Below are 47406 nucleotides of genomic sequence, written 5' to 3' on the forward strand. Positions count from 1 at the left end.
GTTCCGGTCTCGCGGCGCGCCACGGCCTGTCGGTCGTGAACGCCCCCGGCACCATCGACGCGGGCTATCGAGGCGAGATCAAGGTGATGCTGATCAATCTCGACCCCCACGAGGCCGTCACGCTGCACCGTGGCGACCGCATCGCCCAGCTGGTGCTGCAGCGCTTCGAGCGCGCCGACTTCATCGAGTCGGAGACGCTCGATGACACGGCGCGTGGAGCGGGGGGCTACGGTTCCACGGGTGGTTTCGCCACCGCAGACGCACAGAGGAGTGCCCAGTGAAGTTCGGACGCAAGTCCCGCACGACCGAGGAGTCGCCCGCAGCCGAGGAGAAGGCTGCGGAGTCGGGCACCGAGGTCGGAGCGGACGTCGACGAGAAGACTGACGCGACCGCTGACGAGAACGCGGACGCCACGGCCGACGCGGAGACCCCTGACCCGGCGGGCGCGCCGCGTGACATCAGTGAGGTCGACGTCGAGAACGACGGGGTCGACCGCATCGACCTCGGCGGCATGCTGGTCGCCCCCGCGGAGGGCCTCGAGCTCCGGCTCCAGGTCGAGGAGGCCTCGGGCGAGGTCCAGAGCGTGCTGATCGCCGGGCCCACCGGCGCCGTCGAGGTGCGGGCCTTCGCGGCTCCGCGCAACGGCGACCTGTGGACCGACGTACGCCGCCAGATCGCCTCCGAGACCGCGCGTCAGGGCGGCACCGCCACCGAGCAGGAGGGCCCGCACGGCACCGAGCTGGTGTGCCGGCGCAGCGTCCGCGCCTCCGACGGCACCACGAGCCAGCAGCCCTCGCGGGTCGTGGGCTTCAACGGGCCCCGCTGGTTCCTCCGCGCGACCTATCTCGGCACCCCGGCGGTCAACGGCCAGCTGGCGGGCGCGTGGGAGGCCGCCGTGGCCTCGCTCGTCGTACGCCGCGGTGACGGGCCGATGGCTCCGGGTGACCAACTGCCGATCGTGGTGCCTCCGCAGGCACGCCGGGTCGGTTGAGTCAGTAGCCTGTTCCCATGGCCGAAGGCAAGGAGCGCAGCCGACTCCGGCGCGCGATCAGCAGCTGGGCGAACAGCACGGACCAGCACGCCCGTGACCTGCGTGAGAGCGTCGCCACGTCCGGCCTGACCACGATCGAGAACGCGCCGGACCGCGAGCGGATCCGGCTCACCGGCACCCTGCGCACGGTCACCCTGCGACCCCGTGGCGGAGTCCCCGCCCTCGAGGCCGAGCTGTACGACGGCACCGGCGTGATCACGCTCGTCTGGCTGGGCCGTCGCCGGATCACCGGCATCGACCCCGGCCGATCCGTCACCGTCGAGGGTCGCATCGGACTCCAGGAGCGCACCCGCGTCATGTACAACCCGCGATACGAACTGGCGCCGTGAACGACAGCGAGCCCGCAGCGCCGGAGGGCCAGGCCTCCCGGCCCACGACCGAGACCGTCGAGGCGCTGGTGCGCAGGCAGCTGTCGACCGCCCTCGGTGGCCGACGCGGCATGGTCGAGGCCGCCGTGCCCACGATCCTGTTCACGGCCGTGTTCCTCTCCACGAAGAACCTCCAGCTCGCGCTGGGGGTGAGTGTCGGTGCGGCACTGGTCGCGCTGGTGGTGCGCCTGGTGCAGCGCTCCTCGATCCAGTTCGTGGTCAATGCCCTGGTCGGGATCGGCATCGGCGCCCTCTTCGCGTTGCGTGCGGCGCGGGCCGGCGGCGACGCGAACGACCAGGCGCTGGCCTACTTCCTGCCGGGCCTGCTCTACAACGCCGGCTACGCCGTCGTGCTCTCCCTGTCGTGCCTGACCCGCTGGCCCCTGATGGGGTTCATGGTCGGCAGCGTGACCGGTGATCCGACGGCCTGGCGCCAGGACCCCCAGATCGTCAAGCTCTGCAGCCGCCTCACCTGGGTACTCGTCGCGCCGTGCATCCTGCGCGTCGTCGTCCAGTCGCCGTTCTACCTGGCCGGACGCAGCGGGTCGATGGACAAGGACGCCGCGATCGCGGCCCTCGGCATCGCCAAGATCGCGATGGGCTGGCCGCTCCAGCTGGCCGCCCTGGCGCTGATGGTGTGGCTGCTGGCCCGCAACGCGACGCCGATGCGGGAGCCCCAGCCCGACCCGTCGTGAGTTTCGCTCGACCCGTCGTGAGTTTCGCTCGACCCGTCGTGAGTTTTTCTACGCGCCTTGAACTGGCGACGGGTCGCCTTGAACTGGCGACGGGTCACTCGGGGCGGGGGACCAGCATCCGCTCGAGCCGCTCCTCGACCTCCGCGGAGACCACGAACAGCAGCTCGTCACCGGCCTCGAGCGGCTGCTCGGCGTCGGGCGTGTAGACCTGACCGTCGCGCAGGATCGAGACGAGGGCACAGTTCTCGGGCCACGGGATGAGGCCGGTCGGCTCGCCGACGTACGGCGACTCCTCGGGCAGGGTCATCTCGACGAGGTTGGCGTTGCCCCGGCGGAAGGTGAACAGGCGCACGAGGTCGCCCACCGACACGGCTTCCTCGACGAGGGCCGACATGATGCGCGGGGTCGACACGTTGACGTCGACGCCCCACGCCTCGGTGAACAGCCACTCGTTGTTGGGGTGGTTGACCCGGCCGACGGTGCGGGGGACCCCGAACTCGGTCTTGGCCAGCAGCGAGGTGACCAGGTTGGCCTTGTCGTCACCGGTCGCCGCGATCACCACGTCGCAGTGCTGTAGGCGGGCCTCCTCGAGCGAGCTCAGCTCACACGAGTCGGCGAGCAGCCACTCGGCGTCGGGGACGCTCTCGGGCTTGATCGATCCGGCGTTCTTGTCGATCAACAGCACCTCGTGGCCGTTGTCGATGAGCTCCCGGGCGATGGAGCGGCCGACTGCGCCGGCTCCGGCGATGGCAACACGCATCAGTTCTTGTCCTCCGGGCCGGATTCGATCACGGTGTACGCCGCGGCGGCGTTCTCCTCGCGGATCACCACGTGGAGGAGGTCGCCCTCCTGGAGAACGGTGTCCTTGTTGGGCAGCATGCCCTCGCCGAGCCGGTCGATCCAGGCGATCCGGACCCGCGCCTGCTCCTGCAGGTCGATGGTGCGGTGGCCGATCCAGGGCTCGCTGACCGGCAGCTGGTCGACGCGGATCGTCCCCGACGGGTCGCGGAAGTCGGGCTCGGCGCCGGCCGGGAGGATGCGTCGCAGCACCTGGTCGGCGGTCCACTTCACGGTGGCGACCGTGGTGATGCCGAGGCGCTGGTAGACCTCGGCGCGGCCGGGGTCGTAGATGCGGGCGACGACCTGCTGGATGCCGAAGCTCTCACGGGCCACGCGCGCGGCGATGATGTTGGAGTTGTCACCACTGGAGACCGCGGCGAACGCGTCGGCCCGGGCGATGCCGGCCTTCGCAAGCACCGCCTGGTCGAAGCCGTAGCCGGTGACCTTGTCGCCGTTGAACGATGGTCCGAGGCGTCGGAACGCATCGGGGTTGTTGTCGATGATGGACACGGTGTGGTTGCGGTCCTCGAGGCTGCGGGCAAGCGTGGAGCCCACCCGGCCACAACCCATGATCACGACATGCACAGCGCAGACGCTACCGCAGCGAGGGCCGCGTGGTGCGGCGGTGCGTCATGTGGCCCCGGATGGGGCTAGCCTGTTCGCTCGTGGGTGTCGGTGACGTTTCCAAACGGATCCTGCTGGGCCGCAAGCTCCGCAGCTCGCAGTTGGGTGAGACCCTGCTGCCCAAGCGTGTTGCCCTGCCCGTGTTCGCCAGCGACGCGTTGTCGTCGGTGGCCTACGCGCCGGACGAGATCTTCATCATGCTCTCGCTGGCCGGCGCCACGGCGTACACGTGGTCATGGAAGATCGGGCTGGCCGTCGCCCTGGTGATGATCGCCGTGGTCGCGTCGTACCGGCAGACCGTGCACGCCTACCCCAGTGGTGGCGGCGACTACGAGGTCGCCACCGAGAACCTCGGCCGCAACGCCGGGGTGACCGTGGCGGCCGCGCTGCTGGTCGACTACGTGCTCACCGTGGCGGTGTCGATCTCCTCCGGCGCGCAGTACGCCGCCTCGGCGTTCCCCGTGCTGTCGGGCCACGAGGCCACGGCGGCCGTGGTGCTCGTCGTGATCCTCACCGCCCTGAACCTGCGCGGGATCCGCGAGTCGGGCACGCTGTTCGCGATCCCGACGTACGCCTTCATGCTGGCCATCCTCGGCATGTGTGCCTACGGCCTGCTCCGCTTCGTCATCGGCGACCTCCCGCAGGTGGAGAGCGCCGACCTGCGGATCACCGAGTCCTCGGGCTACGAGGGGCAGCTGACCACGGTGGCGCTGGTGTTCCTGCTGGCCCGGGCGTTCTCCTCCGGTTGTGCGGCGCTGACCGGTGTCGAGGCGATCTCCAACGGCGTGCCCGCGTTCCGCAGGCCGAAGTCGCAGAACGCGGCGACGACGCTGCTGATGCTGGGCATGATCGCGATCACGATGATGCTCAGCGTGATCCTACTGGCCCGTGAGATGGGGCTGAAGTACGTCGACCCGCACGACCTCGACCGGCTGAGCACCGCCGACGGCAAGGCCCTTCCGGCCGACTACGACCAGCACACCGTGATCGCCCAGATCGCCCGTGCCGTCTTCGACAACTTCTCACCGGGCTTCTACTTCGTGGTGACGATGACCGGCATCGTGCTGGTGCTCGCCGCCAACACGGCGTTCAACGGCTTCCCGGTGCTGGGATCGATCCTCGCCCGCGACGGCCTCGCCCCCCGGGCACTCGGCTCCCGTGGCGACCGGCTGGCCTACAGCAACGGCATCGTGTTCCTGGCCGTCGTGGCGATGATCCTGATCTGGGCCTTCGACGCCCAGGTGACCCGGCTGATCCAGCTCTACATCGTGGGCGTCTTCGTGTCGTTCACGCTGAGCCAGCTCGGCATGATCCGGCACTGGACCCGCCACCTGTTGACCGAGACCGACGCCGCCGCGCGGCGCAAGATGCAGCAGTCGCGGATCATCAACACCATCGGCCTGGCGATGACCGGCGCGGTGCTCGTCGTCGTGCTGATCACCAAGTTCCTGCAGGGTGCCTGGATCACGATCCTGGCGATGGTCGTCTTCTTCATCCTGATGAAGGCGATCCGCAAGCACTACGACCTGGTCGAGGAGGAGCTCGCCGCCGACGACCAGGACAAGATCCTGCCGACCCGGGTGCACGCGATCGTGCTGGCCTCGAAGCTGCACAAGCCGACCCTGCGGGCGCTGGCGTTCGCCAAGGCGACCCGGCCCAACGTCCTCGAGGCGGTGTACGTCGGCACCGACACCAAGGCGACCGACAAGCTCCTCGCCGAGTGGGACGAGCGCGGCATCGACGTGCCCCTGAAGGTGCTCTACTCGCCGTACCGCGAGCTCGTGAAGCCGATCGTCGACTACGCCATCGAGATCCGGCGGGCCAACCCGCGCGGCGTCGTGGCGGTCTACATCCCCGAGTACGTCGTCGGCCGTTGGTGGGAGCAGCTGCTGCACAACCAGACGGCCCTGCGCCTCAAGGGTCGCCTGCTCTTCACGCCCGGCGTGATGGTGACGTCGGTGCCCTACCAGCTCCGCTCCTCGGTGGTGGCCCTCGAGCGTGAGCAGCGTGACCTGACCCGCACCAGGGCCGGCGACGTACGCCGGGGCGCGATCGGGTCCACGACGCGCAACCCGCGCGGCCCCCACACCGACCGACAGGACTAGCCATGTCTCCCCGCAACACACGAGCACGACAGGCCAAGGGCGCCTCGCACGTCGGTGAGCGGCACGAGGTGACCGTCGGGCCGATCGCCCACGGCGGCCACTGTGTCGCCCGCATCCCGGTCGCCGGGAGCACCGAGGGGGAGACCCGCGTCGTCTTCGTTCGCCACGCGTTGCCCGACGAGGTGGTGACCGTCGAGATCACCGAGGGCACCGAGGGCGACCGGTTCTGGCGCGGCGATGCGGTCTCGGTCGCGACGCCGTCCCCGAAGCGCGTGACCCCACCGTGTCCCGTCGCCGGTCCGGGTCTGTGCGGCGGCTGCGACTTCCAGCACGTCACGCCCGGTGAGCAGCGGGCGCTGAAGGCGCGGGTCGTGCAGGAGCAGTTCCGCCGGCTGGCCCACATGGACGTCGACGTCGTCGTGGAGCAGGTGCCCGGCGACAAGGCCGGCCTGGAGTGGCGCACCCGCGTCGAGTACGCCGCCACGCCCGACGGACGCAGGGGCATGCGCAAGCACCGTTCCCACGGCGTCGTACCGATCGAGACCTGCTTGATCGCCGCGCCCGGTGCGATCGACACGAGCGTCTCGGGCAGCGCCCCCGTGATCGAGTCCGTGCACGGACGCGAGTTCGCGGTGGCCGCAGACGGGTTCTGGCAGGTGCACCCCGGGGCTCCCGAGAAGCTGGTCGACGTGGTCCTGGACTACCTCGACCCGCAGCCCGGCGAGAAGGCGCTCGACCTCTACTCCGGCGTCGGGCTGTTCGCCCGGTTCCTCGCGGAGCGGGTGGGGGAGGTCGGCCGGGTCGTCGCCATCGAGGGCAACAAGCAGGCCTGCGGCCACGCGCGCGACAACCTCGCCGAGCACCGCAAGGCCGTCGTCGGGGTCGGCACGGTCGACCGCGTGCTGGCCACGACGTACGACGAGCCGTTCGACGTCGTCGTCCTCGACCCGCCGCGTGAGGGCGCGCGTCGCAAGGTGGTCCTGCAGATCGTGGACAGGGCCCCGCGTGCGGTGGCCTACGTCGCCTGCGACCCGGCCTCACTGGCCCGTGACGCCGCGACGTTCGTCGAGGCCGGCTACCGCATGGAGAAGCTGCGCGCCTTCGACCTCTTCCCGATGACGCACCACGTGGAGTGCGTCGCGCTGTTCGTCCGCTGAGTGGGCGTTTCTGCTGGATCTTCCGCTTGACGTCATGTATCTTGACATCAAGAGACATTGCATTCGGCCTCGACGTCGTGGTTAGGCAACCCTTTCTTCCCAGGGGGTTGCGCACGGCGGCAAGATGGGCGCGAGTGAACCAAAGACTTCTGAGGAGATGTGGCTGATGGCCAGTCAGGACAGCTTCGGTGCCAAGAGCACCCTGGACGTGGACGGGAAGTCCTACGAGATCTTCCGCCTCGACGCGGTCACCGGTGACGGCCTGGACGTGGACTCGCTCCCGTTCAGCCTCAAGGTGCTGCTCGAGAACCTGCTTCGCACCGAGGACGGCGCGGACATCACCGCCGACGACATCAAGGCGCTCGCCGGCTGGGACGCGGACGCCGACCCGTCCAAGGAGATCCAGTTCACGCCGGCGCGCGTGATCATGCAGGACTTCACCGGCGTTCCCTGCGTCGTCGACCTCGCCACGATGCGTGAGGCGATGGCCGACCTCGGCGGAGACCCGTCGAAGATCAACCCGCTCGCGCCGGCCGAGATGGTCATCGACCACTCCGTCATCGCCGACGTCTTCGGCACCCCCGGTGCGTTCGAGAAGAACGTCGAGATCGAGTACGAGCGCAACCGCGAGCGCTACCAGTTCCTGCGCTGGGGCCAGGGCGCCTTCGACGACTTCAAGGTCGTCCCCCCGGGCACCGGCATCGTCCACCAGGTCAACATCGAGCACCTCGCCCGCGTCGCGTTCACGCGTGAGGTCGACGGCGTGCTGCAGGCCTACCCCGACACCTGCGTCGGCACCGACTCCCACACCACCATGGTCAACGGCATCGGCGTCGTCGGCTGGGGCGTCGGCGGCATCGAGGCCGAGGCGGCCATGCTCGGCCAGCCCGTCTCCATGCTGATCCCGCGCGTGGTCGGCTTCAAGCTCTCCGGCGAGCTGCCCGAGGGCACCACCGCCACCGACCTGGTGCTCACCATCACCGAGATGCTGCGCAAGCACGGCGTCGTCGGCAAGTTCGTGGAGTTCTACGGCGAGGGCGTCTCGGCGCTGCCACTGGCCAACCGCGCCACGATCGGCAACATGAGCCCCGAGTTCGGCTCCACGATCGCGGTCTTCCCGATCGACGAGGAGACCGTCAACTACCTGCGCCTCACCGGCCGCACCGAGGAGCAGCTCGCGCTCGTCGAGGCCTACGCCAAGGAGCAGGGCCTCTGGCACGACCCGTCGGCCGAGCCGCGCTTCTCCGAGCGGCTCGAGCTCGACGTGTCGACGGTCGTCCCGTCGATCGCCGGCCCGAAGCGGCCCCAGGACCGCATCCAGGTCACCGACGCCAAGCAGTCGTTCCGTGCGTCGCTCGCCGACTACGTCGACGAGGACGAGAAGGGGTACGACGAGGCCTCGGCCGAGTCCTTCCCGGCCTCGGACGCCCCGGCGTACCACGGCACCAACGGCTCGGAGGCTCCCAGCAACCACCTCTCGGCCGCACCGAGGGACGGTGGCCGCCCGAGCGACCCGATCGACGTCACGCTGGCCGACGGCACGAAGTTCACCCTCGACCACGGTGCGGTCACCATCGCCGCCATCACGTCGTGCACGAACACGTCCAACCCGTCGGTGATGATCGGCGCGGCGCTGCTGGCCAAGAAGGCCGTCGAGAAGGGCCTGCAGCGCAAGCCGTGGGTCAAGACGACGCTGGCCCCCGGCTCGAAGGTGGTCTCCGACTACTACGAGAAGGCCGGCCTGACGCCGTACCTCGACAAGCTGGGCTTCAACCTCGTCGGCTACGGCTGCACCACCTGCATCGGCAACTCCGGTCCGCTGATCCCCGAGGTCTCCGCCGCGGTCAACGAGAACGACCTCTCGGTCGTCTCGGTGCTCTCGGGCAACCGCAACTTCGAGGGCCGGATCAACCCGGACATCAAGATGAACTACCTGGCGTCCCCGCCGCTGGTCGTGGCCTACGCGCTTGCCGGCTCGATGGACGTCGACCTGTTCACCGACCCGCTCGGACAGGACGCCGACGGCAACGACGTGTTCCTCAAGGACATCTGGCCCTCGCCGTCCGAGGTCGAGGAGACCATCGCCAGTGCCCTGACCGCTGACATGTTCGACAGCTACGACGACGTGTTCGCCGGTGACGAGCGGTGGCGCTCGCTGCCCACCCCCGAGGGCAAGACCTTCGCGTGGGGCGAGGACAGCACCTACGTCCGCAAGGCGCCGTACTTCGACGGCATGCCCGACGAGCCGACCCCGGTCACCGACATCGAGGGTGCCCGCGTGCTGCTCAAGCTGGGCGACTCGGTTACCACCGACCACATCAGCCCGGCCGGTGCGATCAAGAAGGACTCGCCCGCGGGCAAGTACCTCGCCGAGCACGGCGTCGAGTCGCGTGACTTCAACTCCTACGGCTCGCGCCGAGGCAACCACGAGGTCATGATCCGCGGCACCTTCGCCAACATCCGCCTGCGCAACCAGATGGCCCCGGGCACCGAGGGTGGCTTCACCCGCGACCTGCTCGCCGACGGCACGCCGGTCACCACGGTGTTCGAGGCGTCGGAGAAGTACATCGCGGCAGGCGTCCCGCTGGTCGTCCTGGCCGGCAAGGAGTACGGCTCCGGCTCGTCGCGTGACTGGGCGGCCAAGGGCACCTCGCTGCTCGGTGTGAAGGCGGTCATCGCCGAGTCCTACGAGCGGATCCACCGCTCGAACCTGATCGGCATGGGCGTCATCCCGCTGCAGTACCCCGAGGGCCAGAACGCCGAGTCCCTGGGCCTGACCGGTGACGAGACGTTCGCGATCTCCGGCATCACCGCGCTCAACGACGGCACCACGCCGAAGTCGGTCAAGGTGAAGGCCGCCAAGGATGACGGGCAGAGTGTCGAGTTCGACGCCGTGGTCCGTATCGACACCCCCGGTGAGGCGAACTACTACCGCAACGGCGGCATCATGCAGTACGTCCTGCGGAACCTGCTCAAGGCCTGACCTCTGACCCATCGACCCGTCGTGAGTTCGCCCCTACCGGGAGAACTCACGACGGGTCGCTGCATTTGCTGTCGCTCAGGCCTTGCGCTGCATGCGGTGCGCGGCCGCGAGGGCGCGACGCAGCGCCTCGTCGTTGCCGTGCGCCAACGAGGCCTGCACCTTGTGGTGCGCCTCCATCGCGGGCGGCACGCCGAACGTCTCCGGGTGCGCGGCGGTCAGCTCCTCGCGCAATGCCGGCGCGCACCGGATGGTCAGGGTGGTCCGGTCCTCGAGTCGAACCACGAGCCGGTTGTCGACGTACCACGCCGGTCGTGCCGCGGTGCCCTTGCGGCGGCACCGCGGCAGCGACTCGACGAACTCGGCGACGTCGTCGGCATCCATGTGGCCGACCGTACGCCGGGGAGGGGCTCCGCCGCTCGGCCGCACTTGCTCACCCGACGAGTGGCCGCCCTCAGGGGAGCAGCAGCATCACGTCGCCGAACTCGTGCCAGAGATAGCGGGGTGCGCCGGGAGCGGTGATCGCGGCGTAGCCCGCGTCGACGAGGGGTCGGCCGGCGACCGCCTCGAGCAGGTCGAGGTGGCTGGCCTCGGGCTCGTGCAACCCGCTGAGCAGTCCGTCGACCACGCGGGCAGGTCGCTGCGGCCCGAGCACGAGGTCGGTCCAGCCGTCGGTGGGCACCACCCGACCCGACGAACCCGCGGTCTCGAGCGCCCGGACGACCGTCGTGCCCACCGCGACGACGCGGCGCCCGACCGAGCGGGTGCTGTTCACCAGTCGCGCGGTCGCCTCGGGCACCACGAACCGCTCCGGCTGGGGCGGCTCGTGGGTCTCCTGGCTCGACACCCCCGTGTGCAGGACGATCGGCGCCACCGCGACTCCGTGGGCCATCAGGCGCACCAGGACCTCCGCGGTCAGCGGCCGGCCGGCGCTCGGCATCTCGGCGCTCCCGGGCTGCTCGGCGTACGAGTTCTGCAGCATCGACAGCGGCCACGCACCTTCGACGTAGGGGTAGCGGATCGGCCGACCTTGCTCCCACAGGTAGTCCACCCTGCCCACCGTGGGCGTGGGCGCGGCGCGCCACAGACGCGACTGACCGTCGGGATGGGGTGCCACCAGCTGCAGCCGGATCCCGCCGGGCAGCTTCAACGTCTCACCTGCACAGACCAGATCGGGGCCGGACTGGTCCGGGCGTCGGACCTCGACCACCCACGTCCCGTCGTCGAGCTCGGTGGAGACGTGCAGCACGGCCTCATGCCCGCGACGCCGGAAGTCGACCGCGGCCGGGAGGGTGGCACTCGTGTTGACGACGAGGAGGTCGCCGGGGTGCAGCAGGTCCGGGAGGGCCCCGGCCTTCAGGTGTCGTACGCCGTCACGGGTGACCTCCGCCAGCCGTACGGCGTCGCGGGCCAGGCCACGCAGCTCCGGAGGTACGGCGGCCTCGTGGCTGTTCGGCACGTGGAAACGCTCGGTGGGCTGCGCGCTCATGCCGGCACCTCCAGGGCGAGCTGGTGGCGGCCGCTGGGTGCATCCCCGAGGACCAGGCTCACCAGTCGGGGTGCCACGGAGTCGGGGAGGGGCCGGTCACTGATGTCCTCGCCGGGGAACGCCGCTTGGTGCATGGCGGTGCGCATGTCTCCGGGATCGACGGTCAGCACGCGCAGGTCCGGTTCCTCGGCGGCCAGGATCCGGCTCGCGTGCTCGAGCCCGGCCTTCGCGCTGCCGTAGCCGCCCCAGCCCTCGTAGGCCTCGACGGCGGCGTCGGAGGTGATGTTCACGACCGTTCCACGGCGGGCGCGCAGAGTGGGAAGGAGGCCCCGGGTGAGGGCCAGCGGTGCGACGAGGTTGACCTCGAGCACGTGGGCGAACGTGGCCTCCTCGAGGTCGGTGAACCGGGGGAGCGGGCTCGCGCCGAGGGTGCTGGCGTTGTTGACCAGCAGGTCGAGTCCACCGGCCGCCTCGACTGCCTCGACGAGGGCGGTGCGGTGGCGCGGGTCCGCCACGTCACCGGCCACGGCGACGTGTCCCGTGCCGGCCAGGGAGTGCGTGGCGGCCTCGAGTGCGGCGGCGTGCCGGGCGTCGAGGACCAGGGTCCAGCCCTGTTCCGAGAGTTCCCGGGCCAGGGCGTGTCCCAGGCCGAGTGAGGCTCCGGTGATGAGTGCGACAGGCATGGTGCTCGTGGTCTCCTTGATCGAGTTGATCGGACTCCACAAGCCTGCAAGTTGAAGTTAACTTGAAGTCAAGGCCTTGCCTGCTGCCTTCCGGTGGTCGGCGTCGAGAACCGTCGCCAGTCGGTCGACGAGGGTACCCAGCTCGAGCTCGCGGGCCACCTCGACCATGCGCGGAAGCATGCCAGGGGTGAGCGTCGCGGAACAGTTGGCCAGCGCCGCCAGTGCTGCGTCGTCCAGGCCGGCGAGTGCGGGGAGCGCCGCGGGCCAGGCGTCGTAGGAGTGCAGCGACGTCGCGAAGGCGTCGAGGCCGCTCTGGTCCAGGGCCGTGATCAGTGGGACCAGGCGGGCGCGGCTGGACGGGGAGACGGACGCGATCAGGGTCACCGCATCGTCGTACAGGCCGTCCTCGTCTGCTGCACGGATCGCGTCGACCAGGCGTTCGTCGTCGATGCGACGGACCAGCTCGTCGAGGGCGACAGGGTCCTCGGCGAACAGGGCCACCTGCAGCAGGTCGCGCCCGGTCGCCGAGTCGATCACCCTGAGCGCGGTGTCAGGCTCGATCACCGACACGAACCGGCCCAGCGCGACGTACTCCTTGCGCTCGACCAGGAGTCGGCCCACCTCGACGATGAGATCGGCCTCGATGCGGCTCAGGATCGGCTCGGCCCGCACCGGGTCCAGCGCCTTGCTCAGGTCTGCGAGGTAGGTGGTCTTCAGGCTGCCGGCCAGCTTGACTGCCAGGGCCGGGTCCATGACCGCGGCGACGCGGGCACCGAGCAACGGTGAGAGCGCCATCTGCGCGATGCGGGCGCTCAGCTGGGGTGGCACCATCGAGGCCAGTTTGGCGATCCGGCGGAACCGCGGCTCGTGCTGCGCGAAGATCGCCTCGCCCAGCGACTGGCGAACGGTGCGGATGTCGTCCGCCGGGACGGGCGCCAGGATCGCGAGATCCGTGTCCGGTACGTCGAGTGCGTGCGCGAGCTTGATGATCTCCACGCGGTTGGCCAGCGATGTCATGCGTCGTCCTCCGGGAACAGCAGTGCCTTCGCCCGGCCACGCAGGGGACGTGGGACCGCGCCGAGGGTGGCCCGCAGGCCGGACTCGACCGCCTCGTGCTCGGCCGTGAAGGCAGCCGCCACCAGGGAATCCAGGTGCGTCACGTCTGCCTGGGTGCATACGCTGAGGCCGGCAATTCGTTCCGCGCTGATGCCGAGACGTTCGGCCAGTGCGGTGACATCGGTCGGTGCCATCGAGGTCCTCTCCTTCGCTGACGAGCCCGCTCACGGTACTCGGTGGGCGGACCGGAGTGCGGTAGGACGACCGTTGGCCGGCCTGGAGTCCCCTGGGAGAGACGCGTGGAGCAGATCGAGATCCGACCGGTGCAGCAGGCCGACCGCGACGCCGTGCGCCGGGTGGCGGCGGCCGCCTTCGGTGACGAGGGGCCGCTGATCGCGGAGCTGGTCGACCTGCTGCACGCCAGCGGCAGGGTCGTGCACGAGCTGGCCGCCGAGCGCGGAGGTGCCGTGGTGGGCCATGTGCTGCTGAGTCGCGGCTGGGTCGACGCCGCTGAGCGGTTGGCCCCGGTGACAGTGCTCAGCCCGCTCTCCGTGGACCCGGCCGCGCAACGTGCCGGCGTCGGCCGCGCTCTCGTGCACGCTGCGGTGGAGCAGGCACAGGCCGCGGGGGAGGCTGCGGTCTTCCTCGAGGGCGATCCGGGCTACTACGGCCGCCTCGGCTTCGAGCCCGCCGGCGAGCGCGGCTTCGAGCGCCCGTCGACGCGGATCCCGCAGCCGGCCTGTCAGGTGGTGACCCTGGCCGCCTTCGAGCCGTGGATGAGTGGACGGTTGGTCTACTGCGACGCCTTCTGGGAGCTCGACTGCGTCGGGCTGCGCGGCCAGCACCTGGCCGACGTCGAGGCAGCGCTGGGGATTGGTTCCGGGGTGGACGGGTAGGTTGACGCCATGATCGTGGCGTTCAGCATCTCCCCGACGACCGGCGACGAGACGGGTGGCGTGGCCGAGGCCGTCGCCGCCGCCGTTCGCGTGGTCCGCGAGTCCGGCCTGCCCAACGAGACCAATGCGATGTTCACCAACATCGAGGGGGAGTGGGACGAGGTGATGGCCGTGGTCAAGCGGGCCGTAGACGTCGTTGCCGAGGTGTCCCCGCGGGTCGGGCTGGTCCTCAAGGCCGACATTCGTCCCGGCTACGACGGCCAGCTCACCGCCAAGGTGGAGCGGGTCGAGCGGGCCCTGGCCGAGGGCCAGTGATGGCTGCCCGCCTGCTGCTGGCCGCGATCGTGGCCGTGCTGGTGGTCTTCGGCGCCGTCGCGGTCCCGCTGGTCGTGGCCGACGACTCCTCTGCGTCCGGTGACGACCTCGCCGGGGTGATGGGACCGGCGAACGGCGTCCACGACGAGGACTTCGAGGAGGAGTCCGCGAACCTCTCGGCGGTGAAGACGTTCAAGGCCGAGGGGCTGATCCACGAGACCGGCGAGATCGACTACGACGAGTCGCCGCCGATCGGTGGCCCCCACGACCAGGTCTGGCTCGAGTGCGGGGTCTACGACCGGGAGGTGCGTGAGGAGAACGCCGTGCACGCGCTCGAGCACGGCACGGTCTGGATCACCTACACGTCCGACCTCTCCGACGACGAGGTCGGCCAGCTCGAGGACGCGCTGCCTGACGAGGGCATCCTGTCGCCGTACGACGAGCAGGAGGCGGCCGTGGTGGTGACCGTCTGGAACGCCCAGCTGGCCCTCGACGGCGTCGACGACCCGCGGCTGGCCCTCTTCCTCGAGCAGTACGGCGACGGCAGCACGTCGCCCGAGCCGATGGCGAGCTGCCACGGCGGCGTCGAGAAGTTCGAGGACGACGGCACCGGCGCCTGATCGACGTGACGCAACCGACCTGCACAACCATCGCGACTCGTTCGAACATGTGATCGAACAGGCGTAGTCTGGTCGCATGGCCGCACACGTTCCACCACCGGGTTGGCCGACCCGGGTCCGGCCGCCCGATGCCCCACTCTGGGAGCGCAGCGCGGAGAACTGGCTGCTCGACATCTCCCCGCCCGAATACCGCGGCTACCCGACGTTGCGTCGCCACATCGTCGTGCTCGCCCGCTTCGCCGTACTCCATGTCGCGGGAGCGCAGCTGGCCTGCGACAGGGGGCTGAGTGAGGCCCGTGCCGAGCTCCGCGACGTCGCTGACGTCGACGTCGTCGAGGCCGCCATCGAGACCTGGCACCGCGAGTCCGCGCGACTGATGCGCCTGCGCCGCGAGGTGGCGCTCGTGGAGGACGCCCTGCGGGGCAGGCGGTTCGTGGCCCGCCTGTGACCGATCGCTGCGATGTCGGGTCCACACCGGCCAGTAGCCTCGCCTGCATGACTGAGTTCTCGAGCGTCCTGTTGGTCGATGCCCGCGGCTGGATCCTGATGCAGGAGCGCGACGAGCATCCGGTGATCGACCCGGAGTGCTGGGGCTTCCCGGGCGGGGGCATGGAGGGCGACGAGGAGCCTCTCGCCGGCGCGCTGCGGGAGTTCGACGAGGAGACCGGCGTCCAGCTCGGCGCCGCCGACATCGCGCTCTGGCGTGACGTCGAGGTGTTCCACTCCGCGACCGCCAGCGACGACGTCATGCACCTGTTCGTCGGCGCCACCACGCTGACCGACGACGACATCACCTGCGCCGAGGGCCGCCGCATCGTCTTCGTAGACCCCGACCGCGTGCCGGAGCTTCCCCTCACCGCGGCCACGTCCCTGTCCCTGCCCGACTTCCTGGCCTCACCCGACCACGCGCGTCTGGCCGCCGCGGCGAAGGAGCCCGCATGAGCACCCCAACGAGCATCACTGTGATCCAGGTTCCGGGCCCGGGCGCCGAGGACGTCGTCGTCGGCACCACCGGTCCGGACGAGGGAGCCGTGTTCACCGGCACCGAGGACGGCATGATCTTCCGGATCTCCCACGACGGCAGGCAGATCACCCGCGTCGCCGACACCGGCGGCCGGCCCCTGGGCATCGAGCTGCTGCCCGACGGTCGGCTGCTGGTCTGCGACGCGCACGCCGGGCTGTTGCGGGTCGACCCGCGCACCGGCGGGCTCGAGACCCTGGCCGACTCGGTCGAGGGGCTCCCGTTCGTCTTCTGCAACAACGCGGCGGTCGCGACCGACGGCGACATCTGGTTCTCCGACAGCTCGACGCTCTTCGGCGTCGAACGGTGGAAGGACGACTTCGTCCGGGACACCCGCACCGGCCGGCTGCTGCGACTTTCCGCGGACGGTGCGCTCGAGGTGGTGCTCGACGGTCTCGCCTTCGCCAACGGCGTCGCCCTGGCCGGCGACGGGTCGTTCGTCGCGGTCGCGGAGACCGGCGCGCGCACCGTCGTACGCCACTGGCTGACGGGGGAGCGGGCCGGGCAGCGCGACTTCCTGGTGCAGGACCTGCCCGGCTACCCCGACAACATCGCCCGAGGCAGCGACGGCCTGATCTGGGTCACCATCGCCTCACCGACGGACCCTCTGGTCGAGCGACTGCAGACCGGGCCGATGATGCTGCGTCGCGCGGCGACGAGACTGCCCGAGGCGCTGCAGCCCAAGCCGAAGCGCACCGTGCGGGTGCAGGCGTACGACGACAGCGGAGCGCTGGTGCACGACGTGGACGTGGAGACGCCGGACTTCCACATGGTCACCGGGGTCCGCGAGCACGACGGCCGGGTCTGGCTGGGCAGCCTGCACGAGCCCGCGGTGGCGTTCGTCGACCTCTGACCGGACGCGGGGCGGCCCGACCTGAGGCTCAGCCGGAACAGGCTCCCGGGCCGGAACCCTGGGCGGCCATCTGGACCGCCGTTGCGGCGCCGTTCTCGTAGTCGCCCTCGACGACCACGACGCTCCCGTCGGCGGAGACCGAGTCGAGATCGAAGTAGTCCGTGTTCGGCCGCAGGCTGAACGGATCCGTGCCGTGCTCCAGCCAGTCCTTGCGGGCGTCCGCGTCGTCCTCCGCGTCCTCGTCCGAGCCGAAGACCAGGGTGGAGACCGCGGTCGCGTCGTCGCCGTCCGCCACGACGAAGATGCCGGTGGCCTCGGGGTGACCCAGCCCGTCCGTCCCTGACTCCTTGGCGGCCTGCTCCAACTGCTCGGGGGGCAGGTTGCGACCGAGCCCGGGGCCGCACCGGACCCCGTCACCGACCGAGATCTCGGCGAACTCCGGGGGGTCGGCCTGGTCGAGCAGGTCAGCGACGTCGTCGCTGTCGGAGAGCGAGTCGGCGTCACCGTCGATCACCTCGATGAACTCCTCGGGGCTGCCCGTGGCGACCATCAGGTGCTCGTCCTCGAGCAAGGTCACGTCGCGCAGGTCCTGCGGGTAGCGCCCGCCGATCATGCCCGTCGCGGTGTCCACGACGGCCATGTCGGCGGTGTAGCGGGGGTGTCCGGAGACCTCGTCCTTGTCGTAGCCGGCGTCCTCGAGGTCGTCACCGAGGTCGCCGAAGTCGACGTCGTCGTCGAGTCGGTAGACGTTCCCGTAGCCGTCGTCGTTGTTGCGCCCGACGACGTACCAGTCGACGTCGAACTCGTTGATCGCGGCGTCCTTCATCGGGACGAGGTATCGGGACAGGGGTGTCGCAGCCGCGCTGTCCCTGGTCGCCTCGAAGTAGCGGTCGAGGTCCTTCTCCGACGCGTCGTGCCCGATGTCGTCGACACCCGCCCGCTCCGCGAACCCGTCCCGGTCGACGTACGTGAGGTTGGTCGTGTCCGCGGGCAGCACCTCGAGGGCCGCGTCGACACCACCTGAGCCGGTGAGCAGCACGACTGCCAGCACGCCGCCACCCACGACGGCGAGTCCGGTGCCGCCGGCGATCAGGCCCAGGGTGTGCTTCTGCATGGTTCCTCCGAGAGTCCGCGGGCGTCGGTGGGGTCGGTGGGTCATGGGCGCCGACCCCGGCCGGGTCAAACTACCCGAGTCCGACCGACTCACACCTGGGACGGCACACGACTAGACTCGTTGGGGCACCCCGGTCAACCGGGTGCCGCGCCCACATCGCCGACAGACGTAAGGACCCCCGCATGGGATACCTGGAGTCGATCACGACCCCGAGTGACCTGCGTGCCCTCACTCCCGAACAGCTCGAGCAGCTGGCCTCGGAGATCCGGGACACGCTCGTCGGCGTCTGCTCCCGCACCGGGGGCCACCTCGGCCCCAACCTCGGTGTGGTCGAGCTGACCATGGCGATCCACCGGGTCTTCGAGTCCCCGCGCGACCGCATCGTCTTCGACACCGGGCACCAGACCTACGTGCACAAGCTGCTGACCGGTCGTCACCCGCGGTTCGACACCCTGCGCCAGGAGGGTGGCCTCTCGGGCTACCCCAGCCAGTCCGAGTCCGACCACGACATCGTCGAGAACTCCCATGCCTCCACGGCCCTCTCGTACGCCGACGGGTTGGCCAAGGCCTACGCGATCCGCGGCGACAACCGTCACGTGGTCGCCGTGATCGGTGACGGCGCCCTGACCGGAGGCATGGCCTGGGAGGCGCTGAACAACATCGCGATCGCCAGGAGCAGTCGTCTGGTGATCGTGGTCAACGACAACGAGCGTTCCTACACGCCCACCATCGGCGGGCTGGCCACCGCGCTGACCTCGCTGCGCACCAACCCCCGCTACGAGGCCGTGCTCGACCAGGTCAAGCGCCGACTCACCGCGGTCCCCGGCGTCGGCCCCGCGGCGTACGACGCCCTGCACGCGATCAAGAAGGGGATGAAGGACGCCCTCGCCCCGCAGGGCCTCTTCGAGGACCTCGGCCTGAAGTACGTCGGTCCGGTCGACGGCCACGACCTCACGGCAATGGAACAGGCACTGAGCCAGGCCAAGCGCTTCGGCGGACCGGTCATCGTCCATGCCCTGACCCGCAAGGGCTACGGCTACGACGCGGCGGAGCAGCACGAGGCCGACCAGTTCCACTCACCCGGCCCCTTCGACATCGAGTCCGGCGAGGAGCGCCCCAAGGGCCGCATCTGGACCGACGTGTTCGCCGACGAGATCGTCGAGATCGGCGCGCGCCACAAGGAGGTCGTCGCGATCACGGCGGCGATGATGCACCCGGTCGGGCTGCACCACTTCGCCGACCGCTTCCCCGAGCGCACCTTCGACGTCGGCATCGCGGAGCAGCACGCCGCGACCTCTGCTGCGGGCCTGGCCATGGGCGGCCTGCACCCGGTGGTGGCGCTCTACGCGACCTTCCTCAACCGGGCCTTCGACCAGGTGCTGATGGACGTCGCGCTGCACAAGTGCGGCGTGACGTTCGTGCTCGACCGCTCCGGTGTCACCGGCGACGACGGCGCCAGCCACAACGGCATGTGGGACATGTCGATCCTGCAGGTGGTGCCCGGCCTGCGCCTGGCCGCACCGCGTGACGCTGCCAGGCTTCGCGACCTGCTGAACGAGGCGATCGAGGTTACCGATGCACCCACCGTGGTGCGGTTCCCGAAGGGCCCGCCACCCGATGACATCCCCGCCGTGGGCAGGGCCGGCGGGGCCGACATCCTGATCCGCAACGGCACCAGGGACGTCTTGATCGTCGCCGTCGGCTCCATGTGCGCGACGGCCGTCGAGGTTGCGGATCGCCTTGTGGCACAGGGGATCGGCGTCACCGTCGTCGACCCACGCTGGGTCAAGCCGGTCGATCCGGCGATCGTCGAGCTGGCCCGGGAGCACCGGCTCGTCGTCAGCGTGGAGGACAACGGTGTGGTGGGCGGATGCGGTGCGGTGTTGCTGCAGACGCTCAACGACGCCGGTGTGGAGACCCCGTTCCGGCTGCGCGGCATCCCGCAGGAGTTCCTCGACCATGCGAAGCGCACCGCGATCCTCGAACGCATAGGTCTCACTCCACAGGCGCTGGCCCTCGGGATCGTCGAAGACATCACCGCGGTCACTCATGGCAGGGCATTGGTCGATGCGGACCGGAGTCTCTAGCGCGTTCCGGGAGGGAATCGCGCAGATCATCACGGTGGTCGTCCTGTTCGCGGGACTGGCCGCATGTTCCTCGGGAGGGGACGAACCGGAGCCGGGCGGAGCGACCGAGCAGGTCGCCGACCAGGTCACCCAGATCAAGCAGCTGCTGCACCGTCGCGCTGCCGCAGTCGACGCCGGCGACCGTTCGGCGTTCCTGGCCGACGTCGACCCGGGGCGCAAGGCGTTCCAGCGCACGCAGTCCCGCTACTTCGACAACCTGCGGGAGCTGCCGCTCGAGCGCTTCGCCTACGCGCTGCCGGCCGGCGGCGTCACGAACGCGTCCGGGGGCAGGCTCCGGGCAACCGTCGCCCTGAGCCTCGAGCTCGAGGGGTTCGACGCGGTGCCGGTCGAGACACCGGCGCACTACTCGTTCCGGCACACCGACGACGGGCGCCTCGTGCTCACCGCCGTCCGCGATCGTGCCTGGGAGAAGCAGAACAACGTCGACCCGGCGCCCTGGGACCTCGGCCGGATCGAAGTGGAGTCGACACCCCACGTGCTCGGGATCTTCGACCCGGACAGCGTCGACGCGGCCTACCAGATCATGGACTCGGTCGAGGACGGCATCGCGGTGGTCGACCAGGAGGTCCCGTTGAAGTGGTCCGGCAAGGTCGTGGTCTACGCCCTCTCCGACATCGACGTGCTCCGCGAGCTCGACAACCTGCCCGGCGGCGATCCGGACCGTCTCGACGGTGTCGCCTTCCCCGTGCGCGCCGGCCCGGGGTCGCGCAAGCTGGCCGGCACGCGGTTCATGCTGCATCCGCGCATGATCTACCGCAACGACGCCACCCGTGACCGGCTGATCCGGCACGAGCTGACGCACGTGGCCATCGGGCGACGCGACGACTCGGTGCCGACCTGGCTCTCCGAGGGGATCGCCGAATACGTCTCGGTGCAACCGATCGCCACCTATGACCGGATGATCTCGCGTGAGGCAGTCGACGCGGCTGGCCGCGGCCTGGAAGCCCTGCCCACCGACGCCACGTTCAACGGTGCGGAGTCCGGGGCCAACTACGGAATCGCGTGGTACGCCTGCGAGTACATCGCGGCGACGTACGGCGAGGAGGCGCTGTGGCGACTCTTCGACGCGATGCGCCACGGCAACGGCACCGCCGAGGCCGGCCAGGACGCCGTGCTCCGCTCCGTGCTCGGCATCGACTCCCACGAGTTGGCCAGGGGAGCCGGCCAGAAGATCGTCAGCACGTTCGGCTGACCCGCTGCGGCTGTCAAAATCGACGTGACGCCCGTCACCGCATAGTTTGTCCGCATGAACGTCTTCCGTACCAAGTCCGTCGAGCAGTCGATCGCCGAAACAGACGAACCCGAGCACCGGCTCAAGAAGAATCTCGGTGCCCTTGACCTCGTGGTTTTCGGTGTCGGCGTCATCATCGGCGCGGGCATCTTCGTCTACACGGGGCAGGTGGCCGCGTCGAACGCCGGCCCGGCGATCGCGCTCTCGTTCCTGATCGCAGGTGTCGCCTGCGCGCTCGCCGCACTCTGCTACGCCGAGTTCGCCTCGACCGTGCCGGTCGCCGGCAGCGCCTACACGTTCTCCTACGCCACGCTGGGGGAGCTGGTCGCCTGGATCATCGGCTGGGACCTCGTGCTGGAGTTCACGGTCGGGGCCTCCGCGCTGGCGGTCGGCTTCTCGGGCTACCTCCAGAACGTCCTGTCCGACACCCCGTTCGCGATCCCGGAGCAGATCGCCAGCGCCGACGCCGGCGTGGTCAACCTGCCCGCCGTGGTCATCTCGCTGCTGGTGGCCTGGGTGCTGATCATGGGCATCAAGCTGTCCAGCCGGATCAACCAGGTGGTCGTGGCCATCAAGCTGGTCGTGGTGGCCGCGGTGATCATCGTCGGCATCGGCTTCATCAAGGTCTCGAACTACACGCCGTTCATCCCGGCGTCCCAGGACCCCGGTGACAGCAAGGGCGGCTTCATGGACCTGCCGCTGGTGACCAGCGTGTTCAACCTCGAGCCGGCCGTCTTCGGGGTGGCCGGCATGATCGCCGGTGCCTCGATCGTGTTCTTCGCCTTCATCGGCTTCGACGTCGTGGCCACCACCGCGGAGGAGACCAAGAACCCGCAGCGCGACGTGCCGATCGGCATCCTCGGCTCGCTCGCCATCGTGACCGGGCTCTACATCGCGGTCAGCCTGGTGATCACCGGCATGCAGCCCTACACCGAGATCGACCCGAAGGACGCTGCACCCCTCGCGACCGCCTTCGACGCGGTCGACATGTCGTGGATGGGCGACCTGATCGCGGTCGGTGCTTGCATCGGCCTCACCGTCGTCGTGCTGATCCTGATGCTGGGCCAGACCCGGGTCGCGTTCGCGATGGCCCGCGACGGGCTGCTGCCCCAGGGACTGGCCAAGGTGCACCCGACCTACGGCACGCCGTACCGCGTCACGATGATCACCGGCGTCCTGGTGGCCGGCATGTCCGGCTTCGTGTCCTTCGAGACGCTGGGCCATCTGGTCAGCATCGGCACGCTGTTCGCGTTCATCCTGGTCAGCATCGGTGTGGTCGTGCTCCGTCGCCAGCGGCCCGACCTGCCGCGTGCCTTCCGCACGCCGGCGGTGACTGTCGTGGCCACCCTGGCCGTGCTGCTCTGCCTCTACCTGATGCTCAACCTGACCGGCGGCACGTGGGTCCGGTTCGGGGTCTGGATGCTGATCGGCCTGGTCGTCTACTTCGCGTACGGCGCCCGCAACAGCCGTGTCGCGAAGGGCGAGACGGCGCCGGTCCCGGCACCTGAGAACCTCTGAGACCGGATCCAGTCCGAGACCCACGAACGCGCCCCGGCCCGCACACCTGCGGACCGGGGCGCGTCGTGCGTCAGGGGTCAGACCACGCGCACCGGTGTACGGCCGGCAGCGGTGAAGTCCCAGACCTTGAACGACATCGCCCGGCTGAGCCGGATGCAGCCGTGCGAGGCCGCCATGTTGGTGCCGAGCAGCCAGTCGGCGTGGATCTGCGCGCCGCTCGACATCGACCGGGGGATCTGGTGGAAGCCGAAGCCACACGGCGCGAACCGGACGAAGTTGTCGAGCCAGACCGAGCCGCTCCGGTTCAACCGGACGCGGGCCGCGCGCCCGCAGTAGGAGCCGGTGCCGTAGGAGCCGCGGGCCAGCTCACCCGCGTTGTCGATCATGCCGCCCTGGGCGATGGTGCGGCCGGCCGGACCGACCAGCCAGACCCAGTTCTGCGCCTGGCTGATCACGATGCGGCGCCCCGTGCCCGAGCGTGCGGGAACCGGTCGTACGTCGCACCGTCGGGCATTGTCGGCGTACAGCCGGGTCCTGGTGGCCGGGTTCAGGGTGCCGGTCTGGGCCAGGCCGTGCCGCGACTGGAAACGGACCACTGCTGACTTCGTCCAGCTGCCGGCGTTGCCGTCCACGGGGCCGGCGTTGCAGCCGAGCGAGTTGAGCTGGCGTTGGGCGCGCTCCGTGGCGGTCAGGGCAGCGCCGCTGGAGGCGGGCGTCGGACCGACGAAGCCGGCCAGGACAACGAGTGCCAGTACGGCGAAGAGCTGCTTCATGTGCGTACTCCCGGAGACGTCGAAGGGGTTGCCCGGCTTCTCGCCGGACACCCCTTGTGACGCACTCAGCAGCCAAAAGGTTGCCTGGATCAGAGGTTCTCCCCGATCGGGAGCGCCAGTCCCTTCTCGTCGAGGTCGGAGACCGTCACCTCGCAGGCGCGCGTCGTGACCTCGCACGCCAGCAGGTCCACCCGGGCGGACCTGCCCTGCTCCGTCAGGGCCAGCGCCATGTAGGACGTGTCGTCGACCCAGGCGTACCCGGTGAAGAACTGGTAGTCCTTCTTCGCGGTGGCCGTGAAGTCGGTGCCCGTCGCGACCTCCACGAGCGTGAAGTCGTCGTTGTTCCGTGCACTGTTCTCACTCATCACGTAGCGGCCTGTGGGGGAGAGGTCTCCGCCACTCACCGCCAGGGTCGGCTCCCGGTCGGTGACGTCGGTGCTGGAGACCGTCGACCCGAAGCCGCTGTTGCCCTGGAAGAAGTGCAGGACCTGGCCCTGCTCGGCGTCGTTGATCGTCAGGTCGGTGCCGGGCCCGGCAAGCACCGTCGACGTTCCCTCGGCGATGTCGAAGCGCACCAGACCACGGGTGTCGCGCAGGTACGCGTCGTCGTCGTCCAGGGCGAACAGCTCGGCGGTCAGCTTCTTGCCCGAGTCGAACGGGCCCATCCCCGGCACCGTGCCGTCGGTGTTGACCACCGTCGAGCCCGTCGACTGGTCCAGGAACACGAACCGGGCCGCCTTGCCGTCGATGAACTCGATCCAGCCGGCGCTCTGGCCGTCGGCGACGAGCTGGCGTCCGTAGCTCTCGACCTGGCTGCCCACCTGGACGGTGCTGCCGTCGACCGTGGACCAGACCTTGCCGTCCGGGTCGGTGCTCACGAACCCCGCCGTGGTCACGACGAACGAGTGGACCGGGTGTCCCACGTCGACGGTGGCGTCACCGACGTGGATCACCGAGCCCTGCGCCCACGTGGACGGGGCCGACTCGGTGACCGCGACGTTGGTGTCCCGCGAGTCGTCCGGCGAGCCGCCGCCCACGAGCTGCGGCACGCCGAGCCCCACCGCGAGCACGACGGCCACACCCGCGCCCGCCGCGCCGAAGCGACGACTCCGGAGACGCCGCCGACCGGCCCCGGTGATCGCGTCGATGTCGGGGGAGAAGGGCTCGAGCTCGTCGGCCTGTCGGGTCATCATGGTCTTCAGTTCTTCCGTCATCGGGTCATCACCGCTTCCTCGGGCGACACCAGCTCGATGTCGTTGCCCAGTCGTTCCCGTAGCTTGCGGAGCCCGGCGGACACCTGGCTCTTGACCGTGCCGATCGCACACGACATCGCCTCGGCGGTCTGTGCTTCGGTGAGGTCCTCGTAGTAGCGCAGCACGAGTGCGGCGCGTTGCCGTGGCGGCAAGGCCTGCACCTCCTGCCAGATCGCCAACCGGTCGGTGATCGCGTGGGAGTCGCCGTCGTCGCGCCGGTCGTGCAACACGTCGGTGGGTCTCTCGTTGTTCCAGCCCTTGCGCCGGAACCAGGTGATCGCCGTGGTGGTGATCGCCTTGCGGGTGTACGCCTCGGCACGCGACGTGTCGCGCAGGCGCGGCCACGCGACGTACGTCTTGGTGAGCGCCTCCTGCACCAGGTCCTGGGCCAGCTGGGAGTCACCGACCATCAGGTAGGCCGCCCGGTGGAGGGCCGCGCCGCGCGACTGCGCGAACTCGGCGAACGCCTTGTCTCGCTTGCTCACGAGGGTCCTTTCGTCATGTGCCGGCCCGGTGCTGGTGTCCGGCACACCCTTACAGACGAGGCGGGCCGCGAGAATGGTTCGGCACGCTTCTCGTCAGATTCGGCGACCGGACTCGTGGCGTGACGTGTGGCACTGGGCACGTGCGGATCGGGGAACACATGACCCGCATGAGGGGTTGCGGCACTAGGCTCCGTGAAGACCGCTGATGTGGGAAGGAAAACCGTGAATTTCGTACACGTTGTGGACGAGGTGCCCGATCTCGAACCCGGCGTCCGCCTGCCCATGCTGCTGGCCCTCCACGGATTCCTCGACGCCGGCAACGGAAGTGTGGTCGCCTCCGACCACCTGGGCAGCCACTCGTCCGGCCCTGTGGTGGCGACGTTCGACGTGGACGTGTTCCACGACTACCGGGCCCGCCGTCCGGCGGTCACGTTCGTGCGCGACCACTACGAGGACTACGACGCCCCGCGGCTGGTGGTCCGGCTGATGCGCGACGCCGTCGACCAGCCCTACCTGCTGCTCAGCGGTCCCGAGCCCGACACCCGGTGGGAGGGGTTCGCCGAGGCGGTGCGTGTGGTGGTCGAGCGGTTCGACGTCGACCTGGTCGTCGCGATGGGGTCGGTGCCGATGGCCGCGCCGCACTCGCGCCCGCTCGCGATCACCCAGCACGCCAACCGCACCGAGCTGATGATGCGGCGCAACCCGTGGCTCGGCGAGATCCGTGTCCCGGCCTCGGCCCAGGCGCTGCTGGAGCTGCGCCTCGCAGAGCACGGCCACGACATGACCGGGTACGTCGCGCACGTGCCGCACTACCTCGCGCAGTTCGACTACCCGTTGGCCGCCCAGCGGCTCCTGGAAGGCGTGGAGGAGTCGACGGGCCTCTCCTTCGACCTCGACGCGCTCAAGGTGGCGGCCGAGGAGAAGGCCAGTGAGATCACGACCTACCTCGAGGAGAACCCCGAGGTGGCGGAGATCGTGGCCGGCCTGGAGCAGCAGTACGACGCGTTCGCCCGTTCCGAGGAGGCCGGGCAGAGCCTGCTGGCCGAGGACGGAGAGCTCCCGAGCGGAGACGAGATCGGCGCGCAGTTCGAACAGTTCCTCGCGGGCCTCGAGGGCCCCGAACCCACCAACTGACCCAGGAGCGCCGGTGCCCAGATCCGCGGAGGAGCTCAGTGAGCTCCTCGACATCGAGACCATCGACGTCAACCTGTTCCGCGGGCGCCAGCCCGAGACCGAGCTGCAGCGTGTCTTCGGCGGCCAGGTTGCCGCCCAGGCGTTGATCGCCGGTGCCCGCACCGTGCCGGAGGGGTTCAGTGCCCACTCGCTGCACTCCTACTTCCTGCGCCCCGGCGACACCGCAGTTCCGATCGTGTATGACGTGGAGAACCTCCGCGACGGTCGTTCGTTCGCCACGCGACGTGTGGTCGGTCGCCAGCACGGGCGCCCGATCTACCTCATGTCGGTCAACTTCCAGGTCGAGGAGGAGGGGCTCGAGCACCAGGACGCCATGCCCGACGTGCCCGGTCCCGAACACGGCCGCCGACTGGCAGAGATGTTCACGACGCAGGGGGTCGGCCACCGCGAGGAGTGGGAGCGCGAGTGGGCTGCCATCGACGTGCGCTACATCGGCAACACCAGGGTCGGCGGAGTCGTCGACGACGACAGCCGACCGGCGCGGGCGCAGTTGTGGGTCCGCATCGGGGGAGAACTCTCCGACGACCCGCTCGTGCACCGGGCCGCGTTCACCTACGCCAGCGACATGACCCTGATCGGGGCGGCCCTGATCCCGCACGACAAGTACGTCAGCTCGCCGGGCATGCAGGTCGCCTCCCTCGACCACACGATCTGGTTCCACCGGCCGTTCCGGGCTGACGAGTGGTGGCTCTACGACCAGCACTCGCCGTCGGCCTCGGGAGGCCGCGGGCTGGCGCTGGCCCGGGTGTTCACCGAGTCCGGTGAGCTGGTGGCGACGGTCGCCCAGGAGGGCCTGATCCGCTACCACGGCGAGCCCCAATAGCATTACAACGATGTAGTTCGAGACAGACACGCCGTACGCCGGTTATCTTTGAGCGCTCCTGTGGCTGGGGACACCTGATGTTGCTCTTGTGATCTCTGTGACCAGCCACGCTCACTTCGCGGAAGGTCACCGAAATGCATCTGCCCGGGATGGCGACGGCTGTCAGGACGACGGCGGTCGGTGGCCTGTTCGCCGCGGCCCTGGTGATGGTGCCCGGTGGCGCGACCTCCGCCGTGGCCGCCACCGACTACGAGATGCCCTTCCCGTGCGGTCAGGTGTGGAAGGGCACCACGCGTGCCAACCACAGCCCCAGCAGCAAGGCCATCGACTGGAACCGGGTCGACGACGTCGGGGATCCCGTGGTGGCGAGTGCCCCGGGCGTGGTCACGACCGCCGACACGGTCGACAACAGCGGCTACGGCCGTTATGTCGTCATCGACCACGGCAACGGCACGGACTCGCTCTACGCGCACATGCAGACCGTCGCGGTGAAGGTCGGCCAGCGGGTCGACCAGGGCATGCAGATCGGCACCGTCGGCTCGACGGGCAACTCCACCGGACCCCACCTGCACTTCGAGGAGCGCACGTCGCGCACCGTCGTGGCGCCGTACCTGCACGGCGTCAAGTTCGTGTTCGGGAGCTCCCCGACCTCGGCGAACTGTGTCGACGTCCCGGTGGCCGCGAAGTGGCTGAGCCGGCGTACGGCGGCCCTGAGTGTCTACCGCCGCAACACCGTCGCCGAGTACCGCATCCGCAGGCCCGACGGAAGCACGCTGGTCAAGCGACTCGGCACCTCCACCGACGAGCCCGTGGTTGGTGACTGGGAGGGCAACGGCGTCGCGAACCCGGGCGTGTGGTCGCCCGCGACGCGCACCTTCAGCCTCCAGATCGGCACCAGGCGCACCTCGATCGTCTACGGCGCGACCACGGACAAGCCGGTCGCCGGCGACTGGGACGGTGACGGAGCCTGGGAGGTCGGCCTGCGCCGACCGTCGACCTCGACGTTCCTCATGCGCTCCGCGACGGGCGTGACCAGGAGTGTGCGCCTGGGCGACGCGAACGACCTGCCGGTGATCGGCGACTGGGACGGTGACGGCGCGAGCGACCTCGGCGTCTACGACCAGACCACGTCCACGTTCACGTTGCGCAAGGTCGACGAGGAGGGCACGGTCTGGCTCGGGACGATCCGGTTCGGTTCGCCCGGAGACCTGCCGATGGCGGGGGACTGGGACGGCGACGGTCGCACGGACCTGGGCGTCTGGACGCCGACCACCGCGACCTTCACCCAACGCTTCGCCACCAGCGCCACGACGGCGAAGGCGCGTTCACTGACCACGGTGCGGTTCGGCAACCGACGCTGAGCAACGCAAGAGGGGACGGAACCGCCATGCGGTTCCGTCCCCTCTCCTCGTGCTTCAGAGTGCGGTGGTGCGCCCCAGGAGGTGCGGTGCGCCGGACTTGGCGCTGTTGACCGCGAAGTCGAGCCCGTGATCGTTGGGCCGGGCGCCGAAGGTCACGGTGCCGGGCAGGAAGATCGGCTTCTTGAAGCCGACCTCGATCTGCACGGCCGACGGCAGCTTGTTCTCGATCGCGGCGATCGCCCGCGCCTTGGTCCACATGCCGTGGGCGATGTGCCGCGGGAAGCCGAAGGCCTTGGCGGTCAGCGGGTAGAGGTGGATCGGGTTGCTGTCACCCGACACCGCGGCGTAGCGGCGGCCGAGGTCGCCGCCGAGCCGCCAGGTGGCCGCACCGTCGGTGACCGGGGCGAACTCCGTGCCCCTCTCGCCGTTCTCCTTGTCGCCCTTGCCGATGCGGAGGTACGTCGAGGTGCTCTCCCACACGGTCTCGCCGTCGGCCTCGACGGTGACGTTCATGTCGAAGACCCGGCCCTTGCTGTGGGTGCGGAGGTTCTCGGCCTTCGCCACCGCCGACACCGTCTCGCCGATGGCCACCGGCCGGTGGGAGAGGATGCGGTTCTCGAGGTGCACGGTGCCGATCGCGGGGAACGGGAACGCCTGGTCGGTCATGATCGCCATGTGCAGCGGGAACGCGACCATGTGAAGGTAGGGCACCGGCACGGTATCCTTGGTGGGGAACCCACAGACCGCTGCGTACGCCGAGACCTGGTCGCGCTCGATCAGCACGTCCTCGCGGCGTACGGCGAGGTCGGGCAGGTCGCGCCCGGTCTTCTTGACGCCGGGGAGCTGGTTGACCACGGGCAGGGTCGGCAGCGCCGCCTTGAGCAGGCCGGCCACGCCGCCGCCGGAGCCGCTGAGCGTGCGCACTTCGGTGGCCATGTCAGGCACCGAGCATCATCTGGCCGCAGACCCGGACCACGTTGCCGTTGACGGCGGTGGAGGCGGGGTTGGCGTACCAGGCGATGGTCTCGGCCACGTCGACCGGCAGGCCGCCCTGGCTCATGGCGTTGAGCCGCTGGCCCACCTCGCGGGTGGCGAAGGGCACCGCCGCGGTCATCGCGGTGATGATGAAGCCCGGAGCCACCGCGTTGATGGTGATGCCGTCCTTGAGCTCACCGGCGAGGGAGTCCACGAAGCCGATCACGCCGGCCTTGGAGGCGGCGTAGTTGGTCTGGCCCACGTTGCCGGCGATGCCGGCGATCGACGCGACGCCGATGATGCGGCCGTTCTTGTTGATCGCGCCGGCCTCGAGCAGGGCGCGGGTGATCAGCTCGGGAGCAGTCAGGTTCACCGCGATGACCGACGACCAGCGGTCCTCGGCCATGTTCGCGAGCTTCTTGTCGCGGGTGATGCCGGCGTTGTGCACGACGACGTCGACGCCGCCGTGGTTCTCCTTCACGTAGTGCGCGATGCGCTGCGGCGCGTCGGTGTGCGTGATGTCGAGGGTCAGGCTGTCGCCGTTGAGCTCCTTCATCACGGCCTGCAGCTCGCTGGCCGCCTGGGGAACGTCGATGCCGAGCACGGTGGCGCCGTCGCGGTGCAGCACGCGGGCGATCTGCTCGCCGATGCCGCGGCTGGCGCCGGTGACGATCGCGATCTTGCCGGCCAGCGGGCGCTCCCAGTCGCTGATGGCGACGGCCTTCTTCTCACCCTGCGTGCCGATGCGCACGACCTGGCCCGAGACGTACGCCGACTTGGGGGAGAGCAGGAACGCCAGGGTGGAGTCGATGGCCTTCTCGGCGCCCGGGGCGACGTAGACCAGCTGGCCGGTCGAGCCCTTGCCGGCCTCCTTGCCGAGCGAGCGGGTGAAGCCCTCGAGGGCGCGCTGGGCGACCTTCTCCCCACCCTCGACCAGCTCGGGGGTGGTGCCGAGGACGACCAGGCGCGCGCACGGCGCGAGGCTGCGCATCAGGGGCGTGAAGAACTGCTGCAGTGCGATCAGGTCGGCCGAGGACTTCAGGCCGGTGGCGTCGAAGACCAGGCCCTTGTACTTCTGGCCGTCGGCCGACTCCGCGGTGTTCGAGATGCCGAGGCGGTCGAGCGCCTCGGTCAGCGCCAGCCGGCCGGCGCCGCCGACGACGACGGTGCCGTCGACCAGGGGAGCACCCTCGGTCCAGCGGTCGAGCTCGACCGGGTTGGGCAGGCCGAGGTTCTTGACCAGCAGCTTCCCGATGGCGGACTTGGTGAAGGACTGGTAGCGGTCGCTCATGGGTGGTGTTGTCCTTGTCGACGTTGGGGTCGGGGCGGCCCGCGGAAGGGCCTGATGTCATTCTATGTAACTAGAGGTGTAACTCGGAGTCCACTTTTCGTGATCTCCGACTCAATGCTTTCCCTCCGGAGCCGGCAAAGGCAAGGATGAAGGCACCCGAACCAAACCAGGAGAGACACATGCAGGCCAAGACCCGCCGCGTGGCCATCATCGGTGGCAATCGCATCCCCTTCGCCCGCTCCAACACGGTCTACGCCGAGGCCTCCAACCAGGAGATGCTGACGGCGGCCGTCGACGGCCTGGTCGAGCGCTTCGGCCTCGAGGGCGAGCAGCTCGGCATGGTCGTCGGTGGCGCCGTGATCAAGCACTCGCGCGACTTCAACCTCGTGCGCGAGGTGGTGCTCGGCTCCAAGCTCAGCGCCCGTACGCCGGCCGTCGACATGCAGATCGCCTGCGGCACCGGCCTCCAGGCCGTGATCACCGTGGCGAACCTGATCGCCCTGGGCCAGATCGACTCCGCCATCGCCGGCGGCTCGGACACCACGTCCGACGCCCCGATCGCGATCAGCGAGAAGCTGCGCAAGAAGCTGATCCAGGTCAACCAGCAGCGCGACACCAAGGACAAGCTCAAGAAGCTGCTCGCGATCCGTCCCGGCGACATCGGCATCCTGCCGCCGGCCAACATCGAGCCGCGCACGGGCCTGTCGATGGGCGACCACCAGGCGATCACCGCCCTCGAGTGGGGCGTCACCCGCGAGGCCCAGGACGAGCTGGCCGCCGCCTCGCACCAGAACCTCGCCCGGGCCTGGGACGAAGGCTTCATGGACGACCTGGTCACCCCGTTCCGCGGTGTCGAGCGCGACAACCACATGCGCCCCGACTCGACGGTCGAGAAGCTGGCCAAGCTCAAGCCGGTGTTCGGCAAGGGCGAGGCCGCCACGATGACCGCCGGCAACTCGACCCCGCTCAGCGACGGTGCCTCCGCCGTGCTCCTGGCCTCGGAGGACTGGGCCAAGGAGCACGACCTCCCGGTGCTGGCCTACATCACCGCCTACGAGACCTCGGCGGTCGACTACGTCGGCGGCGACGAGGGCCTGCTGATGGCGCCGGCTTACGCCGTCTCCGACATGCTCGAGCGTGAGGGCCTGACCCTCCAGGACTTCGACTACTACGAGATCCACGAGGCCTTCGCGGCCCAGGTGCTCTCGACGCTGAAGGCCTGGGAGGACCCGGTGTTCTGCAAGGAGCGCCTCGGTCGCGACAAGCCCCTCGGTGCCATCGACCGCAGCAAGCTCAACGTCAACGGCTCCTCGCTGGCGGCGGCGCACCCGTTCGCCGCGACCGGTGGTCGCATCGTGCCCGTGTTGGCCAAGCTCCTGGCCCAGAAGGGCTCGGGCCGCGGCCTGATCTCGATCTGCGCCGCGGGCGGTCAGGGCGTCGTGGCGATCCTCGAGCGCCCCTGATCGCACCACTCGTCACGCGCAACGGGCGCCGACCTCCTCGGAGGTCGGCGCCCGTTGTCATCGACCCGTCGTTAGTTCGAGGTGACCCGTCGTTTGTTCGGAGGGCCGACCCGAACTGGCGACGGGTCGACCGGAACTGGCGACGGGTCGACCGGAACTGGCGACGGGTCGACCGGAACTGGCGACGGGTCAGCGAGTGGGGCAGCCGGCCAGTGCCAGGCTGGTGTCGACGAGGTACTGGCGCACCTGCACGACCGAGATCGGCGCGATGGTGGGGATGCCGGGGGCCAGTTCCTTGATCAGCATGCCCACGCGGGCCAGCTGGAGGGCGCCGAAGCCGGTCGCGTACATGTGGTTGGCCAGCAGGCTGGTGTCCTCGACCGCGAAGGTGCCCTCGGCGACGCCCTCGTCGAGGGTCGAGCTGAGCATGGCCAGGCACGCCGCGATGCCGCGCCCGAGCCGGAACAGGGCCGACTCGCTGATCTCGTCGAGGAGCTCGGGGCCGGGGCGGCGCATCAGCGCCTGCGCGCAGTCGACGAACGCGGGGTACTCGATGCCGTAGTCGACGAACGCCTCGACCAGGGCCACGAGGCGGTCACGCGGGGTGCCGCCGGCGTCCATCACCGCCTGCATCCGGTCACGCAGCTCGTCGAGGTAGCCGACCAGGGTCAGCGCGAAGAGCTCCTCCTTGCCGGAGAAGTGGCGGTAGAGGATGGCCCGGTTGGTGCCGACGGTCTTGGCGATCTCGTCGATGTGCACGTCGCGGACGCCGCGCTCGTCGAACAGCGCTCGGGTGGCGGCCAGGATCTCCGCCTCGCGACGGCGCCGTCGGGTTGCCGCCGCCGTACGTCGTGGCTCGGCCTGCTTGGTCTTTCCGTCGCTCATGGGATGAGTCTAGACGTAGGTGTAACTCCCTGTCGCACACTCTGTTGACGGATGTCTCGTTTCGTCGGTCGGCGTACGCCGTCGGTGTCGGGACCGCGCGATACGTTGAGCCCGTGCAGCAACGTCTCTGGCGGCCCGACTGGCCGTGCCCGGTCGGGCAGATCCTCGGTGCCAACCGGCGCGGCCCGGGCGATCCGACGTACCGCGTCGACGACGACGGCTCGCACTGGCGCGGCATCCGTACGCCGGAAGGTGTCGGCGCGCTCCGCGTCGTCACACGTGCCGCGGCCGGTGAGGTCGAGGCCACGGCGTGGGGGCCCGGCGCCGGCTGGCTCCTGGAGCGCCTGCCCGCGATGCTCGGCGCCGACGACGACTGGACCGGCTTCGAGGCACGCCATCCCGTCGTGGAGCAAGCGTGGCGCAACCACCCGCACTGGCGCATCGGCCGCACGGGACTGGTGCTCGAGGCGTTGGTGCCGGCCGTCATCGAGCAGAAGGTCACCGGCCAGGAGGCCTTCCTCGGGTTCCGGCGACTCGTACGGCGGTACGGCGAGCGTGCGCCCGGCCCGCACCCCGACCTCTGGGTGCAGCCCGACGCGGCAACCCTGACCACCGTGCCGTCGTGGGAGTGGCTGGCCATGCGTATCGACGGTGCCCGGTCCCGCACCCTCGTCGGCGCCGCGCGTGTGGCGGGCTCCCTGGAGCGCACCACTGGGGTCGACCATCCCGAGGCCGACCGTCGCCTGCGGTCGTTGCCGGGGGTCGGCGTCTGGACCAGTGCGGAGACCCGGGTGCGCGCGCACGGCGACCCCGACGCGGTGAGCTTCGGCGACTACCACGTGGCCAAGGACGTCGGCTGGGCCCTGACCGGTCAGCCCGTCGACGACACGGGGCTCGCCGAGATCCTTCAGAACTGGCCCGGGCATCGCTACCGTGTGCAGGCACTTCTCGGGCTCGACGCGATCCGTCGACCGCGACGTGGACCGCGAATGGCTCCTCGCACCCATTTACCTGGATAGCCATGCTGTCAAGTAGTGAGACTCAAGTAGACCTCGTGTCCACCTTGGCGTAACTTCGTGGCCGCACCACGCGTTTGGTTCAACAACGGTGACTTCAGAGAGCGGGAATCCATGGCTTCGCAGGCGGGTGGCTGGGTGGCTGGCACATTGCCGGCACGAATCGCCAGTGACCTGGGTGGTCGAATCCGCAAGGGGATCGAGACCGCCGGAGCGATGATCGTGCTCGCCATCGAGGCGTCGGTCAGCGCCGCCGTGGACATCGTCAGCCGGAAGTTCTCGTGGTCGGAGTTCCTCCTCCAGGCCTGGTTCATGGCCAGGGTGTCGGTGCTGCCGACCATCCTGGTGGCGATCCCGTTCGGCATCATCGTCTCGATCCAGGTCGGCGGCGTCGCGGCCCAGATCGGCGCCCAGTCGTTCAGTGGCGCGGTCAACGGCATCGGCGTGCTCCGCCAGGGCGCACCCCTGGTCACCTCGATCATGATCGCCGGCGCGGTCGGTGCCGCGATCACCTCCGACCTCGGTGCCCGCACGATCCGCGAAGAGGTCGACGCGCTCAAGGTCATGGGCATCAACCCGGTGCAGCGCCTCGTCGCGCCCCGCGTCGTGGCCGCACTCGTGGTCGCCTTCTTCCTCAACATCATCGTCGCCTCGACCTCGATCATCACCGGCTACATCCTCAACGTCGGCGGTGGTCAGGTCAGCTCGGGCACCTACATCGCCGCGTTCGTCTCCTTCGCGCAACCGACCGACCTCTTCCTCGCCAGCTTCAAGGCCCTCATCTTCGGGTTCATCGCCACGATCGTGGCCTGTCACAAGGGGCTCACCGCCAGTGGCGGCGCCAAGGGCGTGGCCGATGCGGTGAACGAGGCCGTCGTCATCAGCGTCATCTCACTGGCCGTGGTCAACGTCGCGCTGACCCAGGCCTACGTCATGTTGGCCCCGGCCAGGATCGCGTGAGGCGGGCACGATGACCGGAGTGCAAAGCGCCCTCGCCCGGTTCAGCGACTTCATCTGGTTCACCTGGACGACGTTCAGGGGAACCCGCTTCACACTCCAGCGCTACTACAAGGAAGTGCTCCGCCAGCTCGCCGACATCAGCTGGGGCTCCGGTGCCCTGCTCGTCGGCGGCGGCACCGTCGGCGTGATGATCCTGCTGTCGCTCTCCGCGGGCACCTCGCTCGGCATCGAGGGCTTCAACGGCCTCGAGATCATGGGTCTGGCGCCGCTCACCGGGTTCGTCAGCGCCGGCGTCAACACCCGCGAGCTCGCACCGCTGGTCGCCGCCCTCGCCCTCGGGGGCCAGGTGGGCTGCCGCTTCACCGCCCAGATCGGTTCGATGCGCATCTCCGAGGAGATCGACGCCCTCGAGGTGATGGCCGTGGAGCCGATGCGCTACCTGGTCACCACCCGGGTGCTGGCCTGCATGTTCGCGATCCTGCCGCTCTACCTGATCGGCCTGCTGGGTGCGTACGCCGCCTCGGAGGCCTCCGTCGTCCTGATCTTCAACCAGTCGCGGGGCACCTACGAGCACTACTTCTTCTCGTTCATCGACGGACGTGACGTCTTCCTCTCCATCGTCAAGATCGTCGTCTTCGCCACCCTGGTCGCACTGATCCACTGCTGGTTCGGCTTCCGGGCCAGCGCGGGACCACAGGGTGTCGGTGAGGCGACCGGCCGGGCCATCCGCTGCAGCATCGTCGTCGTGGTGCTGGTCGACATGCTCCTGACGCTGGTGTTCTGGGGATCTGATCCCGGCTTCAGGGTGGCGGGCTGATGAGCGCCCCGGCATCCGTGCGTACCCAGGCCCTGCGCGGCGGCATCTTCCTCGTCGTACTCGCCGTCGCGGTGGGCCTGCTCCTGGCCAACGCATTCGGCAAGTTCGACGAGACCGTGCCGGCCACTGCCCAGCTCGACACCGCCGGCGGCGCCCTCGAGATCGGCGCCGAGGTCAAGCTCGACGGCATCGTGGTCGGCAAGGTCGACGCGATCGAGCCCGCACCCAGGGGTGTCGAGGTCAGCATGCAGTTCGACCCCGAGCAGGCCAAGAAGGTGCCGGGCAACGCCACCGTCCGGGTGCTCCCCGTCAGCATCTTCGGTGCGGCGTACGTCGAGCTGCTGCGGCCCACCGCACCCAGGGGTGTCGTCACCGCCAACGCCGCGCTGAAGCAGGACGCCTCGGCCGAGACGATCGAGCTGGGCGACCTCCTCGAGGAGACCCAGGCACTCGTCGACGCCCTCGGCCCGGCCGAACTGGCCACCATGCTCGAGACCTTCGCCTCCACGCTCGACGGCAAGGGCGACAACATCGGCACCATGATCGAGACCGCGAACCGTGCCGTGTCACGCATCGAGCCCTACATGCCGCTGATCCGCCAGGACATCCGGTTGGCCACCGTGGTGATGTCGACGTTCTCGCGCATCACACCGAACCTCTTCACGGCGCTCGACGGCGTGATGGCCGCCGGTCAGACCCTGGTCGACATGGAGAAGGAGTTCCAGTCAGTGCTTGCCGGACTGACCGACGTCAGCACGACCGTCGATCACGTGGTGACCAACAACCGGGAAGCGTTGCAGACCGGCCTGCCGTACCTCCGCCGTACCCTCCACGCCCTCTTCCTCGGGCGCGGCGACATCCCGGCGCTCTTCGCCGCGGTGATCGCCCTGGCCGACAACGGTGGCAAGGCCTTCTCCTACGGCCCGTTCATGCGCATCGACGCCAACCTCCGCCTCGCTCCCGAGGACGGCTACGGCCCCGGTGACTGCCCGACCTACGCCGGCCTCCGTGGCCGGGGCTGCTGAGGAGGGCCGCGATGAAGACGATTGCCATCAAGTTCGGCCTCTTCGGCCTCGTGTCGATCCTGCTGTTCGTCGGGCTCTACAACACGATGACGAACAAGGTCAACGGCGACTCCAAGACCCTCTACGCGGCGTTCACGAACGTCAGCGGGCTGCGGGCCGGTGACGACGTACGCATCTCCGGGGTCAAGGTCGGCCGCGTCGAGAACGTGACGGTCAAGGACAACACGCTCGCCAAGGTCGAGTTCACCGTGCAGGACAGCCAGAAGGTCAGCGACACCACGCGCGTGGTCATGCGCTACCAGAACCTGCTCGGGCAGAAGTACCTCGCCCTGACACCCGGTGCACAGCCCGGCACGCCTTTGAAGGACGGCGACGAGATCGGGCTCAACCGCACCCGTCCCGGCTTCGACCTCACCGCGCTGCTCAACGGCTTCGAACCGCTCTTCAACGTGCTCTCGCCCAAGGACCTGAACACCCTGGCCTCCAACATCGTCTCCGTGTTGCAGGGGGAGTCCGGCAGCGTCGAGTCGCTCCTGGCCGAGACCGGCGAGCTCACCTCCTTCCTGGCCGACAAGGACCAGGTCTTCGGCGAGGTCGTGGAGAACCTCACGCCGGTGGTCGACAACCTGGCCGCGAACTCCGACCAGTTCGACACCGCCCTGGTCGAGCTGCGCAAGCTGGTGACCGAGCTCAACAAGGGCAGTGGCAACTTCTTCGGGGCCCTCGACAACATCGGCACCAACCTCGACTCGACGACCGACCTGGTCAACGACCTGCGGCCGACGATCGAGGCCGACATCCGTTCACTTCGGCGCCTGGGCGCCACCATCACGAGGGGCACGCCGGTCATCGAGAACGCCTTCGACGCCCTGCCCCAGCTGGTCGGCGCCTTCGTGCGTTCGCAGTCCTACGGCGCCAACCTGCAGGTCTACAACTGCAAGTTCGGCATCAAGCTGCTGGGTGAGAACACGACCTGGGTCGGTGGCCAGAACGGCCCGTTCTCGGAGGCCTGCCGATGAACTTCGCGAAGACACCCGAGAGCTACCGCAGGATCGGCCTGATGGGCGCCGGGGTCCTGGCGATCCTCGCCGCCCTGATCATGGCGACCACGATCTTCCCGTTCGGCGCGAACACCTACACCGCCGAGCTCGAGCACACCGCCGGCCTGCGCGTCGGTGAAGAGGTCCAGGTGGCCGGAGTCGGCGTCGGTGAGATCCGCAAGATCGAGCTCGACGGGCAACACGTCCAGATCGAGTTCACCGTCGACAAGGACATCGAGCTCGGAAAGGCGACCACCGCCGAGGTGAAGGTGGCCACCCTGCTCGGCACGCACTTCCTGCTGCTGTCACCGTCCGGCAAGGGCGAGCTCTCCCACGAGCACATCCCGCTGTCCCAGACCCACGTGCCGTTCAACCTCCAGGACGTCATCAACCAGACCGGCGACCTCTCCCAGAAGCTGGACGTCGACACCATCCGGACGGCGCTCAACACGGTGGCCAGGACGATGGACCAGTCGAGCGAGGAGTTCCTGCCTGCGCTGCGCGGCATCTCCGACCTCTCCGAGATGTTCGCCAACCGCTCCGACGACCTCGGCACGCTGCTCGAGTCGACGAGCACGTTCAGCGAGCAGCTGGCCAACAGCAGTGACGACATCACGGTGCTGATGAAGCAGGCCAACGTGCTGCTGACCGAGCTGGTCTCCAGGCGGCAGGCGATCCACAACCTGCTCGTCGACCTCCGGGCGATCGGCACGCAGCTGAGCAGCCTGATGAAGGAGAACCGCGACGAGATCGGGCCGATGCTCGACAACCTGAACAACACCATCCAGCTGCTCACCAGGAACCACGAGAAGCTGGGCCAGGTCGCCGACCTGCTCGGACCGACGGCGCGCTACTTCGCCAACAGCACCGGCTCGGGGTCCTGGCTCGACCAGTACATGCCCGGTGCCACGCCGGACACCATCCGGTGCCGCATCGAAGGGAAGTGCAGCTGATGCAGGCATCTCTCGGACGCTCCCTGCGGCTGCTGGCCATGCTGCTCGCCCTCACGGTGGGGCTCACCGGCTGTGGACCTTTCGGCAAGGACAAGACCACGATCACGGTCCAGCTCACCAACAGCGCGGGGCTCTTCGTCGGCAACGACGTGGGCGTCCTCGGCGTCCCGGTCGGAGAGGTCACCAAGATCGAGCCCCACGGTGACCGGGTCGACGTCACCCTCGAGCTCGACCCCGACGTCAAGATCCCGGCCGACGCGGGCGCCGTCATCGTTTCAAGGTCGATGGCCACCGACCGGTACGTCGAGCTCACCCCGGCGTACAACTCCGGACCGGTGATGAAGACCGGCGCCACCATCGACCAGGAGCAGACCCGCACCCCCGTCGAGTGGGACGAGCTGCTCGACTCCATCGACGTCCTGGCGGAGGGCCTGAACGGCAAGGGCAAGAACGCCAAGCCGCTCAAGCGGCTGCTCGACAAGACGGCCAACACCCTCGACGGCAACGGCAAGCAGATCCGCCGCACGATCACCAACCTGGTCAACGGCACCGGGGCCTTCGCCGAGCACAGCGACGCCTTCGCCACCACTTTGGGCAACCTCGACACCCTCACGGCGGCGATCGCCAAGAACGACAAGCTGGCCCGCCGCTTCATCAACAACGTCTCGGCCGGCACCAACCTCGTCCGCGACGAGCGGATCAACCTGCAGACCGCGGTCGACAGCCTCAGCGAGACGATCAGCCTGCTCGCCGTCTTCGTCAAGCACCACAAGGGCGACATGCGCACGGCGGTGCTGAACATCGAGGACCTCTCGCAGCGCATCCTCAAGCACAAGGGCTCCCTCAGCGAGCTGCTCGAGGTCATGCCGGTGGCGATGGAGAACCTCGGCCGCGCGATCAACGACCAGAAGCGGCTCGACATCCGGCTTCCCGTCGAGCTGCTGCTCCCGGGCACCGAGGTCGTGCACGCACTCTGTGGCCTGATCCCGGGTCCACTGTGCGAGGCCCTGTCCGGCGCCCAGGACCTGGGTTCCGTGATCGACATCCTGCTCGGCGGGGGGAGGAAACCATGACCGGCCTGCTGCGAATCCTCGGACTGCTGGTCGCCACGCTGCTGGTCAGCACCGGGTGCTCCGCACTGAACGCGGAGAACATCCCCGTCGGCACCGGCGTCGAGGATCCCTACGACGTCACGGTGTCGTTCCCCGACGCGCTCAACCTTGCCAACGGTGCTGCGGTCAAGATCGACGGTGCCACCGTGGGACGAGTCGAGGAGGTCGCCACGGCCGACTTCCAGGCCCGGGTCACGCTGAACATGGACGGCAAGACCAAGCTGCCCCGCGACACCACCTTCCGCTTGCGCCCGACCACCGCCCTCGGTGAGCTCTTCGTCGAGGTGATCCGGGGCAAGAGCCGCACGCTGCTCACCGACGGGGCCAAGGTCGGCATCGACCAGACCCGCTCGGCGCCGACCGTCGAGGACGGCCTGGCCGCCGCGTCGCTCCTGATCAACGGCGGCAGCCTGAGTCAGATCAAGACGATCATCAACGAGGTCAACACCGCGCTCGACGGCCGCACCGGCACCGTGCGCGACTTCATCAACAACACCGAGTCGCTGGTCGGCACGCTCAACGACAGCAAGGCCGACATCGACCTGTTCCTCAACGCCCTGGCCCGTACGTCGAAGCTGCTGAACGCGCGAGAGGACCAGATCAACCGGGCGATCAAGCTGGCCGGACCGGTGGCGAAGGTGGTCCGCCGCAACAGCGGCAAGATCACCGCGCTGCTCCAGGAGCTCGAGGGGATGAGCAAGAACGTCGACGGCCTGGTCACCGCCACCAAGGGCGACATCAGTGTCTCCGCGGCCGAGCTCGGCCCCATTCTCGACACCCTGCAGGACAACAAGGCGCAGGCGAAGTCGATGCTGGTCAAGGCCACCAACCTCGCCGCCCTGATCGACCGGGCCGTGCCGACCGAGTACCTCAACCTCTCCCTCGAGCTGCGGCTCAGCACCGGCTTCGGCATGCCTCTCCCGGGTGCTCGCACGGCCACGACGCAGGAGGCCACCCCGTGAAGAACAAGGCTGCTGCCAAGGCGTCCCTCGGCAAGCTGATCTTCGGTGCCGCCGTGCTGGCCGGCGTGCTCGTGGCCTGCCTCGTGCTCCTTTTCGCGTGGATCCTCCAGGCGCCGATCGGCAAGCAGAAGGCAGAGATCACGGTCACCATGCCGCGCACCGGCGGCCTGTTCGAGGGATCCTCCGCGAGCTACCGCGGAGTCGAGGTCGGCGAGGTCAAGAAGATCGAGCTCGACGGCTCCGGGGTGAAGGTCACCGTCGACCTCAAGTCCGGTGTCGAGATCCCCGCGGACGTCGTGGCCAAGGTGCGTTCGCTCTCACCCGTGGGGGAGCAGTACATCGACTTCCGGCCGAACGGGACCGGCGGTCCCTACCTCGCCGACGGCGACCGGGTCTCCGCGACCGCCGATGACCTTCCGGTGTCGCTGGCGAAGATGGTCAGCGGACTGCAGGCCGCGATGCGCCAGGTCGACCCCGACAAGGTCCGCACCGTGCTCCGAGAGGTCAACACCGCCTTCGCAGGCAGTGGTGACGACCTGCGGAAGCTGCTCGCGAACACCGAGACCCTGCTCGACACGGTCGACACGACGTGGCCCACCGCCGAACGCGTGCTGACCCAGGGGCGCACGACGCTGAAGATCTTCGCCGACAACCGGCAGCTCCTGGTCGACTGGGCGGCCTCGGCGGCCACGGTCGGCACCTGGTTCGTGCAGTGGAACCCCGACGTGCGCGCGATCCTGTCGCGGATGCCGGGCGACCTGGCCGACGTGATGGTGCTGATCGACGGCGTCGACCACCGCCTGCCCGGCCTGTTGAAGAACGTCAACCCGCTGACCAAGTTCCTCGCCCTGCGTGGACCCCATCTGCAGGCGACGCTGTCGATGACGCCGTACGGCCTCGGGCGCTTCGCCAGTGTCATGTACAACGGCTACATGAACGTGACGGCGAGCCTCCAGAAGACGCAGCCCTACTGCAACTACGGCACCGATCGTGGCAGTCCCACGGAGGGCACCGGTGGGCGCGACCTCTACCTGAACGGGCACTGCACCGGGTCTGCTCCGTGGCGCGGTGCCAACCACGCGCCCGCACCGTTGACCCGCTGACCTCTCCTACGTCGACCCGTCGTGAATTCTGATCGACCTGTCGCCAGTTTCGCTCACTGAACGAAACTGGCGACGGCTCGACGCGAACTGGCGACAGGTCAGCGGGTGCGGCGGCGGTCGGGTTGCACGCGCAGGGCCTGCAGGGTGGTGGCCAGCATCCGGTAGTGGCCGACCAGCATGAGCAGCTCGACCGACGTGCGCTCGTCGAGGTGCTCGCGCACCCGGTGCCAGGTGGCGTCCGACAGGTCGGCGTCGCGCAGCAGCTCGTCGGTCGCGTCGAGCAGCATCGTGTCGCGCGCGGACCAGTCGTGCTCCGCGCGTCCGGCCAGGCCCTCGATCTCCGGCGTGGTGAGACCGGCCTTGCGGCCCATGCCCTCGTGCTGCGCCCACTCGTAGTCGGAGTGCGCGGTCGCGGCCACGCGCAGGATCACCAGCTCGGTCTCGCGGCGGGCCAGCCGTCCGCCGGGCATCAGGCGCCCGGCGAAGTGCAGCCAGCCCCAGAAGAGCCGCCGGTTGCGGCCCAGGGTGAGGAACACCGCCGGCGGTTCGGTGCCCGAGACCCGGCCGGCCAGCCGTGAGAACGCCCAGATGGCGGGTCCGACCTCGCGCACGCCGCCCGGGCCGAGGCGAGGTGTGGGGCTCACGCGGGGTCCCTGGGCTTGCCGCAGCGCAGCGAGGATTTGTCTGGGGTGCTCATGTGGCGTCCGAACGGCGGGCGCGACCCACTGCGGGCAGGGCCCGGTTGGCGCCGTGGTTCATCACCCGCATCGCGACGACGTACGCCGGGGAGCAGTGTCGCTGCAGCGCGTGGATCAGCCGGATGTCGTTCGAGGTGTAGACCCAGTACTTGTTGCGGCGTACGCCGTCGAGGATCGCCGCCGCTGCCTGGTCAGGCGTGGCGGCGCGCTTGCGGAACCGGGCGTGCAGCTTCTCGAAGGCGGGGGAGGAATGGTCGACCCCGGCGATCTCGACGGTCTGGGTCAACGGCGTCGCCACCCCGCCGGGGCAGACCAGGCTGACCCCGATGCGGTGCCGGCGCAGGTCGAAGCGGAGCACCTCGGACACGCCGCGGAGGCCGAACTTGCTGGCCGAGTACGCCGCGTGCCAGGGCATGCCGATGATGCCGGCGGCGGAGGAGACGTTGACCAGGTGGCCCGGCCTCCCGGCCTCGATCATCGGAGGGACGAGCGACTCGATGACGTGGATGGGCCCCATCAGGTTGATGTCGACCAGCTTGCGCCACTGCTCGTGCTCGAGGGACTGGACGGTGCCCCACGACGAGATGCCCGCGACGTTCATCACGACGTCCATCGCGCCGTGCTCCTCGGTCAGGCGGGCTGCCAGCGCCTTGACCGCCGGGTAGTCGCTGATGTCGGCCGCCTCGACGAACGGGACCGAACCTCCGCCGGCCCGGATCTCCGCGGCCGTTGCCTCGAGCAACTCGGCGTTGCGATCGGTGAGGAACACCGAGGCGCCCTCGGCGGCCGCGAGGACGGCGCAGGAACGACCGATCCCGCTCGCCGCCCCGGTGATGAAGACCTTCCGGCCGGACAGGTCCCTGAAGGGCGGTCTGAAGGGGTTGCGGAACATGTGTCTCCTGGTCGTGGGGGTCAGAGCAGGGGCCGTAGCGGCGCCAGCACCGCCTCGGTGAAGCGACGGTAGATGTCACGGGACTCCCACTCGTCGCGGGTCAGCTCGGCACTGTTGGACAGGTCGACCTCGTAGATCTGCTCCATCGCGTGGGCCATGCCGGGGTCGATGATCTCGACGTTGATCTCGTAGTTGCCCTGCATGCTGAGCCGGTCGATGTTGGCCGTGCCGATGGTGGACCAGCTGCCGTCGATGGTGGCCGTCTTGGCGTGCACCATGGCGTCCTTGAACCGGAAGATGCGCACCCCGGCGGCGATCAGCTGGCCGAAGTAGCCGCGCGAGATCCAGTCGGCCACGATGTGGTTGGACTTGGCCGGCACCAGCAGGCGTACGTCGACGCCGCGGCGGGCGGCGTCGGCCAATGCGTCGACGAAGTCCTGGTCGGGGATGAAGTAGGCGTGGGTCAGCCAGATGTTGCCGGTTGCCCGGTTGATCGCCTCGAGGTACATCGAGCGGATCGGGAACATCCACAGCCGGGGCACGTTGCGCTGGAAGCGGATGCGCGGCTCCCACTGCGAGGCGGTCTCGAGCAGCAGCGGCCGCTCGCTGGCGCGGAAGCGCTTGCGGCGGTAGAGGTTCCAGAAGTCGGCGAAGGCACGCTTGAGGTCCCAGACACCGGGGCCGGTGATCCGGCAGTGCGTGTCGCGCCACTCCGTGGCGTAGGGGGTGCCGATGTTGTAGCCGCCGACGAACCCGACCTCGTCGTCGACCACCAGGATCTTGCGGTGGTCACGACCGTAGTGGCGTAGGTCGAAGAACCGCAGCCCGGCGTTGTAGACCGGGAAGCGGAGCACCTTCAGGCTCGGGCTGAACTTCTTGAACGTCGGCTTGACCACGATGTTGGCGAACGCGTCGTAGATGATGTGCACGTCGACGCCACGGTCGGCGGCATCGGTCAGCGCCTGCTTGAACCGCTCGCCGACCTCGTCGCCCTTCCAGATGTAGGTCTCGAAGAGGATCTGCCGCTTGGCCCCGGCGATCGCGGCCAGCATGTCGTCGTACAGGTCCTGGCCGAAGGTGTACGTCGTGACGGTGCCGTCGCCGACCTCGACGGTCTCGGGGGTCGTGGTCGGGAACGGCTTGGGCTTCTTGTTGCGCCGGCGGTAGGAGTCGACCAGCGTCAGCCCGATGGCCAGCAGCACCTGGACGCCGAAGAACGACAGCAGGGTGCGCCGGACGAGGGTGAGGAGCCGGGCCCGGCTGCTGTCTGTTCGGGGCACGGCGTCAATCTAGTGGACATCACCGACACGAGGAGGCAGGGCCCGCTGACCGGGTGCCACTCGTTCTCCGCTGGCGTTGTCGGTGGCGCCGTCTAGGCTTGCCGTCATGCGACCAGTGACCGATCTCGAGCGCCGGGTGGCCCCGTTCGAAGTGATCTCCGACTACCAGCCGGCGGGCGACCAGCCGGCGGCGATCAAGGAGATCTCCGCCCGGGTGCGCGACGGCGTCGACGACATCGTGCTGCTCGGCGCCACCGGCACCGGCAAGACCGCGACCGTGGCGTGGGTGGCCGAGGAGCTCCAGCGACCCCTGCTCGTGCTCCAGCCCAACAAGACCCTGGCCGCCCAGTTCGCCAACGAGCTGCGCGGCCTGTTCCCCAACAACGCCGTCGAGTACTTCGTCAGCTACTACGACTACTACCAGCCCGAGGCCTACGTCCCGCAGACCGACACCTACATCGAGAAGGACTCCTCGATCAACGAGGAGGTCGAGCGACTGCGCCACTCGGCGACGAACTCGCTGCTGACCCGTCGTGACGTGATCGTGGTGTCGACGGTCTCCTGCATCTACGGTCTCGGCACCCCGCAGGAGTACGTCGACCGCATGCTGAGGCTGCGCGTGGGGGAGGAGCACGACCGCGACTCGATCCTGCGCCAGCTGGTCTCGATCCAGTACACCCGCAACGACCTGGCCTTCACCCGCGGCACGTTCCGGGTGCGCGGCGACACCCTCGAGATCTTCCCGGTCTACGAGGAGCACGCGGTCCGGGTGGAGTTCTTCGGCGACGAGATCGAGCGGCTGATGACGCTGCACCCGGTGACCGGTGAGGTGATCACCGACGACCAGGAGCTCTACGTGTTCCCGGCGACCCACTACGTGGCCGGCCCCGAGCGCATGGAGCGGGCGATCAACGGCATCGAGGCCGAGCTCGAGGAGCAGCTGGCCACCTTCGAGCGCCAGGGCAAGCTGCTCGAGGCGCAGCGGCTGCGCATGCGCACGACGTACGACGTGGAGATGATGCGGCAGGTCGGGTCGTGCTCCGGCATCGAGAACTACTCGATGCACATCGACGGCCGCGCCCGTGGCACGGCCCCCAACTGCCTGCTCGACTACTTCCCCGAGGACTTCATGCTCGTGGTCGACGAGTCCCACGTGGCGGTGCCCCAGATCGGCGGCATGTACGAAGGCGACATGTCGCGCAAGCGCAACCTGGTCGAGCACGGCTTCCGGCTGCCCAGCGCCATGGACAACCGCCCCCTGAAGTGGGAGGAGTTCCTCGAGCGCATCGGCCAGACCATCTATCTCTCCGCCACCCCGGGCAACTACGAGCTCGACAAGGTGCAGGGCGACGTCGTCGAGCAGATCATCCGCCCGACCGGCCTGATCGACCCCGAAGTGATCGTCAAGCCGACCAAGGGCCAGATCGACGACCTGATCCACGAGATCCGCGAGCGCACGGAGAAGAACGAGCGGGTCCTGGTCACGACGCTGACCAAGAAGATGTCCGAGGACCTCACCGACTACCTGCTCGACGCGGGCATCCGCACCCGCTACCTGCACAGCGAGGTCGACACCCTGCGTCGCATCGAGCTGCTCCGCGAGCTGCGTCTCGGCGAGTACGACGTCCTCGTCGGCATCAACCTGCTGCGCGAGGGCCTCGACCTGCCCGAGGTGTCGCTGGTGGCGATCCTCGACGCCGACAAGGAGGGCTTCCTGCGCTCCGACAAGTCGCTGATCCAGACCATCGGTCGCGCGGCCCGCAACGTGTCCGGCCAGGTGTTCATGTACGCCGACAAGATCACCGACTCCATGGAGCGGGCGATCGACGAGACCAACCGGCGCCGCGCCAAGCAGGTCGCCTACAACACCGAGCGCGGGCTCGACCCCCAGCCGCTGCGCAAGAAGATCGCCGACATCACCGACATGCTGGCCCGTGAGGACGAGTCGACCGAGGAGCTGCTCAAGACCTGGCAGCACATGGACCCGAAGCAGAAGAAGGCGCCGGTCCCGGCGCTGTCCAGGCTGCACGGCGACCAGCGCACCCCCGATGCGGCGGGACTGCCCAGTGCCGAGCTGGCCGAGCTGATCCAGGAGCTGACCGACCAGATGCACAACGCCGCGGCCGAGCTGCAGTTCGAGGTCGCGGCCCGGCTGCGTGACGAGATCTCCGGGCTCAAGAAAGAGCTGCGCCAGATGATCGAGGCGACGCGATGAATGCCTGGCACGCGCGCTGGCGGCGTTCTCGTCGCTCGCAGGCCAACCCCGGGCCAGCTTCGCTCCT

47 protein-coding genes (1 of these 47 only partly in view) are annotated in these 47406 nt (G+C 69.2%); 30 read left to right on the plus strand and 17 right to left on the minus strand.

Annotation, left to right across the window (positions count from 1 at the left end; all coding sequences use genetic code 11):
- The 4 genes in view from dut to ASD66_RS10510 are tightly spaced (at most 17 nt apart) and all read left to right on the plus strand, a layout consistent with a single transcriptional unit that may run on beyond the window.
- Positions 1 to 281 carry the 3' portion of a dUTP diphosphatase gene (dut, locus tag ASD66_RS10495; protein ID WP_056677094.1) on the plus strand. The gene continues 199 nt to the left of window position 1, outside the view, so 281 of the gene's 480 nt are visible here — the last part of the coding sequence; the start codon falls outside the window, past its left edge; its stop codon occupies positions 279 to 281.
- Positions 278 to 991: a DUF3710 domain-containing protein gene (locus ASD66_RS10500; RefSeq protein ID WP_056890902.1), complete on the plus strand. Its 714-nt coding sequence runs from the start codon at positions 278 to 280 to the stop codon at positions 989 to 991. Before dut ends, ASD66_RS10500 begins: the two co-directional genes overlap by 4 nt.
- A gap of 17 nt (positions 992 to 1008) precedes the next feature.
- On the plus strand, positions 1009 to 1380 hold the full coding sequence (locus ASD66_RS10505) for an OB-fold nucleic acid binding domain-containing protein (RefSeq protein ID WP_056677098.1): 372 nt from the start codon (positions 1009 to 1011) through the stop codon (positions 1378 to 1380).
- On the plus strand, positions 1377 to 2114 hold the full coding sequence (locus ASD66_RS10510; RefSeq protein WP_056677100.1) for a DUF3159 domain-containing protein: 738 nt from the start codon (positions 1377 to 1379) through the stop codon (positions 2112 to 2114). Before ASD66_RS10505 ends, ASD66_RS10510 begins: the two co-directional genes overlap by 4 nt.
- 94 nt (positions 2115 to 2208) lie before the next feature.
- Here ASD66_RS10510 and ASD66_RS10515 read toward each other — a convergent pair whose 3' ends face one another.
- Complete coding sequence (locus ASD66_RS10515) at positions 2209 to 2874, minus strand: potassium channel family protein (RefSeq protein ID WP_056677102.1); 666 nt, start codon at positions 2872 to 2874, stop codon at positions 2209 to 2211.
- Positions 2874 to 3539, minus strand: coding sequence for a potassium channel family protein (locus ASD66_RS10520; RefSeq protein ID WP_056677104.1), 666 nt, complete (start codon positions 3537 to 3539; stop codon positions 2874 to 2876). Before ASD66_RS10520 ends, ASD66_RS10515 begins: the two co-directional genes overlap by 1 nt.
- Positions 3540 to 3619: 80 nt before the next feature.
- Here ASD66_RS10520 and ASD66_RS10525 point away from each other — a divergent pair, with 80 nt between their 5' ends.
- The 3 genes from ASD66_RS10525 (at position 3620) to ASD66_RS10535 (ending at position 9823) form a co-directional block, all read left to right on the plus strand.
- Complete coding sequence (locus ASD66_RS10525) at positions 3620 to 5683, plus strand: APC family permease (RefSeq protein WP_414858573.1); 2064 nt, start codon at positions 3620 to 3622, stop codon at positions 5681 to 5683.
- A gap of 2 nt (positions 5684 to 5685) precedes the next feature.
- The gene (locus ASD66_RS10530; protein ID WP_056890904.1) at positions 5686 to 6840 is read left to right on the plus strand and encodes a class I SAM-dependent RNA methyltransferase; all 1155 of its coding nucleotides are present in this window, start codon (positions 5686 to 5688) and stop codon (positions 6838 to 6840) included.
- Positions 6841 to 7006: 166 nt separating this feature from the next.
- The gene (locus ASD66_RS10535; RefSeq protein ID WP_056890905.1) at positions 7007 to 9823 is read left to right on the plus strand and encodes an aconitate hydratase; all 2817 of its coding nucleotides are present in this window, start codon (positions 7007 to 7009) and stop codon (positions 9821 to 9823) included.
- A 75-nt stretch (positions 9824 to 9898) separates the two neighbouring features.
- On the opposite strand, the gene ASD66_RS10540 is transcribed toward ASD66_RS10535, so the two are convergent.
- The 5 genes from ASD66_RS10540 to ASD66_RS10560 form a co-directional block, all read right to left on the minus strand.
- Positions 9899 to 10204, minus strand: coding sequence for a hypothetical protein (locus ASD66_RS10540; protein WP_056890906.1), 306 nt, complete (start codon positions 10202 to 10204; stop codon positions 9899 to 9901).
- Positions 10205 to 10274: 70 nt separating this feature from the next.
- Positions 10275 to 11309 (minus strand): S-adenosylmethionine:tRNA ribosyltransferase-isomerase, encoded by a 1035-nt coding sequence (locus ASD66_RS10545; protein WP_056890907.1) that lies wholly within the window; start codon positions 11307 to 11309, stop codon positions 10275 to 10277.
- The gene (locus tag ASD66_RS10550; RefSeq protein WP_056891432.1) at positions 11306 to 11992 is read right to left on the minus strand and encodes an SDR family NAD(P)-dependent oxidoreductase; all 687 of its coding nucleotides are present in this window, start codon (positions 11990 to 11992) and stop codon (positions 11306 to 11308) included. Before ASD66_RS10550 ends, ASD66_RS10545 begins: the two co-directional genes overlap by 4 nt.
- A gap of 57 nt (positions 11993 to 12049) precedes the next feature.
- On the minus strand, positions 12050 to 13009 hold the full coding sequence (locus ASD66_RS10555) for a hypothetical protein (protein ID WP_056890908.1): 960 nt from the start codon (positions 13007 to 13009) through the stop codon (positions 12050 to 12052).
- Positions 13006 to 13242, minus strand: coding sequence for a hypothetical protein (locus ASD66_RS10560; RefSeq protein ID WP_056890909.1), 237 nt, complete (start codon positions 13240 to 13242; stop codon positions 13006 to 13008). The genes ASD66_RS10555 and ASD66_RS10560 overlap by 4 nt, the downstream gene beginning before the upstream one ends.
- Positions 13243 to 13347: 105 nt before the next feature.
- Between ASD66_RS10560 and ASD66_RS10565 the strand changes: the two genes are divergently transcribed.
- From ASD66_RS10565 to ASD66_RS10590, 6 genes are all read left to right on the plus strand, one after another.
- Positions 13348 to 13944: a GNAT family N-acetyltransferase gene (locus ASD66_RS10565; RefSeq protein WP_200949996.1), complete on the plus strand. Its 597-nt coding sequence runs from the start codon at positions 13348 to 13350 to the stop codon at positions 13942 to 13944.
- Positions 13945 to 13953: 9 nt separating this feature from the next.
- Positions 13954 to 14259 (plus strand): MTH1187 family thiamine-binding protein, encoded by a 306-nt coding sequence (locus ASD66_RS10570; RefSeq protein ID WP_056677119.1) that lies wholly within the window; start codon positions 13954 to 13956, stop codon positions 14257 to 14259.
- A complete protein-coding gene (locus ASD66_RS10575; RefSeq protein ID WP_056890910.1) occupies positions 14259 to 14879 on the plus strand; it encodes a DUF3105 domain-containing protein in 621 nt (206 codons plus the stop codon). The genes ASD66_RS10570 and ASD66_RS10575 overlap by 1 nt, the downstream gene beginning before the upstream one ends.
- 76 nt (positions 14880 to 14955) lie before the next feature.
- A complete protein-coding gene (locus tag ASD66_RS10580) occupies positions 14956 to 15327 on the plus strand; it encodes a hypothetical protein (RefSeq protein WP_056677122.1) in 372 nt (123 codons plus the stop codon).
- 47 nt (positions 15328 to 15374) lie between these two features.
- The gene (locus ASD66_RS10585) at positions 15375 to 15821 is read left to right on the plus strand and encodes an NUDIX domain-containing protein (RefSeq protein ID WP_056677123.1); all 447 of its coding nucleotides are present in this window, start codon (positions 15375 to 15377) and stop codon (positions 15819 to 15821) included.
- Positions 15818 to 16753, plus strand: coding sequence for an SMP-30/gluconolactonase/LRE family protein (locus ASD66_RS10590; RefSeq protein ID WP_056890911.1), 936 nt, complete (start codon positions 15818 to 15820; stop codon positions 16751 to 16753). Before ASD66_RS10585 ends, ASD66_RS10590 begins: the two co-directional genes overlap by 4 nt.
- A gap of 28 nt (positions 16754 to 16781) precedes the next feature.
- On the opposite strand, the gene ASD66_RS10595 is transcribed toward ASD66_RS10590, so the two are convergent.
- Complete coding sequence (locus tag ASD66_RS10595) at positions 16782 to 17867, minus strand: hypothetical protein (protein WP_056890912.1); 1086 nt, start codon at positions 17865 to 17867, stop codon at positions 16782 to 16784.
- A gap of 182 nt (positions 17868 to 18049) precedes the next feature.
- Here ASD66_RS10595 and dxs point away from each other — a divergent pair, with 182 nt between their 5' ends.
- Genes dxs through ASD66_RS10610 form a run of 3 tightly spaced genes read left to right on the plus strand, consistent with a single transcriptional unit; the run spans position 18050 to position 22763 of the window.
- A complete protein-coding gene (gene dxs, locus ASD66_RS10600; protein ID WP_056677131.1) occupies positions 18050 to 19954 on the plus strand; it encodes a 1-deoxy-D-xylulose-5-phosphate synthase in 1905 nt (634 codons plus the stop codon).
- Positions 19935 to 21206, plus strand: coding sequence for a hypothetical protein (locus tag ASD66_RS10605; RefSeq protein ID WP_056890913.1), 1272 nt, complete (start codon positions 19935 to 19937; stop codon positions 21204 to 21206). Before dxs ends, ASD66_RS10605 begins: the two co-directional genes overlap by 20 nt.
- 54 nt (positions 21207 to 21260) lie before the next feature.
- Positions 21261 to 22763 (plus strand): amino acid permease, encoded by a 1503-nt coding sequence (locus ASD66_RS10610; RefSeq protein WP_056890914.1) that lies wholly within the window; start codon positions 21261 to 21263, stop codon positions 22761 to 22763.
- Between the two features lie 77 nt (positions 22764 to 22840).
- Here ASD66_RS10610 and ASD66_RS10615 read toward each other — a convergent pair whose 3' ends face one another.
- The 3 genes from ASD66_RS10615 to ASD66_RS10625 all read right to left on the minus strand — a co-directional run bounded on the left by ASD66_RS10615 (position 22841) and on the right by ASD66_RS10625 (position 25274).
- On the minus strand, positions 22841 to 23536 hold the full coding sequence (locus ASD66_RS10615; protein WP_056891434.1) for a L,D-transpeptidase family protein: 696 nt from the start codon (positions 23534 to 23536) through the stop codon (positions 22841 to 22843).
- A gap of 89 nt (positions 23537 to 23625) precedes the next feature.
- Positions 23626 to 24750, minus strand: a complete 1125-nt coding sequence (locus ASD66_RS10620; protein WP_056890915.1) for a hypothetical protein — start codon at positions 24748 to 24750, stop codon at positions 23626 to 23628.
- The gene (locus ASD66_RS10625; RefSeq protein WP_056677141.1) at positions 24747 to 25274 is read right to left on the minus strand and encodes a SigE family RNA polymerase sigma factor; all 528 of its coding nucleotides are present in this window, start codon (positions 25272 to 25274) and stop codon (positions 24747 to 24749) included. Before ASD66_RS10625 ends, ASD66_RS10620 begins: the two co-directional genes overlap by 4 nt.
- A 222-nt stretch (positions 25275 to 25496) precedes the next feature.
- On the opposite strand from ASD66_RS10625, the gene ASD66_RS10630 reads away from it, so the two are divergent.
- The 3 genes from ASD66_RS10630 (at position 25497) to ASD66_RS10640 (ending at position 28652) form a co-directional block, all read left to right on the plus strand.
- On the plus strand, positions 25497 to 26408 hold the full coding sequence (locus ASD66_RS10630; RefSeq protein ID WP_235530046.1) for a PAC2 family protein: 912 nt from the start codon (positions 25497 to 25499) through the stop codon (positions 26406 to 26408).
- 13 nt (positions 26409 to 26421) lie between these two features.
- Complete coding sequence (locus ASD66_RS10635; RefSeq protein ID WP_056890916.1) at positions 26422 to 27291, plus strand: acyl-CoA thioesterase; 870 nt, start codon at positions 26422 to 26424, stop codon at positions 27289 to 27291.
- A gap of 134 nt (positions 27292 to 27425) precedes the next feature.
- Positions 27426 to 28652 (plus strand): M23 family metallopeptidase, encoded by a 1227-nt coding sequence (locus ASD66_RS10640; RefSeq protein ID WP_056890917.1) that lies wholly within the window; start codon positions 27426 to 27428, stop codon positions 28650 to 28652.
- 54 nt (positions 28653 to 28706) lie between these two features.
- On the opposite strand, the gene ASD66_RS10645 is transcribed toward ASD66_RS10640, so the two are convergent.
- Both ASD66_RS10645 and ASD66_RS10650 read right to left on the minus strand, forming a co-directional pair.
- Positions 28707 to 29588: a MaoC/PaaZ C-terminal domain-containing protein gene (locus tag ASD66_RS10645; protein ID WP_056890918.1), complete on the minus strand. Its 882-nt coding sequence runs from the start codon at positions 29586 to 29588 to the stop codon at positions 28707 to 28709.
- 1 nt (position 29589) lies between these two features.
- On the minus strand, positions 29590 to 30918 hold the full coding sequence (locus tag ASD66_RS10650) for a 3-oxoacyl-ACP reductase (protein ID WP_056890919.1): 1329 nt from the start codon (positions 30916 to 30918) through the stop codon (positions 29590 to 29592).
- Between the two features lie 179 nt (positions 30919 to 31097).
- On the opposite strand from ASD66_RS10650, the gene ASD66_RS10655 reads away from it, so the two are divergent.
- Complete coding sequence (locus tag ASD66_RS10655; protein ID WP_056677153.1) at positions 31098 to 32381, plus strand: acetyl-CoA C-acetyltransferase; 1284 nt, start codon at positions 31098 to 31100, stop codon at positions 32379 to 32381.
- A gap of 189 nt (positions 32382 to 32570) precedes the next feature.
- On the opposite strand, the gene ASD66_RS10660 is transcribed toward ASD66_RS10655, so the two are convergent.
- Entirely contained in the window at positions 32571 to 33266 is a 696-nt protein-coding gene (locus tag ASD66_RS10660) for a TetR/AcrR family transcriptional regulator (protein ID WP_056677157.1), read from the minus strand.
- Positions 33267 to 33379: 113 nt separating this feature from the next.
- Between ASD66_RS10660 and ASD66_RS10665 the strand changes: the two genes are divergently transcribed.
- The 9 genes from ASD66_RS10665 to ASD66_RS10705 all read left to right on the plus strand — a co-directional run bounded on the left by ASD66_RS10665 (position 33380) and on the right by ASD66_RS10705 (position 42254).
- Positions 33380 to 34285, plus strand: a complete 906-nt coding sequence (locus ASD66_RS10665) for a DNA-3-methyladenine glycosylase family protein (protein ID WP_056677159.1) — start codon at positions 33380 to 33382, stop codon at positions 34283 to 34285.
- 111 nt (positions 34286 to 34396) lie between these two features.
- Entirely contained in the window at positions 34397 to 35242 is an 846-nt protein-coding gene (locus tag ASD66_RS10670; protein ID WP_056677160.1) for an MlaE family ABC transporter permease, read from the plus strand.
- Positions 35243 to 35252: 10 nt separating this feature from the next.
- Positions 35253 to 36059: an ABC transporter permease gene (locus ASD66_RS10675; RefSeq protein ID WP_082599441.1), complete on the plus strand. Its 807-nt coding sequence runs from the start codon at positions 35253 to 35255 to the stop codon at positions 36057 to 36059.
- The gene (locus ASD66_RS10680) at positions 36059 to 37084 is read left to right on the plus strand and encodes an MCE family protein (RefSeq protein ID WP_082599442.1); all 1026 of its coding nucleotides are present in this window, start codon (positions 36059 to 36061) and stop codon (positions 37082 to 37084) included. The genes ASD66_RS10675 and ASD66_RS10680 overlap by 1 nt, the downstream gene beginning before the upstream one ends.
- A gap of 11 nt (positions 37085 to 37095) precedes the next feature.
- Positions 37096 to 38103, plus strand: a complete 1008-nt coding sequence (locus ASD66_RS10685) for an MlaD family protein (RefSeq protein ID WP_056890921.1) — start codon at positions 37096 to 37098, stop codon at positions 38101 to 38103.
- On the plus strand, positions 38100 to 39077 hold the full coding sequence (locus tag ASD66_RS10690) for an MCE family protein (RefSeq protein ID WP_056890922.1): 978 nt from the start codon (positions 38100 to 38102) through the stop codon (positions 39075 to 39077). The genes ASD66_RS10685 and ASD66_RS10690 overlap by 4 nt, the downstream gene beginning before the upstream one ends.
- Positions 39077 to 40150 carry an MCE family protein gene (locus ASD66_RS10695; protein ID WP_156388637.1) on the plus strand — a complete coding sequence of 358 codons (1074 nt, stop codon included), beginning with the start codon at positions 39077 to 39079 and terminating at the stop codon, positions 40148 to 40150. The genes ASD66_RS10690 and ASD66_RS10695 overlap by 1 nt, the downstream gene beginning before the upstream one ends.
- The gene (locus tag ASD66_RS10700) at positions 40147 to 41151 is read left to right on the plus strand and encodes an MCE family protein (protein WP_056677171.1); all 1005 of its coding nucleotides are present in this window, start codon (positions 40147 to 40149) and stop codon (positions 41149 to 41151) included. The genes ASD66_RS10695 and ASD66_RS10700 overlap by 4 nt, the downstream gene beginning before the upstream one ends.
- The gene (locus ASD66_RS10705) at positions 41148 to 42254 is read left to right on the plus strand and encodes an MlaD family protein (protein WP_056890924.1); all 1107 of its coding nucleotides are present in this window, start codon (positions 41148 to 41150) and stop codon (positions 42252 to 42254) included. The genes ASD66_RS10700 and ASD66_RS10705 overlap by 4 nt, the downstream gene beginning before the upstream one ends.
- Before the next feature lie 98 nt (positions 42255 to 42352).
- Here ASD66_RS10705 and ASD66_RS10710 read toward each other — a convergent pair whose 3' ends face one another.
- From ASD66_RS10710 to ASD66_RS10720, 3 genes are read right to left on the minus strand one after another with little or no spacing between them, the layout of a single operon-like run.
- Positions 42353 to 42898, minus strand: coding sequence for a carboxymuconolactone decarboxylase family protein (locus ASD66_RS10710; protein ID WP_056890925.1), 546 nt, complete (start codon positions 42896 to 42898; stop codon positions 42353 to 42355).
- Between the two features lie 49 nt (positions 42899 to 42947).
- Positions 42948 to 43844 (minus strand): SDR family oxidoreductase, encoded by an 897-nt coding sequence (locus tag ASD66_RS10715; RefSeq protein ID WP_056890926.1) that lies wholly within the window; start codon positions 43842 to 43844, stop codon positions 42948 to 42950.
- A 20-nt stretch (positions 43845 to 43864) separates the two neighbouring features.
- Positions 43865 to 45124 (minus strand): phospholipase D-like domain-containing protein, encoded by a 1260-nt coding sequence (locus tag ASD66_RS10720; RefSeq protein ID WP_056677183.1) that lies wholly within the window; start codon positions 45122 to 45124, stop codon positions 43865 to 43867.
- A gap of 106 nt (positions 45125 to 45230) precedes the next feature.
- Between ASD66_RS10720 and uvrB the strand changes: the two genes are divergently transcribed.
- Complete coding sequence (gene uvrB / locus ASD66_RS10725; protein WP_056677185.1) at positions 45231 to 47339, plus strand: excinuclease ABC subunit UvrB; 2109 nt, start codon at positions 45231 to 45233, stop codon at positions 47337 to 47339.
- Positions 47340 to 47406: the final 67 nt, after the last annotated feature.

The organism is Nocardioides sp. Root151 (genome assembly GCF_001427925.1).
In the GTDB taxonomy this organism is placed as follows: domain Bacteria; phylum Actinomycetota; class Actinomycetes; order Propionibacteriales; family Nocardioidaceae; genus Nocardioides.

Coding starts and splice junctions, on each gene's coding strand:
- ASD66_RS10660 (WP_056677157.1), bottom strand. CDS start 33,266: ATGAGCGACGGAAAGACCAAGCAGGCCGAGCCACGACGTACGGCGGCG.
- ASD66_RS10530 (WP_056890904.1), top strand. CDS start 5,686: ATGTCTCCCCGCAACACACGAGCACGACAGGCCAAGGGCGCCTCGCAC.
- ASD66_RS10605 (WP_056890913.1), top strand. CDS start 19,935: ATGCGGACCGGAGTCTCTAGCGCGTTCCGGGAGGGAATCGCGCAGATC.
- ASD66_RS10690 (WP_056890922.1), top strand. CDS start 38,100: ATGAACTTCGCGAAGACACCCGAGAGCTACCGCAGGATCGGCCTGATG.
- ASD66_RS10650 (WP_056890919.1), bottom strand. CDS start 30,918: ATGAGCGACCGCTACCAGTCCTTCACCAAGTCCGCCATCGGGAAGCTG.
- ASD66_RS10505 (WP_056677098.1), top strand. CDS start 1,009: ATGGCCGAAGGCAAGGAGCGCAGCCGACTCCGGCGCGCGATCAGCAGC.
- ASD66_RS10570 (WP_056677119.1), top strand. CDS start 13,954: ATGATCGTGGCGTTCAGCATCTCCCCGACGACCGGCGACGAGACGGGT.
- ASD66_RS10545 (WP_056890907.1), bottom strand. CDS start 11,309: ATGAGCGCGCAGCCCACCGAGCGTTTCCACGTGCCGAACAGCCACGAG.
- ASD66_RS10555 (WP_056890908.1), bottom strand. CDS start 13,009: ATGACATCGCTGGCCAACCGCGTGGAGATCATCAAGCTCGCGCACGCA.
- ASD66_RS10670 (WP_056677160.1), top strand. CDS start 34,397: ATGGCTTCGCAGGCGGGTGGCTGGGTGGCTGGCACATTGCCGGCACGA.
- ASD66_RS10590 (WP_056890911.1), top strand. CDS start 15,818: ATGAGCACCCCAACGAGCATCACTGTGATCCAGGTTCCGGGCCCGGGC.
- ASD66_RS10700 (WP_056677171.1), top strand. CDS start 40,147: ATGACCGGCCTGCTGCGAATCCTCGGACTGCTGGTCGCCACGCTGCTG.
- uvrB (WP_056677185.1), top strand. CDS start 45,231: ATGCGACCAGTGACCGATCTCGAGCGCCGGGTGGCCCCGTTCGAAGTG.
- ASD66_RS10640 (WP_056890917.1), top strand. CDS start 27,426: ATGCATCTGCCCGGGATGGCGACGGCTGTCAGGACGACGGCGGTCGGT.
- ASD66_RS10675 (WP_082599441.1), top strand. CDS start 35,253: ATGACCGGAGTGCAAAGCGCCCTCGCCCGGTTCAGCGACTTCATCTGG.
- ASD66_RS10695 (WP_156388637.1), top strand. CDS start 39,077: ATGCAGGCATCTCTCGGACGCTCCCTGCGGCTGCTGGCCATGCTGCTC.
- ASD66_RS10655 (WP_056677153.1), top strand. CDS start 31,098: ATGCAGGCCAAGACCCGCCGCGTGGCCATCATCGGTGGCAATCGCATC.
- ASD66_RS10715 (WP_056890926.1), bottom strand. CDS start 43,844: ATGTTCCGCAACCCCTTCAGACCGCCCTTCAGGGACCTGTCCGGCCGG.
- ASD66_RS10620 (WP_056890915.1), bottom strand. CDS start 24,750: ATGACGGAAGAACTGAAGACCATGATGACCCGACAGGCCGACGAGCTC.
- ASD66_RS10595 (WP_056890912.1), bottom strand. CDS start 17,867: ATGCAGAAGCACACCCTGGGCCTGATCGCCGGCGGCACCGGACTCGCC.
- ASD66_RS10560 (WP_056890909.1), bottom strand. CDS start 13,242: ATGGCACCGACCGATGTCACCGCACTGGCCGAACGTCTCGGCATCAGC.
- ASD66_RS10575 (WP_056890910.1), top strand. CDS start 14,259: ATGGCTGCCCGCCTGCTGCTGGCCGCGATCGTGGCCGTGCTGGTGGTC.
- ASD66_RS10610 (WP_056890914.1), top strand. CDS start 21,261: ATGAACGTCTTCCGTACCAAGTCCGTCGAGCAGTCGATCGCCGAAACA.
- ASD66_RS10540 (WP_056890906.1), bottom strand. CDS start 10,204: ATGGATGCCGACGACGTCGCCGAGTTCGTCGAGTCGCTGCCGCGGTGC.
- ASD66_RS10685 (WP_056890921.1), top strand. CDS start 37,096: ATGAAGACGATTGCCATCAAGTTCGGCCTCTTCGGCCTCGTGTCGATC.
- ASD66_RS10580 (WP_056677122.1), top strand. CDS start 14,956: ATGGCCGCACACGTTCCACCACCGGGTTGGCCGACCCGGGTCCGGCCG.
- ASD66_RS10550 (WP_056891432.1), bottom strand. CDS start 11,992: ATGCCTGTCGCACTCATCACCGGAGCCTCACTCGGCCTGGGACACGCC.
- ASD66_RS10515 (WP_056677102.1), bottom strand. CDS start 2,874: ATGCGTGTTGCCATCGCCGGAGCCGGCGCAGTCGGCCGCTCCATCGCC.
- ASD66_RS10535 (WP_056890905.1), top strand. CDS start 7,007: ATGGCCAGTCAGGACAGCTTCGGTGCCAAGAGCACCCTGGACGTGGAC.
- ASD66_RS10615 (WP_056891434.1), bottom strand. CDS start 23,536: ATGAAGCAGCTCTTCGCCGTACTGGCACTCGTTGTCCTGGCCGGCTTC.
- ASD66_RS10585 (WP_056677123.1), top strand. CDS start 15,375: ATGACTGAGTTCTCGAGCGTCCTGTTGGTCGATGCCCGCGGCTGGATC.
- ASD66_RS10680 (WP_082599442.1), top strand. CDS start 36,059: ATGAGCGCCCCGGCATCCGTGCGTACCCAGGCCCTGCGCGGCGGCATC.
- ASD66_RS10645 (WP_056890918.1), bottom strand. CDS start 29,588: ATGGCCACCGAAGTGCGCACGCTCAGCGGCTCCGGCGGCGGCGTGGCC.
- dxs (WP_056677131.1), top strand. CDS start 18,050: ATGGGATACCTGGAGTCGATCACGACCCCGAGTGACCTGCGTGCCCTC.